The sequence below is a fragment of the uncultured Chitinophaga sp. genome, from assembly GCF_937874145.1.
In the GTDB taxonomy this organism is placed as follows: Bacteria; Bacteroidota; Bacteroidia; order Chitinophagales; family Chitinophagaceae; genus Chitinophaga.
Map to the genome: position 1 here is coordinate 1 of NZ_CALNBI010000025.1, position 41,197 is coordinate 41,197.

Here is a 41,197-nt window from a genome sequence, read left to right on the forward strand (position 1 = left end):
GTGGCGCTCATGCGGATGGCGCTCGTGACCCGCAGTTCCTGCGCGTCCTGGTTGGCAAAGAACTGGCCGAAGTCGACCCCGTCCACATCCCGCATGCTCCGTGTGGGATAGCGGTACTCCGGCGCACAGAGGTAACTCACCGGCTGCGGCGACATATACAACCGGCGCCCGTCCGCATTGATCGACGCGCACCAGATCAGCATGGGGATCCGCGCCTCGAATTCCGGCTGGCGGTATTCGCCGAGTTTTTTATTGAGGATATGATCGGTGTTCAGGTTCAGCTGCATCTCGAATGCATAGCCGCGGTCTTTGGCGTAACTGTTTTCCCCGATGTCGAAATGCCGGAACGGCGTGATGAAATCGTTCACGGCAAACGAACTGAAGACTGAATTCAGCAGGTCTCTCGAAATCTTCTCGCAATACGCGCTATCGTACAGGTTGCGCGCCGTCGGCATCCGGCCTTCCTGCTGGCGCAGGTACAGCTCCCGGAAATACGTAGCGCCCATCATCCCGCCCGATGCGCCGGTGATGAGCATGGTATGGTCGATCAGCTTGCCTTTGAGCAGGCTGTCGTACCGTTGGAGCACGTTCATCGTCCAGGCGGCGGAACGGCTCCCGCCGCCGCTGGTGTTGATAACGATCAGCGGTGGCTTGCTGCCGGAGGGGAAGCGCTTTTTCCAGTTGCCGAGGATCTGGAGGGTATGTTTCCGGTCGGCTTCGGCGCGCGCGGAAGTGAAGAACTCCTGCAGGTGCGGAACGCTGTAGGCCGGCCGGCTCTTCTTATCGTTATAATCGAGCCCGTAGGCTTTGTTGCGGTTATCGAGCCACTGGTTTTTGACCATCCAGTTGAGGCCGAGGATCATGGCGATGACGACGGGTATGGCCCAGCTTTCGAGCAGGTAGGCGTACGCGCCGGCCACGCCGATGAGGAAGGCGAAGAAGATGAGGACGCTCGCGCCGGCGGGAATGCGGAACGCGGGGTAATCCATCAGGTAAGCCATGATGACGAGGAACACCAGCGCCAGGCCTATCGTGATCATCGCCGCGAAATGGTGCTGGCGGAAGATGTTGTCGAGGTAATGTTTGTTGTAGTGCCCCACATTTCTCGCCCGGCGGATGCGCCAGGGGCTGGAGAAGTAGCTGAGGACCGGGAGCGCGTTCTCGTCATGTTCCTGGTTGGGAATGAGCACCGTGCGGAGGAAGTTGCGCGGGTTCCCGAATTTCCGCATCAGCCGGCGGCCGATATTTTTATCCGCGTTAAAGAAATAGAAGAAAGAAACGAACAGGATGGCGAGGTATCCGCAGATAAAACCTTCGGCAAGCAGCAGGATCTGCGGGATGGAATTGAGTTCCTGCCAGCGCTGGTACTGCCATCCTCGCCACAGGAGCATGAGCAGGAAAGCGACGGGAATGATGGAATTATTGAGGCAGTAGCGCGAAAAAGGCTGCGAGGTGGTGGCGAGGAATTTGAACCGGCCGCTGTGGAGAATGAACGTGGTGATGTTCCAGCTCATGGTGAAAATAGCGGCAGCCACGCCCATCACGGTGGTGCTGTAGAAATTTACTTTCCCCATGTATTCCGGCGCGAGATACAGCGCGTCTCCGCCGTAGGTTTTCGCAAAGCCGCCGTTGATGGTACTGAACAGGATGGCCCAGAATATCAGGAGCACCTGGTACTTGCGGAAATGCAGCAACAACAGCTGGATGGGAAAGGAATAGAAGAATCTTGACCAAAATCTTTTCACCTCAGTAAATTAAGGAGAAAATCGGCAATGAAAAATTAATAATATGTCAACGGCGCAGCGGCAACGTCAGGAAGTGCGCCCATACCATCACCATCAGCAGCCCCATGCCTACGAACTGGTGCGCCAGTGCGAAGGCCAGCGGGATTTTCACGTTGGCGTTGAGTACGGTGAGCACGCCGAGGAACACCTGCAGCAATACGGTGAACAACGCGGCGGCGCGGGCACCCTGCAGCTGCGGTACTTTATACGAACGGATGTACCACACGGCGATGAGTATAATTAATAAGTAAGCCAGTCCGCGGTGGATGAAATGAATGGTGATGGGATTGTGCGTAATATCCGCCCAGAACCCTCCCTGCGCAAACATCCCCGGCGGCACGGCGTACCCATTGATCGAGGGCCAGGTGCTGGCAGCGAGCGCGGCGTGGAGGCCGGCCATGAACGCGCCGTAAATCAATTGCACCACGAGGATGCCCAGGACCCATCCGGAAAGCCGGCGCAATCCCGGCGCTTCGGCGCGGTGCGTTGCGGGTACGCTGAGCTTCAGCGCAAACCAGAGCACGTACCACAGCAGTCCCAGCGCGGCGATGAAGTGCCCGGCCAAACGGATGTGGCTCACGTAGAGGTCTTCCTCGTTCAGCCCGCTTTGCACCATGATCCAGCCGATGCCGCCCTGCAGGCCGCCCAGGATGAAAAGGACCACCATGGGCCAGATCATGCTGCGGTCGATGGTTTTTTTGACGATAAAGTAAACGAAGGGAACGAAGAACACGATGCCGATCAGGCGCGCCCAGTTGCGGTGGAGCCACTCCCAGAAATAAATCCATTTGAAGTCGGTCAGTGTAAAGTGGCTATTGATATATTTACTCTGTCCGATTTCCTGATACTTGGCGAAAGCCTCCTGCCAGGCGGTTTCGCTCATGGGCGGAAGGGCGCCCAGGATGGGCTTCCATTCCGTGATGCTCAGGCCGCTGCCCGTGAGCCGGGTGATGCCGCCCAGCAATACCTGCACGATGATCATGGCCACCCCGGTGTACAACCAGATGACGATGGCCCGGTTCCCTTTTGTTTGCTGCATGTCCATAAACCTGCAATATTAGGCCGAAATTCGATCCGGGAAGGATGATTTTTATCAATTCGGGAATCATTCGGCCGGTTTTTGTAATTTTAGCGCCAATAAAAACCAGTAACCTTGCTGCTGCCTTATTTTCAGGACGAACTCACCGAAGCCGGATGCGATGAAGCCGGAAGGGGCTGCCTTGCCGGCCCCGTGTTCGCCGCGGCGGTTATCTTGCCGAGGGATTTCAGCCATCCTTTCCTCAACGATTCAAAACAAATGACCGAGGCGGACAGGTCCGTGCTGAGAACCATCATCGAAAACAAAGCTTTAGCCTTCGCCGTGGCCAGTGTCGATAACGAGGAAATTGATAAGATCAATATCCTGAAAGCCTCATTCAAAGCGATGCACATCGCTTTGGCACGATTATCGCTACAGCCCCAGTTGTTACTCATCGATGGTAACCGGTTCACCCCCTATGGCAATATCCCGCATACCTGCATTATCCAGGGCGACGGAAAATATGCATCCATAGCTGCAGCATCGGTGCTGGCAAAAACTTATCGGGACGAATACATGCAAAATCTGCATGAACAATTCCCGCACTACGGCTGGAAAGACAACAAAGGTTATCCGACCCGCCAGCACAGAGACGCTATCCGGTCCCACGGCGATACGATCTATCACAGACGATCCTTCCGCCTGCTGCCGGACCAGTTGAGTTTGGACGGGGAGGAAAAGTGGTAAAAAGGAACGAGCCATGTTAAAGCAGACGCAACAACAGAAATTATTACAGAAACTGTCGCCCCAGCAGATTCAGCTCATGAAACTGCTGCAGGTCCCGACTGCCAATCTGGAAGAGAGAATCAAGGAAGAACTGGAAGAAAATCCCGCACTCGAATACAGTGAAGACGGCTCCACTCCCGACGATGAAATGGAAAAACCCGCCGAAGATTTCGAATCTTCGTCCGAAGACGAATTCGAGCCCGACGGCAGCGAAAGCGAATACGACAACATCGATATCTCCGAATATGTGTCCGAAGGCGATGATGAGATCGCGGACTACAAGCTGAGGGATGATAACTATCCCGATCCCGACGAGCAGCGCACCATGCCCATCCGCGTCGAAACTACTTTTCATGACCACCTGCTCGACCAGCTGGGCCTCCAGACGTTGGACGAGCGCCAGCGCCGCATCGCCGAGCAAATTATCGGATCGATCGACGACGACGGGTACCTGCGCCGCGAGGCGTCCGCCATCGTGGACGACCTTTCTTTTTCCCAGAATGTGGAAACCGATGAGGAAGAAATCCGCCAGTTGATCAAACTGATCCAGACTTTCGATCCTCCCGGCGTGTGCTGCGCCGACCTGAAAGAATGCCTGTTGCTCCAGCTGCGCCGCAAACCGCAGGACGACGAAGGCGTGGTCAACGCCACCCGCATCCTCGACGATTACTTCGACGAGTTCACCAAGAAACACTACGAAAAAATACAGCGTTCGCTGAACCTTTCGGACGACGACCTCCGCGAGGCCATCGGGCAGATCATCAAGCTGAACCCCAAGCCGGGCGCCAATCACAGCGTGCTGAACAAGGCGGAAAGCTACGTGATCCCCGACTTTTTCATATTAAATAATAACGGCAAGCTGGAATTGTCGCTCAACAGCAAAAACGCGCCCGACCTCCGGATTTCGGAGGGCTACCGCGAAATGCTGAAGGAATATGACCGGGGCGACAAAAAAGACAAGCGCCAGAAGGAGGCGGTTTTATTTATCAAACAGAAGATCGATGCGGCCAAATGGTTCATCGACGCCATCAAGCAGCGGCAGCATACGTTGCTGAGCACGATGGAAGCGATCATGAATTACCAGCACGATTTCTTCCTGACGGGCGACGAGACCACGATGAAGCCCATGATCCTCAAGGATATAGCGGACATCACGCTGCTCGATATTTCGACCGTGAGCCGTGTGGCCAACAGTAAATATGTACAAACGGAATTCGGCACCTTCAAGCTGAAGTTCTTTTTCTCCGAATCGCTCAGCACAGACAGCGGTGAGGAAGTATCGACCCGCGAGGTGAAGAAGATCCTGGCCGACATGATCGGCGGGGAGAACAAGCGCAAGCCGCTGAGCGACGAGAATCTCACGAAGATGCTGCAGGACAAGGGTTACAACATCGCGCGGCGCACCGTGGCCAAGTACCGGGAGCAGCTGAACATCCCGGTGGCGCGTTTACGCAAGGAATTATGATGACATTCATGGAAGAGCAGAAAACGAATTTTTCGCCCGTAACGAGGGCCGTTGCGAACGTATTTTCATACGTTTTGCATCCTTTATTTATCCCGCTGCTCGTGACTTTTTTATCGGTAACGGCGTTGCCGGAGTTTTTCACGGCGTTCCGCAGCAATAGTTTCCGGTGGGATTACGACGTGCTGTTTATCCGGGTGACGGTGGCGAGCGTGTTGTTCCCGATGCTGGTGGTGGCGTTGTCGAAGGCGCTGGGTTTTGTGAGCAGCATTACGATGCGCGACCAGAAAGACAGGATTATCCCTTATGTAGCTTCCATTATATTTTACTTCTGGGCGTTTTACACGTTCAAGCGCGAGGGTGCGAGCCCTGATTTCTACAATGCTTTCTGGCTGGGGGTGTTCCTGGCGGTGGTGATTTCGTTTGTGGCGAACAGTTTCGTCAAGATCAGCATGCACACCGTGGGCTGGGGGGGTGTTGTGGGGTTCCTGCTTTGCCTGATGGGCGACATGGGCATGAACGTATCCCTGCCGCTGGCGGGTGCGGTGTTGCTGGCGGGTATCGCGGGCACGTCGCGCCTGGTGCTGGATGCGCATACGCCGCGGGAGGTCTGGTCGGGCTTCGTGGTGGGCGTGCTGGCGCAGGCCGGCGCTTACTGGATCGTAGGCTAGGGCAGGGTTTGGCCGGCGGGAGGGCCTGGATTTGGCCGCCGTTGCGTCGCACACTTTTGACTTTCTCTTCTTTTTTCGGCTTTTTGGAAAATTTCTTTTCACTGCGCAGATTCTGTGCGTAGCGGCGGCGCAATTTTGTAATGTCAACGCCGGGGTGCATACTATTAAAATTAGCATTAAAAACAAAATGCTAAATTTTTTAGGAAGTTATCCGGAAATAGTTTTACCTTGCAGTACCAAGCTTAGAATGCGAAAACAAACACAAACAAACCTTAATACTGACTCATTAATTCAAACTGATATGTCAAACGCCAATACAGAAAAGCTGAAGGCCCTCCGCCTTACCATGGACAAAATCGAAAAGGATTTCGGAAAGGGATCCGTGATGATGATGGGAGAAAAAGCCGAAGCGCCGATGGAGGTGATCTCCACGGGTTCGCTGGGGCTGGATATTGCCCTGGGTATTGGCGGGTTTCCGAAAGGAAGGATTATAGAGATCTACGGGCCGGAGTCTTCTGGTAAGACGACGGTGGCCATTCATACGATTGCAGAAGCCCAGAAAAAGGGCGGCATCTGCGCCATCATTGACGCGGAGCATGCCTTCGACAGTTCCTATGCCCGCAAGCTGGGCGTGGACGTGGATTCCCTGCTGATTTCACAGCCCGACCATGGTGAGCAGGCCCTCGAAATCGCCGACCGCCTGATTCTTTCCGGCGCGGTAGATGTAGTGGTGATCGACTCCGTGGCGGCGCTGGTGCCGAAAGGCGAGCTGGAAGGCGAGATGGGCGAGAGCAAGATGGGCCTCCAGGCCCGCCTCATGTCCCAGGCGCTCCGTAAGCTGACGGCCACCATTTCCAAAACCAACTGCTGCTGCATCTTCATCAACCAGCTGCGTGAAAAGATCGGTGTGATGTTCGGCAACCCCGAAACCACGACCGGCGGTAACGCCCTGAAATTCTACGCTTCCGTTCGGCTGGACATCCGCCGTATGAGCCAGATCAAAGACGGCGACGAGGCGGTAGGTAACCGGGTGAAAGTGAAAGTGGTAAAGAATAAAGTAGCGCCTCCCTTCCGGATGGCGGAGTTCGATATCATCTTCGGCCTCGGCATCTCCAAAGCCGGTGAGCTGATCGATATGGGTGTGGAATATGGCATCATCCAGAAGAGCGGCAGCTGGTTCAGCTACGAAGGCAACAAGCTCGGCCAGGGCCGCGACGCGGTGAAACAACTCCTGCTCGACAATCCCGAGGTAGCCACCGAAGTAGAAGCCAAGATCAAAGCGAAACTCGCCGAAGCCGCGGCCAGCGCGTAAGACACGTCGCGCAACGGCAGAAGGGAAGGATGAAATCTCGATCTGGCACCGGCAGCCGCCACTCAGGGCAGTCCGCCTTTCGAAAGAAAATAACGATGAGCAGCTTTGCCAGGCACACGCTGCATCCAAATAAAACATCAAAGATTTTACATACGTTTTTTAAACGTTTGTTTGGGTTAGTTAAGTAACAAGAGGTCCGTTTTCCAACGGACCTTTTTTTATGGATGAAACTGCCTGCCAGGAGTCGGTTCAACTGGCAGCAAAACGCCGCAGAGGTACGAAATCCGGATGCTATTAATCCTACGGATAGCAATGCATCGCTGCGGTAGCCGTTCTACGGCATCCCGGACCGAGGCGCTTGCGGTCAGCATCGTTCCCCACCGATGATCACGATGGGCTTCACAAAAGACGGCCAGCTGCTCCCAAACTGCCCCTCGCCCGCAACAAGCGCTTCAACATCTCCACACCGGAAATCAAAACGAAACGGGCGGACATCCCAATGCCTGCCGTCGCCCCCCCCGCCAATGCGTAGGAGAAAGGGGAGATCCGCCAATTCATCATTACTGATAATCCCGGCTCCGCCATCCATAAGCACCAGGACCCGCGGCAGCGCGAATAATCCATTGATCGTAGCGGCGAGCCGCGCCATCTTCAATCATTTCGCATATTGATATATATCAAAAAAACGATGCTTCCACATTCCCATCTTTGCAACATGGGAAACAAGAACATCCTCGTCATCCTCGGGCACCCGGATTCCGAAAGCTTCTGCGGCGCACTGGCCGATGCCTACATCAATGGCGCCTCCGCCGCAGGGCACACCGTCCGGGTCCTTCGCCTCGGCGAAATGGTGTTTAACCCCGATCTCCACCACGGCTACAGCGCCCGCACCCCCTGGGAGCCCGCCCTCGAAACAGCCTGGGCCGATATTCAGTGGAGTGAACATATGGTCTGGGTGTACCCGACCTGGTGGGGAACGATCCCCGCGCTGATGAAGGGGTTTATCGACCGGGTGTTCCTTCCCGGGAAAGCATTCAAATACCGCGAAAAATCTCCGCTTTGGGATAAATTCCTGAAAGGAAAATCAGCCCGCCTTATCACTACGATGGACAGCCCCCTGTGGTACAACTGGCTCGTATACCACAACGCCGGCCACCGTGCCATGAAACACGCAACCCTCAAATTCTGCGGCGTCCATCCCGTGAAAATAACCGCCTTCGGAAAGCTCCGCTGGCAAAATGATGCCACCCTCGCCAGGAAGCTCCAGGCCGTCGAATTATTAGGAAGAAACGGAAAGTAAATGTATCAAGAAAACCGCCAGCCAGCTCCTGACGTAAGTATATAACGTGCGTGTAGCCGTTGGCGAGATATTGTACGCAATAAGCTTTTGAGAGTCAAATATTTAACATTCACTAGGATACAATCGAGAAAATGGTGCAAGCATTCCTCCCGCAGGAATGTTTGCGCTTAACCCCTTACCCACGGATGCGGCTCAACGTTTCGGCGGACATACCCAGGTACGATGCCACGTATTGCAAAGGCACACGCTGCAGGATCTCCGGTTGCTTTTCCAGCACTTCCTGGTACCGCTCCCGCGCCGACAAAAAACGCAGCGACCGCAGCTCCTGGTCCTGCTGCAGGTAATACTGGCTGATCATCAGCCTCCCCAGCCGCTCGATCTCATGAAATTCACTGTACAGGCGCTCCAGGTCAACGTAGGAAATAGAGATGATTTCACTTTCTTCCAGCGTCTCGATGTTGTAATACGACGGGCTGCCGCTCAGGAGGCTGTCCATCGCGCAAACTACGCAGCGCTCCATCCCCAGCAACAACGTCACTTCACGGTTTGCTTGCTGGAAATAACTGCGCACTAATCCTTTCGACACGATAAACAAATGTGTGGCCGGCCGGCGGGCCTGCTGTATGAGATGTTTTTTGGGAAAAACGTCCAGCAGCAGGCAGTGGCTGAGCGCTTCCCTCGCTGCCACCGACAAGGGCGACACGGCTGCGGTTTCATCGGCATGAAGGTAACATATTTGCTAATCAGCAGCTGAATCGTACATTTATCGTATTATATGCGATCCTTATACCAGATATTGGAAATCGCTGAAACGGCGGGTCCCCTCAGCAATCGAAAGCGCTTTCAGCCGATTGTCCACGACCATCCCGCCACCCCTAAATGACAATCCCGGCATGCCGACGTTATACCAAATCCTGGGCGTCCCTGAAAATGCGACGCCTGCACATATGAAAACCGCCTTCCGGAAGCTCTCCATGCAATACCACCCGGATCGCAATCCCGGCAATCCTGCCGCGGAGGCGCGGTTCCGTGAAGTACTGGAAGCATACCGCGTCCTTTCCGATCCGGACGATCGCCTGCGGTACGACCGTCAGCTTGCCTGGAGCCGCATGCCGCCAAAGCCGCCGCCTCAGCCAGGAAACGATCAGCAAGCCCAGTCGCAGCAACGCCGCCATCATCATACTCAACACCGGCAAACTGCCGCGAGCCCGCCCCCGGCTGCGCCGCCGCGCCCTTTGCCCTGGAAGTTTATGGCCGCCTGCCTGGCCGGTTTGGTGCTGTTTTTTGCCGGCCTCTACCTGTTCGGCCCAAAGCCGGAATTGCCAATGCCTGGCAACGGTCAGCCGAGCTCAGATGTCCGTGAGCTTCCTTTAAATGTTTCGCCGGAAGACGAGATTTATTTTACAACCGGCGACAAACTTACCTACCAGGCGTGGCGGAATTCTTTCGCTCACCTGCAATACAATGAATCGTGGCAGTTGTTTGGCACTAAGCCAACACCCGCGCTGTTCGTAACATTATATCTCGCCCCCGACCGCCGGCATTACAGGGATTATGTTTTCCTGCCGGAGCCGGATGGAAGCCTTCGGCAGATATTCCGCTACCAGGGCGGCAATTACCGCAGGGGCACTTTGAACCGGCTGTATTTCGGGACAGACGTTGAGCCGGAAAGTTGCGGTGCATGCGAAATAGAAAACTTGCCCCATCCGCGGATTGCCGGTATCTATCTGCGCGAAACCCAGGACGGCTACCGGTTTGGTACTGCGTCGCAGCAGCATGATTCCAGGATACGCGAGAACCTTGCATGGCTGGCGGCGAATAGTCATATTAACCCGGAAACGCTCGCGCGGGAATATCTCCGCCAGATCCTGACCTGGCACTTCCTGCATCATGGGGATTTTTCGGCGGAAGCCGTGTTCAGGGAATATTACCTGTTTCCGGATGCGGACCTGCGCTGGGAAGAAATTGCGCGGTTCATCGCCATTTACGAAAATAAAATAGCCTCCGACGTTGTGATACGTGCGGAGGCTATCTGAGCCACCCATCGGAATCGAACCGACGACCTGTTATTTACGAAACAACCGCTCTAACCAGCTGAGCTAGGGTGGCAGGTATGCAAAAATAATGTCCGGAACGAAATAAACGGCATCCGCCCGAAAAAAAATCTTCGCCTACTCTTCGGAGTATTCTTCATCCGTTTCTTCCTCGTCTTCTTCTCCGGCTTCCATCGGGGCGCGGTTGTGCGCAGCCTCCGCAGAGAGCGCGTCCCAGAGGATGTCTTTCAGTTCCTGCAAACCTGTTTGCGTAACGGCGGAAATGAAAACATGGGGCACGTCTGCCGGGAGCTCGGCGGCGATGGCTTCCTGCAGCTCTTCGTCGAGCATGTCGCTTTTGGAGATAGCGATGAGGAACTGTTTATCGAGGAGCTCGGGATTGAATTGCTCGAGCTCGTTCAGGAGGATTTCGAATTCTTTTTTATGGTCGGGACTGTCTGCCGGGATCACGAACAGCAGCACGGCGTTCCGCTCGATGTGGCGGAGGAAGCGGTGGCCGAGGCCTTTCCCTTCGTGGGCGCCTTCGATAATGCCGGGGAGGTCGGCCATGCAGAACGAGCGGTCGTCGCGGTAGAGGACCATGCCCAGTTGGGGCGTGAGGGTGGTAAAGGCGTAATTCGCGATTTTGGGCGTGGCGGCGGTGATGCTGGAAAGGAGGGTAGACTTACCCGCGTTGGGAAAACCAACGAGCCCTACGTCTGCCAACACTTTGAGTTCCAGGACTTTCCATCCTTCGAGGCCGGGTTGGCCGGGTTGGGCGTATTCGGGGGCCTGGTTGGTGGCGCTTTTGAAATAAGCATTTCCGCGGCCGCCCTGCCCGCCGGGCATGAAGATGATCTCTTCCCCGTCGCGCATCACTTCGGCCTCTACCTCGCCGGTTTCCTCGTCGCGGACGATGGTGCCGAGTGGCACTTCGATCACGATGTCTTTCCCGTTGTGGCCGGTACAGTTGTCGCCGCTGCCGTTTCCGCCGTTTTCGGCCAGCACGTTTTTATACCAGCGCAGGTGCAGTAAGGTCCACAGCTGGGCGTTGCCGCGCAGGATGAGGTGCCCGCCGCGCCCGCCGTCGCCGCCGTCGGGGCCTGCGAGCGCCTTGAATTTGGTGCGCATAAAGTGCTTGCTGCCCGCGCCGCCGTGGCCGGATTTACAGAATACCCTGATATAATCTACAAAATTCTCCATGTGTCAACATTTGCCGGGCCATGGCAGGCCGGGCAGTAAAAAGCAAAACGCAAAGATCGTAAAGTTTGGCTTTACCTGATCTTTGCGTTTAAATATGATGCAAAACGGGCGGTGCTACACGCGAACGCCCACCAGATCGTCGATTTCTTTGCTCAGCGAATCGAAAATGGTTTCGATCGTGCCTTCGCCTTTGATTTTCTTCAGCTTGCCGTATTTGGCGTAGTGATCGGCAACGGGAGCGGTTTTGTTATGATACTCCACGATGCGTTTTTTCACCACATCCTCGCTGGCATCGTCCGACCGGCCGGAGGTCTGACCGCGCTCCAGGAGGCGGCGAACCAGCTCATCTTCAGGTACTTCGAGGCTCAGCACGGCGGAAATGGCCGTTTTCTTGAGAGACAGCAGCTTGTCCAGCGCTTCCGCCTGGGCGGTAGTGCGCGGAAAACCGTCGAAAATGAAGCCGCGGGCTTCAGGATTGGCGTCCAGTTTGGAGGAAATCATACCGATTACCACCTCGTCAGGAACCAATAAGCCCTGATCCATCACTTTCTGCGCCTCGATACCCAACGGCGTTTTCGCCGCGATCTCAGAGCGCAACAGGTCGCCGGTGGACAGGTGAAGCAATCCGTACTTTTCGATAATGTTGGCACTCTGCGTTCCTTTCCCGCTGCCGGGAGGGCCAAATAAAATTAAATTGACCATGTGTTGCTGATAAAAATTCGCCGCAAGCAATAGACTTGCGCTTGTTTACAGGTTCGTTTCAAGACGTTTCTTCTTACAGCCAGCGCCCCAAAAAGGTTCATCTACCAACGAACCGTAAGGTGCAAATATAATAAGAAATTGAATGAGTTGGTAATTAAAATTGTAATTACTGAATTCTCACAAATGTATCAGTCAAATTAGTAAACGTAATTCAAAAAAAGAAGGAAAATCCTAGACGGCGTTTAAATCGCAAAAATCGCCGCTTGACCATCCGTCCTAAAGATATATTTGTTTAATGCAATGCGTTCGCCGTCAGTCAATTCCCCCTGGTTCGTCCACTCTTTTTTTGTTATGTTTATGACATGATGAGATTAATAACGGTAGCAGGGCTGAGCGGACTGCTCATGGCGGCTTCCGCCCGGCCGGAAAATATCCATGCTAAACCATACCCCCATACGGACATCACCCGGCAGGCCCGCCCCGGTCCCGGCCCGGCGGAGCGATGGGCCGACAGCGTTTTCAACTCCCTGAGTCATGAGGAAAGGATCGCCCAGCTGATCATGATCCGCGTGCATTCCAACCTTGGCGCCGATCACGTGGCCGCCGTGCTCAATGATATCAGGAACGTGAAAGTGGGAGGGATCGTTACCTTTCAGGGAGGCCCCGGCCGCCAGGCTAATCTCGTCAACCGGCTGCAGGCCACCAGCAAAACACCGCTCCTCGTGGCGGTAGACGGCGAATGGGGCCTGGGCATGCGGTTCGTCGACAGCGTGATCGCATTCCCCCGCAACCTCATGCTGGGCGCGGTGCAGGACAGCGCGCTCATCTACGAAGTCGGCAAAGCCATCGGCGAACAGTGCCGCCGCATGGGTATCCAGTACAACTTCGCGCCGGTGCTCGACGTCAACAATAACCCGGAAAACCCCGTTATCAACGACCGGTCTTTCGGCGAAGACAAATACCAGGTGGCGCGACTCGGCGTGGCCATGATCAAAGGCATGCAGGACGCGGGCATCCTCGCCTGCGCCAAGCACTTCCCCGGTCACGGCGACACGGATGTGGATTCCCACCACGATCTGCCCGTGATCCGGAAATCGCTCGCCAGCCTCGATTCCCTGGAATTGTATCCCTTCCGCCGCGCCATCGAAGCCGGTGTGGCTTCGGTGATGATCGCGCATCTCAATGTTCCCGCCATCGATAACAAAGCCAATACGCCCACGTCTATTTCCTACAAAACCGTTACCGACATGCTGAAGAAAGACATGGGTTTTGACGGTATCGTGGTGACGGACGCGCTGGAGATGCAGGGGATCCGCAAATATTACAGCAACGGCCAGGAGTCGCTGCAGAGCCTGCTCGCAGGGAACGACCTCATGGAGCTCCCATCCACCGCGAAAGGCAGCGTACAGGCCATCGCCACCGCCATCAGGAAAGGGCAGATTTCCCGCGAGGAAGTATACATGCGGGTGAAGAAAATCCTCCGCGCCAAGTACGAAACCGGCCTGGCCAACGTACAAACGATCGATCCGCTTAATATTGCAAAAGATCTGAACGCCGACGTGCTGCCGCTCCGCCGCAGGATTTCGGAAGAAGCGATCACCGTTCTTCGGAACGATAACCACCTGTTGCCCATGTCTCCCGTTGCGGGCCGGCAGAAAATCGCTGTAGTGGCGGTTGGGGTAGATGGCGGCAACAATACTTTTCTGAACGCCGTGCGCGCACATCGGCCTGATGCCGCCGGATATGTGTTCAGCCCTCGCCAAACCGAAGCGCAGATCGCCGGGATGGTGAAAGTGCTGAAACGGGATTACGACGCGGTAATCGTGGCGCTGCAGAATTACAGCCGCCGCCCCGCCCACAATTACGGCATCACCCGTGCGGAAAGGGCCGTCATAAAACAAATCCAGGAAGAAATGCCCGCCGTGACCGTGACCTTCGGCAATCCTTACGCCATCCGTTACTTCTGCGAAGCGCCGACCATCATCGCCGCATATGAAGACGACAGCATCACGCACCGCGCCGCTGCCGACGTGATTTTCGGCAAGCTGCAACCCAAAGGGAAATTGCCGGTTACCGTTTGCGAGAACTTCCCATTCGGCACCGGCCTTACCAGCCTGGTTCCTGAAACACCGGCCGTTACCGGGGTGCAGACCGTTGAGCCGGAAAGCGTTGGCATGAACAGCGCCATCCTGCAAAGGCTCGACTCGCTGGCTTACGACATGATCGCCCAGGGCGCCGCCCCCGGCTGCCAGATCGTCGCGCTGAAAAACGGCAAAATGGTCTATCATAAAAACTTCGGTTTCTACGATTACAGCCAGCGCGAAAAAGTGACCGACAGCTCGGTGTACGACCTCGCTTCCGTGACGAAAATCTGCGCTACCACTTTGTCTGTCATGAAGTTGTACGACGAAGGCAAGCTCCAGCTCGACGCTACGCTTGGCACCTACCTGCCCTGGGTTCGCGGCACCGACAAAGCGCGCCTTACCATCCGCGACATCCTCCTGCACCAGGCGGGCCTGGTCGCATATATTCCTTTTTACAGGGAAACCCTCATGCCCAACGGCTGGCCGGACACGCTGCTGTTCGCCGCCCACCAGGATTCGATGCACACCGTTCGCGTAGCGGAAAACCTCTACATGCAGGAACGCTACATCGATACCATGTTCCGCCGCATCCTCGACAGCAAAGTGGTACCCCCGGGCCGGCAATACATTTACAGCGACAACGACTTCATTTTCCTCGGCAAGATCGTGGAAGCACTAACCGGCCAAACGCTGGATCATTACGTACGCGAAACATTTTACGAACCCCTCGGCCTGGGAACCACCGGCTTCGAACCGAGAAGCCGCCTGGCGCTCACGCGGCTGGTGCCCACAGAGTTCGAATCCAATTTCAGGGTGCAGTGGATCCGCGGCGATGTGCATGATCCCGGCGCCGCCATGTTCGGCGGGGTTGCCGGCCATGCAGGGCTCTTCTCCAGCGCCGGCGACCTCGGCGTGCTCGTGCAGATGCTCATGAACGGCGGCGCTTACAACGGTGTGCAATACATCCGCCCCGCAACCATCCAGATGTTTACCGGGTACCATTCCGGTATCAGCCGCCGCGGGCTGGGGTGGGACAAACCGGAAAAAGACAATGCGAAAAGGAAAGACCCCTATCCCTGCAAGTCCTGCTCCCCGCAAACGTACGGCCACACCGGGTTCACGGGCACCTGCGTGTGGATCGACCCGCAGTACAACCTGGCGTTCGTGTTCCTGAGCAACAGGGTTTGCCCGAACGGGGGGTCGAACTATAAACTGTCGTCGCTGAAAGTGCGGGAGAACATGATGGAAACCTTGTACCAGGCGATGTTGTAGGATAAACGAATTGAAATAAACAGGGCCCGCCGGATGTGCGGGCCTTTTTGTTTTTGGTGTTAACAAAACAGGCAGCCGGTGAACGGGTCACGGGCTGCCTGTGAGGGATTGCATGGCTGGAAGGCCGGGGGTTATTCGACAGACACGGCGCGGTTCACCATGTACTGCGTTTTGATAACAACGGATTTTTCCAGTTTATTTTTTCCATTTCTGATTTCAAAGGTATAATCGCCGTCTTCCAGCTTTTCGAGGTTGTAACGGCCAACAAACCTGGGTGAAGTCAGATCAAGCGCTTCTTTGTGAAGCGTGTTGTTGTTCGTGTCTTTGATGTAGAGGGTGAGCTTGTCCTGCATGGGGTTATCGATATGCACGAGGAACCTGAGCCCGCGGGCGCCATCCTGTGAGATATCGATTTTGCACCCTCTTTGCGCCATGTAATTGGCGGCTTCAGGAGCTTTTTCAGCGCGGGTTTCGCGTTTGGCCGGTTCTTCGGCCGCATAGGCGAAAGCGCGATCCTGCGCGAATGTTTGCATCGAAATGCCGATTACCAGCAAGGCTGCCGTTAAAAATCGTTTTGGAGCTGCAACAAATGTCTTTTTCATTTCTTCTATGTTTTAATAGTTAACTTCTCTGGATCAGTAAGTGCGTTTGTAATCACGACACAAAGTTCCAGCTGTGTCATTAAGCCAACATTAAGTGGACATTAAGTAAATGTGAGCAGATCGTTGATTTATTGTTATCGATAGTTTTTAGCTCGAACGGAAATCACTGTGCCTGGGGTGTATTCAATCTGTCTGTAAGCTGCTGACGCGCTAAAGTTGTTAATGGATCGTTAATCAGGAAGACGAAAGTACAACTAAACCCTATACAAAATTCAAAACGCCTGAAATATTTTTTGCATGGGATAGCGTATAGAATACACAAACGCCGCCAACCTGGGAAGGCGGCGTTTGTGTGCTATTGTCGGTTGATTTATTAATGAATTGTTATTTGGGATACTTCGGGTTCTGCAGCACATCCTTATTTCTCCTGATTTCCGTCGCCATGATCGGCGCCAGGTAATGCTTTTCGGAGAAGACGCGGTCCTGCCCGCTGTTCACCACTTTGTACGTCCAGGTGAGCGAATTGTCGGGATTAAGCTTACCCATGATGTCGATCGCATTGGCCGGGCCGGAGAAAGCGGTTTCCCCGATCTTCCAGCGGCGCACATCGTGATATCGGTGTTCTTCGAAAGCCAGCTCATAACGGCGTTCATAACGATATGCCTGCCGGAGCGCATCTCCCGTAACGGAATTATCCAAAGCCGGCATGCCGGCGCGGGTGCGGATCTGGTTGATGAGCGGGCGCGCCTTGTCATATTCCCCGAGCTCGATATGCGCTTCCGCCGCATTCAGCAGGATCTCGGCATAACGGAACCAGGGCCAGGCCTGGTCGCCCAGGAAGAATTGCGCATCCAGGTTGATGTCCATGAACTTGCGCAGGTAATACCCCGTGTAGGTGCCGTTCCAGTTTTCGATCGCACTGCTGCGGGTGTCCAACCCGTTTACTACGCTGACAACGCCCTGGTCATTTTTCTTTTCCCATCGCGCAGTCTGGATTTCGCCGACCGGATCGAGGGCGATGGCATCGCTGGGGCGCTTCTTCCACTTCGCGCCATGATAAAGGATAGTAGCATAAAAACGCGGATCGCGGTTGACATAGGGCTTAGCCGCATGTGCGGTATTGGCCCAGCTGAAAGGCGTGCCGTCGTTCATCTGGTAACCGGACACGAAGTTTTCCAGCGGCACGTTTCCGCCCCAGTTGTGATAGCCGTTGGGACCGTTGAATTTATCATGCGAAGTGCCCTGGAACTGTCGGTTGAAGTACCGGGAATAAATGATCTCCGAATTATCCTTGTCCAGGAATACCCGCGTGTAATTGTCCACCGGATTGGATGTGGGCTTATACAGCGTAAACACGTTCGAGTCAATGATGGCCTGCGCGGCTGCGAGCGCCTTTTTGTAACGGTCTTCAGCGCTCACGCCCTCGTACCAGGTAAATGGCTGCTTCTCGATCGGGTCGGTAAACAGCGGGCTGGCGGCAAACAACAGGATCCGTGATTTCAACGCATGTGCGGCATATTTGGTAGCGCGCCCGGGTTGCTCGTGGCGGACCGGCAGGATGCTGATCGCCTTGTCGCAGTCTTCCACGATGAAATCGACGCATTCCTTAAACGATGCGCGCGGGATCAGCATGGCCGCACGGTCTTCCAGGGAGAAAGGCTGCTTTACCAACGGCACCCCGCCCCAGAATTTCACCAGCATATGATAGAAGTAGGCCCGCATGAAGTGCACTTCCCCCGTCAGGCGGTCCTTCTGCGCCTGGTCGGTAAACGGAACCTTGTCTACCATTTCGAAGAAAATATTACAGTTCCGGATCGCGCGGTAATGCTTCTCCCATTCGCCGAACTGCGTGCCGATGGCGCCCAGCGCGTCGGGCGACAGCGCTTCGGTTACCACCGTCTGCGTTTCATAATTGTGAATAAACCGGCTTTCATCCGAAATGGAACTGATCATCACCTCATTAAAGCCATGCCGCATCTGCAGGTACAGGTTGTTGACGTAAGCCACCACCAGCGCGGGGTCTTTCCATACGTCTTCGTCCCGGTAATCGTTCAGCGGCTTCTTATTCAGCAGGTCTTTGTTGCACGCGCCTGACACCAGTAGCATCGCCGCGAGGAACATATATGTAAAGTGTTGGAATAATCTTTTCATGACGCTTGGTTTTTATAAAGTGAGGTTAAGGCCGACGTTGAAGATGCGCGTTTGCGGATAGAACTGGCCGCTGCCGGACGGTGATTCCGGGTCAAAAATCTTCACTTTGTCGAACGTGACGAGGTTCTGGCCGCTCACGTAAATACGCAGATCTTCGATCCCTACGCGTTTGCGGAGGCTTTCGGGGATGGTGTACCCCAGTTCCACCGTCTTCAGCCGCAGGTAATCGGTGTTCCAGAACCAGAAAGTGTTGGCGCGGCTTACCCAGTACTCACGGTCACGGTCGTACGGCCTTGGCATCGTTGCATCGATATTATCCGGCGTCCAGCGGTCGTTGGCGATCTTCATGGGGAAGTTGCCGATCAGCCCGGATTCCGTACGGATGTACTGGCTCGATCCCGTGGCGCCCTGCCAAAGCATGGTAACATCAAAATTGCGGTAGTTGGCCGCGAGGGTAAGGCCGTAGTTCCAGGTGGGGTATTCCGACCGGTCTACCCGGATGCGGTCCAGGTCGGTGATTTCGTTGTCGGGCTTCAGGCCGCCGGTTCCTGCGATGTCTTCGAAAATAATATCGCCTGCCCTGGCGCCGCCCACACGGGGATAGCTTTGCACATGCGCGTCGTCTCGGAAAATACCGATGGCTTTGTAATACAGCGGCGCGCCGATTTGTTTGCCGGTCACCTTCTGCCATTCGGGCGTATTCGGTGCTTCGTCCCAGTTCACGATCTTGTTTTTCGCATGCGAGATATTCGCGATGATCTCGTACGTGAATTTGCGCACGGTGCGCTTGTGCGAAAGGTGGATATCCACGCCTTTATTTTTCACTTCCCCGATGTTTTCGTCCGGCAGCGTCATGCCGGTGTACAGGGGGATGGAAGCCTGGCGGGGCGCGAGGATGTCTTTACGATGTGTGAAGAAGAACTCCGCTTCTACGCCGATCAAACCGTTGAAGAGCTTCGTTTCCAGCGCGATGTCGGTGTTGTTCGAACGCTCCCAGGTGATGAACGGGTTGGGGATGGTGGAAGGGTTGATGGCGCTGTTGGGCGTACCGCCGAAAACAGGGCCGTTCGGGATGATGTTGTAAGTCTGTACATACTGGAAAGCCCTGATCAGGTCGTTCCCCATCTGCCCGTACGACGCCCGGATCTTAAAATAATCCATCGTGGTGCCGAAGGTGGATTTCCAGAAAGGCTCGCTGCTCATCACCCAGCCGGCAGAAACGCCGGGGAAGAAGCCGAACCTGCGCCCTTCAGGGAAGTTCTGCGATCCATCGTACCGCCAGTTGAAATCGAACAGGTATTTCTCGGAGAAGTTGTAGGACAAACGGCCAAAATAATTGAGGCGCGCGTATTCAAAACCGCTGCCACTGTTGTCTTTTTCGTCATTCGAACCGGCGTTGATCTGGTCTACCGAGGTGGACAGGTAATACTTCCGCCGCAGCCAGGCCGCATCGCCTTTCTGCTCACTGCGTTCGATCGCGAAGATCGCGCCTACATTGTGTTTCCCGAATGTCCGGAGGTAGTTGATCTTACCGTTGAGCGTTATATTCTGTCCCTGGTTGAACCACTCGTCCAGCTCGGGTGCCGCCACGCCGCGGTTGGAACCTGAAACCTGGGGCTGGCCGTTGCCGTCGAACCCGTTGAAGGAATACAGGGTCCAGGGTTTGATGAAGCGTTTGTTGAAATTGAAGTTCTGGTCGAGCGCGAAGTTGGCGTCGAGGAAGAGGCCTTCCACCTGCGGGATGTACAGGATCGCGCCGAGGTTGGAGTTGATGACGTAGGTTTTGTCGCGCTGGTAACCGATCTGGTTGGTACTGGTTACCACGGGATTGTCGCCGTATTCGATATCCGGCCCGGGAAGCCCGTTCGGCCAGATGGCGGCTTCGGTGGGGCGGCCGCGGAGCAGCGCGCGGAAGATGGAACCGGCGCTCCTGGGCGGGAAATTCCTGTCTTCCAGCCGGCCCGCCACATCGAGGCGAACGGTGAAATACTTGTTGACGTTGGCGTCCAGGTTGATGCGGACGTTATGCTGCCGGTATTTGGTGGCGCTTTCCTTGAAAATACCATCCTGGAAAAGCGTCCCCAGCGAAAGGAAGTAAATGAATTTGTCGGACCCGCCGCGCAGCGAGAGGTCGTGACGGTTCTGGCTGCTGAGGGGCTTCACCACCGCGTCCACCCAATCGGTGTTGGGGTGCGTCCAGGGATCGGAGCCGGAAGCGAACTTCTGAATGTCTTCGTCTGTAAATGGCGCCGCCGCACCGGAATTGACGTTGATTTCGTTCACGATTTTGGCATACGTGGGCGCGTCCGCCATCTCGGGGATACGCGTGGGCTGCGTGAAAGCCTGGTTGAAGCTGTAGCTCAGCGATGGCTTGCCCGATTTACCGCGTTTGGTAGTGATGAGGATAACGCCGTTGGCCGCGCGGGAGCCGAAAATCGCGGCCGATGCGTCTTTCAACACCGAAATATTCTCGATGTCGTTAGGATTCAGCCGCTGGAACCCGTCGCGCGGGATGCCATCGATCACCACAAGCGGATCGGAGTTGTTGAAAGTGGACCGGCCGCGGATGAGGATCCGGGAACCGTCGTAACCGGGCTCGCCGCTGTTGTTGAGGGCCATCAGCCCGGAAACGCGGCCCACCAATGCGTTGGAAACGTTCACTGTTGGCGCTTGCTTGATTTCGTCCCCTTTTACAGTGCTCACCGATCCGGTTTTGGTAACCTTCTTGGTGGTGCCATATCCCGTTACCACGTACTCGTCGAGCTGGCTCTCGGTCTCTTTGAGCGTGATGGTGACGGTGCTGGCGCCCTGTACGGGGAACTCCTGGCTTTCGTACCCGATGAATTGCAGTACCAGCACGGCATTGGGCTCCACGCCGGGCAGCGTGAAATTCCCTTTTTCATCCGTAACCGTGCCTTTGGTCGTTCCCTTCACCACAACCGTCACGCCGGGCAACGACACGTTCTTCGCGTCCCTGACTTTGCCTCTGACCGTGAGCTGCTGGGTAGATTGGGATGTGGATTGAGCGTGGGAGACGGGCATGTCTCCTGAAAAGACGGCGAGCACAGCCATGAGCATGGCTCCGCCATAACGTGGAATTCTTCGCATAACTGTAACGTGTTAGGTTTGGGTCAAAAAAATAGTAACTGGTCTGGTGACGATTCAGACACTCGATTCAGATTTTTGATTCAAATTTTCGATTCAGATTTTTGATTCAGCAATAAAGGTTTTCAAATACACGGATTTTCAAACAACACGGTTTTTCAAGATTCAGATATATAACTCGATTCAGACAGATCGTTAAGTTATCAAGTTTTTCTTTAAATATTTTCTAAATAAGTGTAATTCATACATAATAAACTTTAGAAAATATCCGGTAACTTAGTACTGTTACTGCATATTCATGAAAGTGAGACTATTACTGGCCGTGGCAGCATTGGCCTTCGTGTCCTGCAAAAAGGAAAAAAGCCAGGAAGACCCGTTTAAGGGTCAAACCTGCGATTATGCGCCCTATTCCGACGGCGCCACGTTTTCCTATAATATGGTCGATGGAACCAGCGATACGCTCCGGTTTTCCCTCAAAGCCACCGGCGATTCCACGCTGAACGGCGAAGTCTGGCGCGTATTGGAGGATATGGACGATGGAACAAAAGGCCTTTTCCGTTGCGGCAACGGGATGTATGAACAGTTTGCGGACTTCTCCGGCATCCCCGGCGCGCCTGCCGATCCGGTCCGCAGCGTTTACCTGCGCGAAAACGTCAACCTCGGCGGCTCCTGGACGGAAATGATGCTGATCGATATACCGATGGCCGGTTCTGTCAATGCCACCATTACACATACCATTATGCAGAAAGGGACGGCGAAGGAAGTGGCCGGGCAACGGTTCGAAAGCGTGATCGGCGTCCGGACGGAAGTTTCCGTGCCGCCGCTGGTGCCCGCGCAAACAGTGCTCACCAGCTTTTACGCTAAAGGCGTGGGGCTGATCGAGGCAGATACCGAGACTGATACGACCTACATCGTTTCCTACAATATTCCCTGATAATCCATTTATTTTTCACCATCCTTCCAGGCCCAGAGGTACCGGCATGCGTGCGTGCGGTAGGGCGCCCATTTGGCGGACAGTTCCAGCAGCCGGAGGCGGTGCTGTTTCTTGTCGGCGGGGTCCAGCTTGTAAAGCAGCGTCATCGCCTGTTGGATGCCGAGGTCGTCGGGGGAGAAAATATCTTCGCGGCCGAGGTAAAACATCAGCAGCATTTCGACCGTCCACCTGCCCACGCCTTTGATGCGGGTGAGGTATCCGATCGCTTCTTCGTCCGACATTTTGCGGAGGCGCGCGTCGGTGAGTTTTTCTTCGATCACGAAGCGGGCCACGTTATGGACGTATGAAACTTTCGCGTTGGAAAGCCCGATGGCGCGGAGGGTTTCGGGCGGCGTGTCAAGAATCTGTTGAGGTTTGGGTTCCCTGCCGCCGTAGAGCGCCAGGAACCTGCCGTAGATCACCTCCGCCACGCGGGTGGAAAGCTGCTGGCTCATGATGGAACCGATCAGCTTCAGCGCGATGTTTTTCCGCACCGGCAGCACGGCCAGCGGGGCGGAGACGATCTTTTGCAGTTTTTTATCCTTACGAAGATGCTGGATGTAAACTTCGTGCGGTGTCATATCAAGTCATTAATCGATGGCGTACGACACGGTCCCGTCTTTCTCGTCTTTCAGCTGTATGCCGATAGCCTGCAGCTGGTTGCGGATTTTGTCGGAAGTCGCGTAATCTTTCCTGCCTTTGGCTTCTTTCCGGATATCGATCAGGAGCTGCAGCACGCCGTCGAGCTTGCCGGTATCGGCGGTTTCTTCGGAGCGCATCCCCAGGATATCGACCAGGTACGTCTGCCAGGTGGTTTTGAGCAGGGCGAAAGTGGATTCGCTGATCTCGTGCATCTTCACCTGTCCGCCGCGGAGCGAATTGATTATGGGCGCCAGCTCGAAGAGGTTGGCGAGCACGCGGGCGGTGCTGATGTCGTCGTTCATGGCGGTGGCGCAATCGTCGCAGAAGGCGCGCACCTGCTTGTCGAGCTCTTCGTTGATGGGCGCTCCGTTGCCGGTGTATGCCAGTTTCTGGAGCGTTTCGAAAGCGGCCCAGAGGCGCGCGAGCCCTTTTTCCGCGGCCTGCAGCGCTTCGTTGGAGAAGTCGAGCGTGGAGCGGTAATGGGTCTGCAGGATGAAGAAACGGATGGTCATGGGGCTGTAGCCTTGTTCCAGCAGCGGGTGCGTGCCGGCGAAGAGGTCCGTCAGGCGGATCACGTTGCCGTAGCTTTTCCCCATCTTCTTTCCGTTGATGGTGATCATGTTGTTATGCACCCAGTAACGGGCCATCATATCGCCGTGCGCTACGGTGCTTTGGGCGATTTCGCATTCGTGGTGGGGGAACTGGAGGTCCATGCCGCCGCCGTGAATGTCGAACTGCGTGCCCAGGTACTTTTTGCTCATGGCCGAGCACTCGATATGCCATCCGGGGAAGCCGTCGCCCCAGGGGCTTGGCCAGCGCATGAGGTGCTCGGGCGGCGCTTTTTTCCACAGCGCGAAGTCGACCTTGTTCCGCTTCTCGTCCTGGTTGTCGAGCTCGCGGGTGGTCTCCAGCTGGTCTTCGATGACGCGGCCGCTGAGGATGCCGTAATGGTGCTGTTCGGAATATTTCTTCACGTCGAAGTACACCGATCCGTTGGCTTCGTAAGCGAAGCCGTCGGCGATGATCTTCTTGATCATTTCGATCTGTTCCACGATATGGCCGGTGGCCGTGGGCTCGATGCTGGGCGGAAGGTTGTTGAGGCGTTCCATCGCCCAATGGAAGATATTGGTATATTTCTGCACCAGTTCCATGGGCTCCAGCTTCTCCAGCAGCGCGCCTTTAGCGATCTTGTCTTCCGCATCCCTTCCTTCTTCCTCAAAATGCCCGGCATCGGTGATATTGCGGACATACCGCACTTTGTAGCCGAGATGGATCAGGTACCGCTGCAACACGTCGAACGTGATGTACGGGCGCGCATGGCCAAGGTGAGACTCCCCCGAAACGGTGGGCCCGCACACATACATGCCCACGTGACCGGGGTACAAGGGTGTGAAAACTTCTTTTTGTCGGCTTAGGGTATTGTGTAGTTTAAGCTGTTCTGACATATCAAAAGGTTCGAGGGGCGAATTTCGTATTTTATCACCCTAATTTCGAATTTTTTAGCCAAAAGGCGCCGACAAACTTATGAATCCTATTCATCCTCCCCGAGCCGCAGGTTGGTGATCACGGGGTAATGATCGCTGAGGTCGGTTTGGATGGTTCGGAAGCCGTGGATGTAAAAAGCGGGGTCTGCAAAGATGTAATCGATCCTAAGCGTGGGCGAGATGCCGGAGAAAGTTCTGCCGACACCGCTGCCTTTCTGCAGGAAAGCGTCGTTCAGGTTGCCGCGGATGGTGTAATAGGTATAACTGGCCGGGGTGTCGTTGAAATCGCCGCAAACCACCACCGGGTGCGGGCTGGTCCGGATGAAACCGGCTACGATATTGGCCTGGCGGCTCCGGCGGATATAAGCGTCCCGCATTTTGTTCATGATGCCGCGCGTGGCCACGAGCCCCGTGTCTTTCTGGGCCTTCACCTTGTTGATCGACTGGTAATCTTCCTTGTTGAAACGGAAGGATTCCAGGTGCATGTTCACGATGCGGATGGTATCTTCTCCTTTCAGGATATCGGCGTAAATGAGGCTTTCGCCCAGCGGGCCGCTGGACAATTTAACCTTGTCTGACCGGATGATGGGGAATTTCGAGAAGATGATGGACCCCCAGTGCTGGGTGCCGTTCCGGTTGAAATCGCTCGAAAAAAAACGGTGCGGCATATCCAGCTCCCGCGAAATATCCTCCCGGTTATTGAAATCGTTCTTCTTTTCCGAAGTATAAAAATCCTGCAGGCAGAGCACATCCGGCTCAAACCGTTCTATCAGCCTGAAAATGGAATCCCGCACGGGCTTGCTGTTCTTTTGGCTGTACAACCCGAACAAAGCCACGTTGAAACTCATCACGTTAAAGCTCCCGTCCGGCCGGTCGGCCGTATCCCAGTTCTGCGGCCAGCGCAGCGCCACGAAGGATGAAACCGATTTCCAGCCGAGCAGCATGGCCACCAGTGGGATGAGCGCATACCGCGCGTGGAAAATCAGCCAGAATACGAGGAACAATACGAGGATACCCAGCAGGAAGGGGAAACCCAGCGTGAGGAAACTGATCGGCCAAAACCTTTCCGGGGAAATAAAAGGGACCAGGCAGGCAAGCAGAAAAAACACCACAACAAGGATATTCACCGTCAGGAAAAATCCTTTTGTAAAAAGTCGTAAAAATTTCAACAGGTCAAATGTTTGGCTGCTATAAATTTAAGTCATTAATTGACAATACGTTAATAATTGTAAAGTCGGGTTGTGGAACAGCCGGTTTCGTATGTGAAAACTCTTTATTGTGTGACAAACGCAGCTACCGGCGAAGAGATAAACGCGTCATGAGCGGAAAATGTTGCAGTTCTTTCGAGCGGTAAACATTCACCGATTCCACCTGGAAGCTTTTATCGGGCAGGATGTAATCGATCCGCAGGGTGGGGGAAATGGCTGAAAACGTTCTGCCCAGGCCGAAGCCCCTTTGCAGCCAGGCGTCCTGCAGGCGGCTGCCGCGGACGGTGCGGTAGGTGTAGGAAAGGGGCACGTCGTTGAAATCGCCCGCCACGATTACGGGGTATCTCGATTTATTCACTTCCTCCTTCATCACATCCGCCTGCCAGGCGATCAGTTTTTTGGTCTTACGGCGCCCGACGTAGGGAAGGAGCGCCCTGCTCAGGTTGTAGAGCTCGTTGGAAAGCTGGTACGACGCGAAGTGGGCCACCAGCAGCGTGGTTGTGTCGCCGTGCACGTTGAGGCGCAGGCGGAGGAGGTCTTCGTTACGGTTGTAACCGCCTTTGAAATCTATGCTGGCCGTGTCGAGGATCGGAAACCGGGAAAAAACGACGGTGCCGTAGAACCAGGTTTTCCAGTTGATGTAATGCGGGACGAAGTAGTGGTAAGGATACCGGCCCCTGGCCGCGATGGTATCGAGGTGATGAGTGAGGTCGGGGGCGGTATTGGTGTAAAATTCCTGGATGCAGAGGATGTCTGGCGAGGTTTCGGCGAGTACGGTATGGATGCGTTTTACGACCGATGTATCGGTTTTGTAGAATAGGAGCCCCATGCTGCTGGAGTTGAACGTCATGATGCTGAACGACTTATCGCCGGGTTCCACATCACCGCGGATTCCGCCTACTGCGACGTAGGGGATCAGCCCGCGGAGAGAAAGGAGGATCGCCACCAGGGGAACTTTCCATTCTTTCCTTTTCGCTGCCAGCCAACCGCCGAGCGCCAGGATGCATATAACCAGGAAAACGGGGTACATAGTGCCGGCGAAGCCTATCGGCAGGTAATCTACCGGTCTGAAAAGGGGCAGCCAGGCGGAGGCAACGAGCAAACCTGCAAAAATGAATGTTCCGATGCGAAGGAGGCGAAGCAGCAATGATTTCATGACGGGTAACGGGGTATGGGATTGTTTCCATACTAAGATACGTCAGCCGCAGGGGAATTTCCGTAAAATCTGTGTTATTCTTCTTCTCGGCTGGCGCGGATGAGGATTTCGCGGTCTTCCGGGGAGAGGCTTTCCATGCCCTGGTCGTTGATTTTGTCGAGGATTTCGTTGACGCGGTGCTCCGGCACATGGCCCACTTTTACGAAGGGCATGGGATTGCGGGAGGGCGGCTCGGGGAAAGTAGCGGCCTCCGCACTAGCCTTGCGGCTCAACTTTTTTTTTGGATCGAAGTAATGGGTGATGTTGTAGAAGACATCAAAAGCTTTATCGCCGAAGCGGCTGCCGTTTTTAAACGCGATCGCCAGCAAAGCGCCTGCAATGGCGCCTCCGGCCATGAACGCCAGGTGGCTGATACTGCCGTCGCCCACGGAAACGGAAGCGAGGTGCAGCAGGAGGAAGATGCCGAAGAAAATCCACACCGGCACGCCTCCGCGCCAGAGCTGTGGAAACACGCGGAGCCCCGGCGAAAGGAACGTAACGCCCGCCGCCATAGCCATCACGGCGGCATGTGCGCCCATAATCCCGGTGCCCGCCGTCACCGGTGGAAATACGCCGGGCAACAGGTTGACTGCGGCCATATAAGTAGCATATCCGGCGAAGCTGCCCAGCACATACACCACGGGGATCTGCTTGTAACCCGCGCGCTGCTGGAGAATGGTGCCGAACACGAAAAGCCAGACCATATTGCTGAAAATATCCCAGAAATCCATGTGCGCGAACATCGCGGTGAGCAGTGTCCAGGGTTTGGAGAGAAGGGTGGAAGGCGTGGCCGAAACGATCGTGTTGGACAGGATGTCGCGCACGAAAGCGGGTTCGCCGTACTCTTCCATGAGATAGATGATCTTGATGAAGTACAGGAGAATGAAAACGGTAATGTTCACTAGCAGAAGCTGGGTTACCATGTTTTTTTCTTCGCCCAGGGACAGTCCCGGGGTCCGCTCTTTTTCTGCTACTTCCATGGCGCTGGTGTTTGTATGCAAAAATACGATTTTAAAAGGTCAATAACTGCGGGGGCTGCTTCTTTCCCGCCATATCTTCAACAGGATATAAGCGAAAAGCGCGCCGCCCAGGTGCGCGAAATGCGCTACGTTGTCGCCCGCCTGGTTCTTGAATCCGACATACAATTCCCATAAAATATACCCGCCGATGAAATATTTTACTTTGATCGGGAAGGGGATGGGGATGATGAACAGATATTGGTTGGGGTACAAATACCCAAATGCGAGCAATACTCCAAAAACCGCACCGGAAGCCCCTACCGTCGGAACATTTCTGTATTGTTCCACAAAAACGGAGACGAAATGCCGGGCCTGCCATACCATCTGGTCGGAGTCCGGCGGCAATTGCGACCACGCTTCCACGTAGCTCTGCATCTGGTCCAGGTTGTATTTGCTGACGATCACCCGGAAATTATCGAGCGTGGGCTGGTCATAAAATTGCTGGGCCAGGTTGGTCAGCTGCATATTTTCGTAGGTGAGCACGGCTTCGTGGCAAAACGCCGCGCCGAGCCCGCAGATCAGGTAGAAATTGAGGAATCGCTTTGGCCCCCAGCGGTTTTCGAGGGTGGAACCGAACATCCACAGAGCAAACATGTTTGAGAAAACATGCAGGAAATTGCTTTCGTCATGCAGGAACAGGTGGGTGATGAACTGGTGCGGCCTGAAATGCTCGGAGCCCCAGTACCGCAGCCCGAGAAAATCGCTCAGGCTGAAGCCGTACATGCTTTGCAAAGCCACCTGTGCCAGCCAGACTACGACGTTAATGATTAACAAATACTTGATGACCAGGGGTAATACCTGGAATCTTCCGGGTCTAAACTCGCTCATGACCGATACTTGTTCGTGATGGTTACTGTCAATCTCATTTCCACACTTCTATCTGCAATAATTAATATTTGCGCTGCAACAGCACTACGTTCTCGATATGGTGGGTGTGGGGGAACATGTCCACCGGCCTCACCCTTTCGATCGTGTATTTTTCGCTCAGCAATGCGAGGTCGCGCGCCTGCGTGGCGGGGTTGCAGGATACGTACACGATGCGGGGCGCCGCCACTTCCAGCAGTTTGGCCGTCAGTTTTTCGTGCATGCCCGCGCGCGGAGGGTCGGTGATAATGACGTCCGGCGCGCCGTGGGCGGCGAAAAATGCATCATCCGCAATATCGATCACATCTCCCGCGAAAAATTCCGCGTTGGCAACGCCGTTGGCGGCCGCATTCTCGCGCGCATCGCTGATCGCTTCGGGAATCAGTTCGATCCCCACCACTTTCTTCGCCTGCCGCGACACGAAAATCCCGATGCTGCCTGTTCCGCAGTACAAATCGTACACCGTTTCGTTGCCGGTAAGCCCGGCAAATTCTCGGGTTACTTTATATAAGGCCTCGCCCTGGTAGGTGTTGGTCTGGAAAAACGACTTGGGCCCGATCTTGAACGTAAAGTCTTCCAGCTTCTCTTCTACATAACCCTTGCCAAACCAGATTTTCGGCTCGAGGTCAAAGATAGTGTCGTTCTTTTTCGGGTTGATGGTATAAAGCAGGGTGCTGATGGCCGGAACCTGCTCGCGCAAGTGGTCGAGGAGGCCTTTCAGGGCTTCGTCCTCATGGTGCACCACGAGATTGGCCATCACTTCACCGGTGGAGCAGATGCGCAGCACGAGGTTGCGCAGCCAGCCCTGTTGCTGGCGGATATCATAATAAGACAGGCCATGCTTTTCGGCATAGTCCCGGATGGTATTTTTGATTTGGTTGGCCGGCTCCTCCATGAGGTGGCAGGTGTTGATATCCAGCACTTTGTCGAAAAGGCGCGGGATGTGGAAGCCTAGGGCGTTGCGGCGGGGAATTTCTTCCCCTTTGGCCGGCATTTCCGCGTCGGTCAGGTATGCTTTATTGGAAAAAGTGAATTCCAGCTTGTTGCGGTAACGGCGGGTATGCTCCGCGCCGAGAATGGGTTCCAGGGGCGGGAAGCTGAGGTGGCCGATCCGGCGGAGATGGTCTTCTACCTGCTGTTGCTTGTAGGCCATTTGTTGTTCGTAAGGCAGCATCTGCCATTTACAACCTCCGCAAAGGCCGAAATGTTCGCAGAAGGGCTCCGTCCGCTGAGGGGAATAGCTGCGGATGTTCGTGGCCTTGCCTTCGGCCCAGTCCTTTTTGTTCTTCGACAGGCGAACATCCACCACATCGCCGGGCACCACGCCGCCTTCAATGAATACGACCTTGCCATCGACCCGCGCAAGCGCTTTGCCTTCCGCGGCATAGCCGGTTACGGGCACATTTTCAAGTACTACATTTTTTTTCCTCACGGGTGCAAAGGTAGGACGGTTTTATTTACTTTTATTGTTCCTATGCAAAAACTGCTTTCTCTCCTGCTTGGCTGCCTTTGCAGCGTTTCGTCCCTAAACGCGCAGGGTTACCAGATTTCCGTGACGCTCCGGAACGTGCAATCCGGCACGCTTTATCTCGGTCATTACATGGGTAAAACCACGTATGTGATGGATTCCGCACAGATCAACGCCCAGGGTATGGCAGTGCTGAAAGGCACGGAAACGCTTCCCGGCGGTATTTACCTGATCGTATTGCCCGGAAAGCAGCAGTATTTCGAGATCCTGCTCGACAAGCAGCAGCGCTTCGCCATCCAGGCCGATCCGGCGGACCTGACGGGGGCCACTTTTACGGGGAGCCCCGACAATACGCTCTTCAGCGACTACAACGCCTTCATCCGCGAAAATACCCGCGACCTCCAGGCCAGATCAGCCGCCGCCCGCACCGCCGCGGACTCCGCCGCCCTCCGGCCCCTGTCCGAAGCCTTCGGCAAAAAACTGAACGAATACCGCGCGGACGTCATCACCCGTCACCCCGCATCCCTCCTCGCCAGCCTTTTCAAAGCCATGAAGGAACCGAAGGTCCAGGCGATCCCCACGGGCCCCGACGGCAAACCCGATTCCACCTATCCATACCGATATTATAAAGCGCATTACTGGGACGATTTCAACCTGGCCGACGGCCGCCTGGTGCGCACGCCCATCCTCGAAGCCCGCCTCGAGCGCTATTTCAAGCAACTGGTGGCGCCGCTGCCGGATTCTATAATTGTAGAAGCAGACCAGGTGCTCGCCAAAACGAAAAAGGACAAGGAATCTTTCAAGTTCGTTCTCTGGTGGCTCACGCATACTTACGAAACTTCGCCCGTGATGGGGATGGACGCCGTGTTCGTGCACCTGGTAGAGAAATACTACGTAACCGGAGACGCTTACTGGATCACGCCGGAATATAAGGAGAAGATCATCAGCCGCGCCTATACGATCGCGCCGAATCTCATCGGGCAGCAGGCCGCGCCGCTGGAACTGAAAGATACCTCCGCCCGCAACGCTTCGCTGTACAGCATCAAATCCAAATATACCGTCGTCGTTTTTTGGGACCCCACCTGCGGGCACTGCGTTACGGAAGTGCCGAAACTCGACTCCGCCTGGAAGGCCAGCTGGAAAAATAAAGGCGTTACCATGCTGGGGGTACGCACCGACGGAACCCGGGAAGAATGGATCAAATTCATCCGCGACCACAAAATGTCCGGCTGGATCCATGCCTGGGACCCCGGGTACACGACCAACTACCGTAAAACCTACGACGTATATGCAACACCCGTCGTATATCTCCTCGACGAGCGGAAAAAAATCCTGGCCAAACGCCTCGGCGTAACCCAATTAGATGAATTCCTGCAACGGGAAGAATCTGGGCTTAACCGAAAATAGGCGCGTGTAATAGGTTGTGCGTCAGGTCATTAAAACGACTTTACTTTGCTTTGGCACGTTCTTTGGAATTCACCAGTCATCACCAAAACTTTAGGTTATGACGAAAAAGATGATGTTAACTTGTGTGGCGATCGGCATGTCGGTTGCTGCAATGGCCCAGGTCAGAGTAGGTGTAAAGGGCGGTTGGAACGTGGCCAACATTTCCGACGCCAACAGCGGCTCCGTCGACAAAGGCCGCTCTTATAATTCTTTCCACATCGGCGCCATCGCGGACATTCCGCTTTCTCCCATTCTCGCACTGCAACCCGGCGTATTTTACTCGGGTAAAGGTACCAAGATCGAAAGGGGAGAAGAGGGCAGCCTGGCCTACTTCAAAACGACCACCAATCCCAGCTACATAGAAATCCCGGTAAACTTCGTGGGTAAAATCCCCGTTGGCCAGGATACCCGCATCTTCCTGGGCGCCGGTCCTTACGCGGCATTCGGCGTGGGTGGCAAGAACAAGTATGAGTCTACCGTTGCAGGTGTGAAAACCACTGGCGAAAGCAATATCAAGTGGGACGACGACACCCCGTTCAACGACGGCGACCCCAACCAGGGTTATGACAAGTACAAAAGATTCGATTACGGCGGTAACCTCCTGGCAGGTGTAGAATTCGGGAACTTCCTCGTGTCTGCACAGTACGGGCTTGGGTTTGGTAAAATCCTTTCCGGGACCGACAACAGTTCCGACGATAAAGGAAAGAACCGTGTCTGGAGCTTTTCTGTAGGTTACCTGCTGGGCCGGAGCAAATAAACAATTTCAACCCTACGGCAGTTTATAGTTAATGCTTTTCATCCGTAAGCAACATTTTCCTAAAACAACAAAAACATAACATGAAAAAAGTTCTCTTGTCCGTTGCAGCCATGCTGATGGCAGGCGCCACATTCGCCCAGGTACAATTCGGCGTGGTGGCAGGACCGCAATTCTCCAGCCAGACGTATAAAATTAACGGCAACAAGGAGACCAGCGACTTATTAACGGGCCTGCGTGCAGGTGTTACCGTGGATCTTCCGCTGGCAGACGAGTTCTTTATCCAGCCCAGCCTGCTGTATTCCGGCAAAGGCGGCAAGGAGTCAAACGGCAATCTTGAAGGAAAGATGCGCATCCATTACCTGGAGCTTCCGGTAAACTTTATGTTCAAACCTGAAGTTGGTGCCGGTAACCTTTACCTTGGTGCGGGACCGTACCTGGCCATGGGCCTGGGTGGCAAGATCGAAGGGCAGGCCTGGGGCATCACGGGCAGCCGTGATATCGACTGGGACAATGACATCAAGCGTTTCGACGCCGGCGCCAATCTCCAGTTTGGTTACGAGTTGCCGCAGGGCCTGAACTTCGGGCTGTATGCGGATCTTGGCCTCGTGAACATCAGTCAGAATGGCAACAGCGACAATTCCCGCCGCAACACTTCTTTTGGTGTAACGCTGGGTTATAAATTCGCTGGCCGCTAACGGCCGTTTCATCGCAACCCCGCATATAAAAAGGGTCAGATGTGGACATCTTCATACCTGACCCTTTCTTTTGATTATCAATTGATAAGATTGTCGAGTACGGTTAACCCTCAAAAAATGCCGATTTAAGTTAACAATTGGTTATTACAGATGTTTATACAATGTGACTCAATCTTCTTTGTATTACTTTCGCGCCTCGATACAAAGGACAGAGAGACGAATTTAGGACCCCTAACCGAATAGACCTCCAATATATTTCGATTATGCCAGCCCGTAGGATTCGTCGGCCCTAAAAAACCATTGACTATGAAAAAAGCTTTACTCGTGTGTATGCTATTGTACACGGCCCCGGGAGTATTTGGACAAGTGAGTGTAGGAGTACGGGGAGGTTTTAACGCATCTAATATTGAATTCGGCGGCGGAGCCGGAGAAACGATCGGAACAGGTTACATGAAACCGTTGTATGGTTGGCATGCAGACCTGATGTTCAACATTCCGTTGGTCAACCGGTTGTATTTGCAGCCTTATATCCGTTATATCCGCAAAGGCGCCACCATCCGCGACCAGCCCTGGCTGAAGCCGGAGATACCCGGGCAGTCGGTATCCTGGGGGAGCAGCATGGAGCTGGATTACCTGGAGCTGCCGTTCAACGTGGTTTATAAATTACCGGTGGCCCGCGGGTACCTGGTGGGTGGTGTTGGGCCGTACGTGGGGTATGGGCTGAAGGGGAATTATAATTACAGGGTGTTGCGCGACGGTGAGGAAATAGGGCGCGAAGCGCGGAAGGTCCGGTTTTCGGAAAGCGGGGGCGATGCTTCCACGATCCGGATGCATCCCTGGGAAGTGGGGGCGCATTTGTCCATCGGATATGAATTCTTCAGCAGTTTCACGATCGCGGCCAATTGCAATATCGGCCTCACCGATATCGACCGGGGCAACGAGGCGCGCAGCCGCAACCAGTACCTTGGCCTGAGCCTGGGATTCCTGTTCAACAGGGAAGATTATTAATATAGCTTTTGGGACTTGATATAGAAAGAAGGGACCTCCGCGCGGGAGGTCCCTTCTTTTTTATTTTATCCCCGGGTAGGGGTAAGGCGAACGGCAGGCGTCATAATACCAGCAATACATCACCAATAAGTTTTCTAAACAAAGGTGTGACAGTTATAGGGAAACACAGCCATTGCGTATCCACGCAATGGTTTTTCCGTTTTTAGAGGATGGAAGACACCACCTGCTGCACCACTTTAGGCTTGCCGAGCGTATAATAATGCAGTACGGGAATGCCGGCGGCCTTCAGTTCTTTCGACTGCTGGATGAGCCATTCGGTGCCCACCAGTTCCACATCCTTGTCTGTTTTGCATTTGAGCACCTCGTTGGCGAACTCGTCGGGCATGTCTACATGGAAAATGCGCGGCAGTACGGTCAGCTGCTTTTTGGAGGTGAGGGGCTTGAGGCCGGGGATGATGGGTACGGTGATCCCGTTTTCACGGCATTTGGCCACGAAATCGAAGAATTTTTTATTGTCGAAGAACATCTGGGTCACGATGTAATCGGCCCCGCCGTCTACTTTTTTCTTCAGGTAGTTCATGTCGGTCTGCAGGTTGGGGGCTTCGAAATGCTTTTCGGGATATCCGGCCACGCCGATGCAGAATTTGGTTTTGATGCCGCCCTGGAGGTCTTCTTCGAGGTACATGCCGTTGTTCATGTTCACGACCTGCTGGAGGAGCTCGGTGGCGTAGCGGTGGCCGTTGGGGTGGGCTTCGAAGAAGGTTTCGTTCTTGGGAGCGTCTCCGCGCAGTACCAGCACGTTGTCGATGCCGAGGAAGTTCAGGTCGATGAGGGCGTTTTCGGTTTCTTCTTTGGAGAAGCCGCCGCAGATGAGGTGGGGCACCGCGTCGACCTTGTAATGGTTCATGATGGCGGCGCAGATGCCCACAGTGCCGGGGCGCTTGCGGATCTCCACCTTGTCGAACGAACCGTCGGCCCGCTTCTTGAACATATGCTCGCTGCGATGGTAGGTCACATTAATATATGCCGGGTTGAACTCCATCAGCGGGTCCAGGTGTTCCCAGATGGAATCAATGCTTTTCCCTTTGAGCGGCGGCAGGATTTCGAAAGAGATCAGGGTGTCTTTCGCCTGGGCGATATGTTCGGTGACTTTCATGATGATAGCGCTTTCTGTAAAAGCCCCGCAAAAATAATATATCCCCCAATAATTAACTAATAGCCAATAAATGGTTAAAATACTTCATCTATAGCCTAAAACCGTTGTCCATTCGCCGATTTTATTATTTTTGCCCAGATTCTAACTATGGCATTAAGGATACATACGCAGCAATTGGTGAAGCGCTACCGGACGAGAACGGTAGTGAACCACGTTTCGGTGGAGGTGACGCAGGGCGAGATCGTAGGGCTGCTGGGCCCCAACGGCGCTGGTAAGACCACTACTTTTTATATGGTAGTGGGGCTGATCAAGCCGGATGAGGGGGAAGTGTTCCTCAACGACATCAATATTACCAAACTGCCCATGTACAAAAGAGCGCAGATGGGTATTGGCTACCTTCCCCAGGAAGCCAGCGTATTCCGTAAACTCAGCGTGGAAGACAATATCGCCGCCGTGCTGGAAATGACGAAGCTGACAAAGGCGGAGCAGAAAGACAAGCTCGAAAGCCTGCTCAGCGAATTCCGCCTGCAGCACGTGAGGAAAAGTCCGGGCGACGTCCTCTCCGGCGGGGAGCGCCGGCGTACCGAGATTGCGCGCGCCCTGGCCGTGGACCCCAAGTTCATCCTGCTCGACGAGCCCTTCGCCGGCATCGATCCCATCGCCGTGGAAGACATCCAGGGCATCGTAGCCAAACTCAAATACCGCAATATCGGCATCCTCATTACCGACCACAACGTACAGGAGACCCTTTCCATCACCGACCGCGCCTATCTGCTCTTCGAAGGCAAGATCCTCAAAGCCGGGTCCGCCGAAGAACTCGCGGAAGATGAACAGGTGAGAAAAGTGTATCTTGGCCAGAATTTCGTGCTCAGAAGGAAAGATTACCTCGACGAAGCCGCAAAACAAGTAGAATAACCTATCACAAAACCCTGCTATAAACCGGTATGAAGATATTAAGTCCAGCGCTGTCGCAATTGGCCAGACTACGGATGGGGCGCATAGAGCACTTTATGCAGTACCCCCTGCAGGTTCAGCAGCAGGTTTTCCAGAACCTCCTGAGCGCCGCGCAGTACACCGAGTTCGGCAAGCAGTACGGATTCTCCAAAATATATAAGATCGACGAATTCAAGCAAAGGGTGCCCGTGCACACTTACGAAACCATGAAGCCCTATATCCAGCGCGTTATGGAAGGCGAGCAGAACGTCATCTGGAACACTCCTATCAAATGGTTCGCGAAATCCTCCGGAACCACGGCCGACAAAAGCAAGTTCATTCCCGTATCCGTCGAAAGCCTCGACGAATGCCACTACCGCGCCGGCCGCGACGTGTTTTCCCTGTATTATAACAACTTCCCCGACGCCGACGTGCTCACCGGCAAGTCGCTCGTTATCGGCGGAAGCCACCAGGTCAACAAACTTTCCCCTGATTCCGACAGCTATTACGGCGACCTGAGCGCCGTGATGCTCCAGAATATGCCGTTTTACGGCAACCTCCTCCGCACGCCCGACCTCTCCATCGCGCTGATGGATGAATGGGAAGAAAAGATCGAGCGGATGGCCCAGGCCGTTATCCATGAAAATGTGACCTCCATCGCCGGGGTCCCCACCTGGACGATCGTCCTCATCAAGCGCATCTTCGAGCTCACAGGCACCGACAACCTGGCCGACGTCTGGCCGAACCTGGAGGTATACATGCATGGTGGCGTGAGCTTCACGCCCTACCGCGAACAGTTCAAGAAGCTGATCCGCAAGCCCGACATGAACTACCTGGAATCCTACAACGCTTCCGAAGGCTTCTTCGCCGCGCAGGACGTGATCGGGGAAGAAGGGTTGCTGCTGTTCCTGCAGCATGGTATTTTTTATGAATTCATGCCGATGGAAGAGCTGGGGAAAGAGTTCCCGCGGACGCTGCAGCTGCACGAAGTGGAGCTGGGCAGGAATTACGCATTGATCATCAGCACTAACGGCGGCCTGTGGCGCTACCTGCTGGGGGATACGGTGCAGTTCGTTTCGCTGGCGCCTTACCGCATCCGGGTGAGCGGCCGCACGAAATCTTTCATCAATGCCTTCGGGGAAGAGCTCATCGTCGACAATTCCGATAAAGCCATCGCGGAAGCCTGTGCCGCCACAGGGGCCGTGGTGAACGATTATACCGCCGCGCCCATCTACTTCAGCGAAGGCGAAGCCGGCGGGCACGAGTGGCTGGTGGAGTTCGAGCAGCAGCCTTCCAGCATCGACGCGTTCGTTGACGTGCTCGACCGCGCGCTTAAAACCATCAATTCCGACTACGAAGCCAAGCGCCATAAAGACATGGCCCTGCGCCGGCCCACGTTGCACTCCCTGCAGCCGGGCACGTTTACGGAATGGCTCAAAAGCAAAGGGAAACTGGGCGGCCAGCATAAAGTGCCCCGCCTGAACAACGAAAGAAACGTGCTGGAAGAAATCCTCCGGTTTATTGAAAAACAATAGGGAAAGGCGTAATTTAGATACCTTCGCCCATCAGACTAAAGTTAAAACTACACAGTTACAATGAAATTACTCGACAACAAAGTAGCCATCGTTACAGGTGCCAGCCGCGGGATCGGTGAAGCGATTGCCCTGAAATTTGCAGAACATGGCGCAAATGTTGCTTTTACGTACGTAAGCTCAGACGAAAAAGCAAAAGCGCTCGAAGCCAGGTTACAGGCCCTGGGCGTGAAAGCGAAGGCATACAAGAGCAATGCAGGCGTATTCGAAGAGTGCGAAGCGCTGGTGAATGATGTGGTGAAAGAGTTTGGCACTGTTGATATCTGCGTAAACAACGCCGGGATTTCCAAAGACAACCTGATCCTCCGCATGAGCCCCGAACAGTGGGACGATGTGATGGACGTGAACCTGAAGAGCGTTTTCAATATGACGAAACTGGTGGTGCGCCCGATGATGAAAGCCAAGAGCGGCAGCATCATCAACATGAGCTCCATCATCGGTATGAAAGGCAATGCGGGCCAGAGCAGCTACGCGGCATCCAAAGCGGGGATCATCGGGTTTTCGAAGTCCATCGCGCAGGAGCTGGGCAGCCGTAACGTACGCGTGAACTCCGTGGCGCCAGGGTTCGTTGAAACCGATATGACGCACTACCTGAAAGACGGGGAAGGCGCGAAAAACTACCTCGACAAAATTCCCCTGGGCAAATTCGGCTCGCCGGAAGACATCGCCAACGTGTGCCTCTTCCTCGCTTCCGACATGAGCGCGTACGTTACCGGGCAGACGCTGAGCGTTTGCGGCGGTCTGAATACCTGATCATAACTTATCAGCATAACAAAGCCGGCTCGCGAGCCGGCTTTTTTTATTGACAAGGTTTCAATCCAAATATACAGTATATTGCAACTAAAATATAGTTACATCCCATGTTGTGAGCGTCTTGAACCATAAAAATTGTTAGATGTCACGACAAGAAAAATTGTTAGCCCGTTTTCTCGCCGTTCCGGTAGATTTTACCTGGGATGAATTGGTGAGTATTATGCGGTTATTTGGATTTATGGAAATCCACAAAGGACATACGGGAGGTTCACGAAGGAAGTTTACAGATGTAAGCGGCCGCCTGGTGTTATTTCATAAGCCACATCCTGGAAACGTTGTGAAGCGGTATGTATTAAAGGATTTGATCCGATTTTTAATTTCAAAAGGTTATATACATGAATGAAGCATTGCAGTTCAAAGATTATCATGCAACGATTCGTTTCAGTTCTGAAGATGAAGTTTTTCATGGAAAGATTTTCGGAATTAATGACCTCGTTACATTTGAAGGCACTTCTGTTAAAGAGCTTAAAAAAGCATTTAGGGAGGCTGTCGAAGATTATATTAAGACTTGCCAGGAATCGGGCCGCGAACCAGATAAGACTTTCAAAGGAACATTTAATGTAAGGATACCGGTTCAACTGCACAAAGATGCAGCCGTTTATGCTGCAGTTCATAATATATCATTAAACGATTTTGTAAGATCAGCCATTGGCTTTGCGTTGCAACGCCCGCACGAACTGGAAGATTATTCCGGTAGGCGATAAGAAAAGATTTATGTCATACATATTCTTGGAATAAACTAAATCCCGTATTAAATTGGCAGTGTATGATAAAGACTATCCGCACAGCCATTGCATGCGCCCTGCTGATGGGCGCCCTTCCGCTGAAAGCCCAACGCAGGCCCAACATCGTCCTCATCATCTCCGACGATCACGCCTACCAGGCCATCGGCGCCTATGGCGGCAAAAATGCCCGTACGCCCAACATCGACCGGCTCGCGCGCGAAGGCGTGAAATTCAACCGCGCATACGTCACCAACTCCATCTGCGGCCCCAGCCGCGCCGTGATCCTCACCGGGAAACACAGTCACCGCAACGGTTTCAGGGATAACGAACATTCCCGGTTCGACGGCAGCCAGAACACCTTCATCAAAGAACTCGGAAAAGCGGGTTACAATACCGCATGGATCGGGAAATGGCACCTGGAAACCCGGCCGCAGGGGTTCTCCTATTGGCAAATACTCCCCGGCCAGGGCGCTTATTACAACCCCGACTTCCTCATGATGGACGGCTCCCGCAAACATTTCGACGGGTACGTTTCCAACGTGATCGAAGACGAAGCCGAAAAATGGCTCAACGCGCGCGATACTACGCAGCCTTTCTGCCTCGTCATCGGCCACAAAGCCACCCACCGCACCTGGATTCCCGACACCACCGACATGGGCACCTACGAAAACACAAATTTCGAGCTGCCGCATAACTTCTTCGACAAATACGAAGGCCGCGAAGCCGCCAAAGTGCAGGAAATGAGCGTCTCCGAATCCATGCGGATGGGATATGACCTCAAAATGTTCGGCGACAGCGCAGAAGCCAACCGCGAAGGCAGCATCAAACGCATGAACCCCGCCCAACGCGCCAGGTTCGACGCTTTCTACGGCCCCATCGCCGAAGGCCTCAAAACCGTCCGCTTCACCGCAGAAGGCTTCGCCCAATGGAAGTTCCAGCGTTACATGCGCGACTATATGAGCACCGCCATCTCCCTCGACCGCAACATCGGCCGCACACTCGATTATCTTGACCAGCACGGCCTTTCCGAAAATACTATCGTGATCTACATGTCCGACCAGGGCTTCTACCTCGGTGAGCACGGCTGGTTCGACAAACGTTTCATGTACGAAGAATCCTTCCGGACGCCCATGATCATGCGCTACCCCGGCAAAGTGAAGCCCAATTCGGCCAGCAACGATTTCGTCATGAACCTCGACATCGCTCCCACCTTACTCGACGCCGCCGGCGTGAAGGCTCCGGAAGACATGCAGGGCGAATCCATCCTGCCGGTGCTGGCCCGCAAGGAGAAAGCGCGCAAAACCATGTATTATCATTACTACGAAAACGGGGAGCATGCGGTATCGCCGCACTTCGGGGTGCGCAACCAACGCTATAAACTCATCCGTTTCTACACGCGCGTAAACGGTTGGGAGCTGTATGACCTGAAAAAAGACCCCTCCGAGATGAAGAACCTCATCAACAGCAAAAAGCACGAGAAAATCAAAAACAAAATGATGGCCGAGCTCCAGGCGGAAATCGGCAAATACGGCGACACCGATGCCATGGCCATCATGAGAAAAGGCTTATAATCCCTTCCCGGGAATCTCCGCACGGAAAACTTCCATGCATTTGCGATCCTGCAGCGTAACGTAAACGGTCCGGCCGTCGTGCCCGCCGAAAACGAGATTGCTGCAGGATTTTCCTTTTAACGGGATCTCCCGGAACACCTCGCCGTCGGGCCGCAGCATGGCG

The 41,197-nt window shown here is 54.5% G+C and carries 34 protein-coding genes and 1 tRNA gene; 18 read left to right on the forward strand and 17 right to left on the reverse strand.

Annotation, left to right across the window (positions count from 1 at the left end; genetic code table 11):
• Both Q0510_RS00965 and Q0510_RS00970 read right to left on the reverse strand, forming a co-directional pair.
• Nucleotides 1-1,745, reverse strand: a 1,745-nt coding sequence (locus Q0510_RS00965; protein ID WP_298707396.1) for a hypothetical protein, incomplete at its 3' end; no start/stop codon positions are given.
• A gap of 46 nt (nucleotides 1,746-1,791) precedes the next feature.
• A complete protein-coding gene (locus Q0510_RS00970) occupies nucleotides 1,792-2,829 on the reverse strand; it encodes a COX15/CtaA family protein (protein WP_298707398.1) in 1,038 nt (345 codons plus the stop codon).
• Between the two features lie 108 nt (nucleotides 2,830-2,937).
• Between Q0510_RS00970 and Q0510_RS00975 the strand changes: the two genes are divergently transcribed.
• The 5 genes from Q0510_RS00975 (at nucleotide 2,938) to Q0510_RS00995 (ending at nucleotide 8,333) form a co-directional block, all read left to right on the forward strand.
• On the forward strand, nucleotides 2,938-3,549 hold the full coding sequence (locus tag Q0510_RS00975) for a ribonuclease HII (protein ID WP_298707400.1): 612 nt from the start codon (nucleotides 2,938-2,940) through the stop codon (nucleotides 3,547-3,549).
• A gap of 13 nt (nucleotides 3,550-3,562) precedes the next feature.
• Nucleotides 3,563-5,053 (forward strand): RNA polymerase factor sigma-54, encoded by a 1,491-nt coding sequence (gene rpoN / locus Q0510_RS00980; RefSeq protein WP_298707402.1) that lies wholly within the window; start codon nucleotides 3,563-3,565, stop codon nucleotides 5,051-5,053.
• Entirely contained in the window at nucleotides 5,050-5,721 is a 672-nt protein-coding gene (locus Q0510_RS00985; protein WP_298707404.1) for a hypothetical protein, read from the forward strand. The genes rpoN and Q0510_RS00985 overlap by 4 nt, the downstream gene beginning before the upstream one ends.
• A gap of 301 nt (nucleotides 5,722-6,022) precedes the next feature.
• A complete protein-coding gene (recA, locus tag Q0510_RS00990; protein WP_298707406.1) occupies nucleotides 6,023-7,033 on the forward strand; it encodes a recombinase RecA in 1,011 nt (336 codons plus the stop codon).
• 715 nt (nucleotides 7,034-7,748) lie between these two features.
• Nucleotides 7,749-8,333: an NAD(P)H-dependent oxidoreductase gene (locus tag Q0510_RS00995; protein WP_298707408.1), complete on the forward strand. Its 585-nt coding sequence runs from the start codon at nucleotides 7,749-7,751 to the stop codon at nucleotides 8,331-8,333.
• A gap of 175 nt (nucleotides 8,334-8,508) precedes the next feature.
• On the opposite strand, the gene Q0510_RS01000 is transcribed toward Q0510_RS00995, so the two are convergent.
• Complete coding sequence (locus tag Q0510_RS01000; protein WP_298707410.1) at nucleotides 8,509-9,036, reverse strand: Crp/Fnr family transcriptional regulator; 528 nt, start codon at nucleotides 9,034-9,036, stop codon at nucleotides 8,509-8,511.
• A 190-nt stretch (nucleotides 9,037-9,226) separates the two neighbouring features.
• Here Q0510_RS01000 and Q0510_RS01005 point away from each other — a divergent pair, with 190 nt between their 5' ends.
• Entirely contained in the window at nucleotides 9,227-10,369 is a 1,143-nt protein-coding gene (locus Q0510_RS01005; protein ID WP_298707412.1) for a J domain-containing protein, read from the forward strand.
• Here the strand turns inward: Q0510_RS01005 and Q0510_RS01010 are convergent.
• The 3 genes from Q0510_RS01010 to Q0510_RS01020 form a co-directional block, all read right to left on the reverse strand.
• Nucleotides 10,369-10,442, reverse strand: a tRNA-Thr gene (locus tag Q0510_RS01010). The two genes, Q0510_RS01005 and Q0510_RS01010, sit on opposite strands and share 1 nt — an antisense overlap.
• Before the next feature lie 62 nt (nucleotides 10,443-10,504).
• A complete protein-coding gene (gene obgE / locus Q0510_RS01015) occupies nucleotides 10,505-11,569 on the reverse strand; it encodes a GTPase ObgE (RefSeq protein WP_298707413.1) in 1,065 nt (354 codons plus the stop codon).
• A gap of 114 nt (nucleotides 11,570-11,683) precedes the next feature.
• Nucleotides 11,684-12,271: an adenylate kinase gene (locus Q0510_RS01020; RefSeq protein WP_298707414.1), complete on the reverse strand. Its 588-nt coding sequence runs from the start codon at nucleotides 12,269-12,271 to the stop codon at nucleotides 11,684-11,686.
• Nucleotides 12,272-12,633: 362 nt separating this feature from the next.
• Here Q0510_RS01020 and Q0510_RS01025 point away from each other — a divergent pair, with 362 nt between their 5' ends.
• The gene (locus Q0510_RS01025) at nucleotides 12,634-15,627 is read left to right on the forward strand and encodes a glycoside hydrolase family 3 N-terminal domain-containing protein (RefSeq protein WP_298707416.1); all 2,994 of its coding nucleotides are present in this window, start codon (nucleotides 12,634-12,636) and stop codon (nucleotides 15,625-15,627) included.
• A 131-nt stretch (nucleotides 15,628-15,758) separates the two neighbouring features.
• Here Q0510_RS01025 and Q0510_RS01030 read toward each other — a convergent pair whose 3' ends face one another.
• From Q0510_RS01030 to Q0510_RS01040, 3 genes are all read right to left on the reverse strand, one after another.
• Entirely contained in the window at nucleotides 15,759-16,229 is a 471-nt protein-coding gene (locus Q0510_RS01030) for a hypothetical protein (RefSeq protein ID WP_298707418.1), read from the reverse strand.
• Between the two features lie 384 nt (nucleotides 16,230-16,613).
• Complete coding sequence (locus tag Q0510_RS01035; protein WP_298707420.1) at nucleotides 16,614-18,380, reverse strand: RagB/SusD family nutrient uptake outer membrane protein; 1,767 nt, start codon at nucleotides 18,378-18,380, stop codon at nucleotides 16,614-16,616.
• A 12-nt stretch (nucleotides 18,381-18,392) separates the two neighbouring features.
• Nucleotides 18,393-21,488 (reverse strand): TonB-dependent receptor, encoded by a 3,096-nt coding sequence (locus tag Q0510_RS01040; protein WP_298707422.1) that lies wholly within the window; start codon nucleotides 21,486-21,488, stop codon nucleotides 18,393-18,395.
• A 295-nt stretch (nucleotides 21,489-21,783) separates the two neighbouring features.
• Here Q0510_RS01040 and Q0510_RS01045 point away from each other — a divergent pair, with 295 nt between their 5' ends.
• Complete coding sequence (locus Q0510_RS01045; protein WP_298707424.1) at nucleotides 21,784-22,419, forward strand: hypothetical protein; 636 nt, start codon at nucleotides 21,784-21,786, stop codon at nucleotides 22,417-22,419.
• An 8-nt stretch (nucleotides 22,420-22,427) separates the two neighbouring features.
• On the opposite strand, the gene Q0510_RS01050 is transcribed toward Q0510_RS01045, so the two are convergent.
• The 7 genes from Q0510_RS01050 to rlmD form a co-directional block, all read right to left on the reverse strand.
• Nucleotides 22,428-23,039, reverse strand: a complete 612-nt coding sequence (locus Q0510_RS01050; protein ID WP_298707426.1) for a DNA-3-methyladenine glycosylase 2 family protein — start codon at nucleotides 23,037-23,039, stop codon at nucleotides 22,428-22,430.
• Nucleotides 23,040-23,048: 9 nt separating this feature from the next.
• A complete protein-coding gene (gene cysS / locus Q0510_RS01055; RefSeq protein WP_298707428.1) occupies nucleotides 23,049-24,545 on the reverse strand; it encodes a cysteine--tRNA ligase in 1,497 nt (498 codons plus the stop codon).
• An 86-nt stretch (nucleotides 24,546-24,631) separates the two neighbouring features.
• Nucleotides 24,632-25,711 carry an endonuclease/exonuclease/phosphatase family protein gene (locus tag Q0510_RS01060; RefSeq protein WP_298707430.1) on the reverse strand — a complete coding sequence of 360 codons (1,080 nt, stop codon included), beginning with the start codon at nucleotides 25,709-25,711 and terminating at the stop codon, nucleotides 24,632-24,634.
• A gap of 166 nt (nucleotides 25,712-25,877) precedes the next feature.
• Entirely contained in the window at nucleotides 25,878-26,948 is a 1,071-nt protein-coding gene (locus tag Q0510_RS01065; protein WP_298707432.1) for an endonuclease/exonuclease/phosphatase family protein, read from the reverse strand.
• A gap of 74 nt (nucleotides 26,949-27,022) precedes the next feature.
• A complete protein-coding gene (locus Q0510_RS01070) occupies nucleotides 27,023-27,988 on the reverse strand; it encodes a rhomboid family intramembrane serine protease (RefSeq protein WP_298707433.1) in 966 nt (321 codons plus the stop codon).
• A gap of 18 nt (nucleotides 27,989-28,006) precedes the next feature.
• Nucleotides 28,007-28,834, reverse strand: coding sequence for a rhomboid family intramembrane serine protease (locus Q0510_RS01075; RefSeq protein WP_298707434.1), 828 nt, complete (start codon nucleotides 28,832-28,834; stop codon nucleotides 28,007-28,009).
• Nucleotides 28,835-28,895: 61 nt separating this feature from the next.
• Complete coding sequence (rlmD, locus tag Q0510_RS01080) at nucleotides 28,896-30,302, reverse strand: 23S rRNA (uracil(1939)-C(5))-methyltransferase RlmD (RefSeq protein WP_298707435.1); 1,407 nt, start codon at nucleotides 30,300-30,302, stop codon at nucleotides 28,896-28,898.
• Between the two features lie 42 nt (nucleotides 30,303-30,344).
• Between rlmD and Q0510_RS01085 the strand changes: the two genes are divergently transcribed.
• From Q0510_RS01085 to Q0510_RS01100, 4 genes are all read left to right on the forward strand, one after another.
• The gene (locus tag Q0510_RS01085) at nucleotides 30,345-31,745 is read left to right on the forward strand and encodes a TlpA family protein disulfide reductase (RefSeq protein ID WP_298707437.1); all 1,401 of its coding nucleotides are present in this window, start codon (nucleotides 30,345-30,347) and stop codon (nucleotides 31,743-31,745) included.
• A 97-nt stretch (nucleotides 31,746-31,842) separates the two neighbouring features.
• On the forward strand, nucleotides 31,843-32,541 hold the full coding sequence (locus Q0510_RS01090; RefSeq protein WP_298707439.1) for a porin family protein: 699 nt from the start codon (nucleotides 31,843-31,845) through the stop codon (nucleotides 32,539-32,541).
• 80 nt (nucleotides 32,542-32,621) lie between these two features.
• Nucleotides 32,622-33,236 (forward strand): porin family protein, encoded by a 615-nt coding sequence (locus Q0510_RS01095; RefSeq protein ID WP_298707440.1) that lies wholly within the window; start codon nucleotides 32,622-32,624, stop codon nucleotides 33,234-33,236.
• Between the two features lie 306 nt (nucleotides 33,237-33,542).
• Nucleotides 33,543-34,244: a porin family protein gene (locus Q0510_RS01100; RefSeq protein WP_298707442.1), complete on the forward strand. Its 702-nt coding sequence runs from the start codon at nucleotides 33,543-33,545 to the stop codon at nucleotides 34,242-34,244.
• Between the two features lie 202 nt (nucleotides 34,245-34,446).
• On the opposite strand, the gene metF is transcribed toward Q0510_RS01100, so the two are convergent.
• Nucleotides 34,447-35,400, reverse strand: a complete 954-nt coding sequence (gene metF, locus Q0510_RS01105) for a methylenetetrahydrofolate reductase [NAD(P)H] (RefSeq protein WP_298707444.1) — start codon at nucleotides 35,398-35,400, stop codon at nucleotides 34,447-34,449.
• Nucleotides 35,401-35,547: 147 nt separating this feature from the next.
• On the opposite strand from metF, the gene lptB reads away from it, so the two are divergent.
• The 6 genes from lptB (at nucleotide 35,548) to Q0510_RS01130 (ending at nucleotide 41,034) form a co-directional block, all read left to right on the forward strand.
• Entirely contained in the window at nucleotides 35,548-36,315 is a 768-nt protein-coding gene (gene lptB / locus Q0510_RS01110) for an LPS export ABC transporter ATP-binding protein (RefSeq protein ID WP_298707446.1), read from the forward strand.
• Between the two features lie 29 nt (nucleotides 36,316-36,344).
• On the forward strand, nucleotides 36,345-37,868 hold the full coding sequence (locus Q0510_RS01115) for a GH3 auxin-responsive promoter family protein (protein WP_298707448.1): 1,524 nt from the start codon (nucleotides 36,345-36,347) through the stop codon (nucleotides 37,866-37,868).
• Between the two features lie 60 nt (nucleotides 37,869-37,928).
• Complete coding sequence (gene fabG, locus Q0510_RS01120; protein WP_298707450.1) at nucleotides 37,929-38,678, forward strand: 3-oxoacyl-[acyl-carrier-protein] reductase; 750 nt, start codon at nucleotides 37,929-37,931, stop codon at nucleotides 38,676-38,678.
• A 142-nt stretch (nucleotides 38,679-38,820) separates the two neighbouring features.
• A complete protein-coding gene (locus tag Q0510_RS24825; RefSeq protein WP_366940980.1) occupies nucleotides 38,821-39,081 on the forward strand; it encodes a type II toxin-antitoxin system HicA family toxin in 261 nt (86 codons plus the stop codon).
• A complete protein-coding gene (locus Q0510_RS01125) occupies nucleotides 39,074-39,442 on the forward strand; it encodes a type II toxin-antitoxin system HicB family antitoxin (RefSeq protein WP_298707452.1) in 369 nt (122 codons plus the stop codon). The genes Q0510_RS24825 and Q0510_RS01125 overlap by 8 nt, the downstream gene beginning before the upstream one ends.
• 62 nt (nucleotides 39,443-39,504) lie before the next feature.
• Complete coding sequence (locus Q0510_RS01130) at nucleotides 39,505-41,034, forward strand: sulfatase (protein WP_298707454.1); 1,530 nt, start codon at nucleotides 39,505-39,507, stop codon at nucleotides 41,032-41,034.
• The last annotated feature ends 163 nt before the right edge of the window (nucleotides 41,035-41,197 follow it).

Bases quoted from the DNA above. Each gene is read 5' to 3' on its own strand.
- Q0510_RS01100 (WP_298707442.1), top strand. From the start codon at position 33,543: ATGAAAAAAGCTTTACTCGTGTGTATGCTATTGTACACGGCCCCGGGA.
- Q0510_RS01045 (WP_298707424.1), top strand. From the start codon at position 21,784: ATGAAAGTGAGACTATTACTGGCCGTGGCAGCATTGGCCTTCGTGTCC.
- Q0510_RS01130 (WP_298707454.1), top strand. From the start codon at position 39,505: ATGATAAAGACTATCCGCACAGCCATTGCATGCGCCCTGCTGATGGGC.
- Q0510_RS01085 (WP_298707437.1), top strand. From the start codon at position 30,345: ATGCAAAAACTGCTTTCTCTCCTGCTTGGCTGCCTTTGCAGCGTTTCG.
- Q0510_RS01095 (WP_298707440.1), top strand. From the start codon at position 32,622: ATGAAAAAAGTTCTCTTGTCCGTTGCAGCCATGCTGATGGCAGGCGCC.
- metF (WP_298707444.1), bottom strand. From the start codon at position 35,400: ATGAAAGTCACCGAACATATCGCCCAGGCGAAAGACACCCTGATCTCT.
- Q0510_RS01005 (WP_298707412.1), top strand. From the start codon at position 9,227: ATGCCGACGTTATACCAAATCCTGGGCGTCCCTGAAAATGCGACGCCT.
- Q0510_RS00985 (WP_298707404.1), top strand. From the start codon at position 5,050: ATGATGACATTCATGGAAGAGCAGAAAACGAATTTTTCGCCCGTAACG.
- rpoN (WP_298707402.1), top strand. From the start codon at position 3,563: ATGTTAAAGCAGACGCAACAACAGAAATTATTACAGAAACTGTCGCCC.
- fabG (WP_298707450.1), top strand. From the start codon at position 37,929: ATGAAATTACTCGACAACAAAGTAGCCATCGTTACAGGTGCCAGCCGC.
- obgE (WP_298707413.1), bottom strand. From the start codon at position 11,569: ATGGAGAATTTTGTAGATTATATCAGGGTATTCTGTAAATCCGGCCAC.
- lptB (WP_298707446.1), top strand. From the start codon at position 35,548: ATGGCATTAAGGATACATACGCAGCAATTGGTGAAGCGCTACCGGACG.
- Q0510_RS00970 (WP_298707398.1), bottom strand. From the start codon at position 2,829: ATGGACATGCAGCAAACAAAAGGGAACCGGGCCATCGTCATCTGGTTG.
- Q0510_RS01115 (WP_298707448.1), top strand. From the start codon at position 36,345: ATGAAGATATTAAGTCCAGCGCTGTCGCAATTGGCCAGACTACGGATG.
- Q0510_RS01030 (WP_298707418.1), bottom strand. From the start codon at position 16,229: ATGAAAAAGACATTTGTTGCAGCTCCAAAACGATTTTTAACGGCAGCC.
- Q0510_RS01025 (WP_298707416.1), top strand. From the start codon at position 12,634: ATGATGAGATTAATAACGGTAGCAGGGCTGAGCGGACTGCTCATGGCG.
- Q0510_RS01065 (WP_298707432.1), bottom strand. From the start codon at position 26,948: ATGAAATCATTGCTGCTTCGCCTCCTTCGCATCGGAACATTCATTTTT.
- Q0510_RS01050 (WP_298707426.1), bottom strand. From the start codon at position 23,039: ATGACACCGCACGAAGTTTACATCCAGCATCTTCGTAAGGATAAAAAA.
- recA (WP_298707406.1), top strand. From the start codon at position 6,023: ATGTCAAACGCCAATACAGAAAAGCTGAAGGCCCTCCGCCTTACCATG.
- cysS (WP_298707428.1), bottom strand. From the start codon at position 24,545: ATGTCAGAACAGCTTAAACTACACAATACCCTAAGCCGACAAAAAGAA.
- Q0510_RS01035 (WP_298707420.1), bottom strand. From the start codon at position 18,380: ATGAAAAGATTATTCCAACACTTTACATATATGTTCCTCGCGGCGATG.
- Q0510_RS24825 (WP_366940980.1), top strand. From the start codon at position 38,821: ATGTCACGACAAGAAAAATTGTTAGCCCGTTTTCTCGCCGTTCCGGTA.
- Q0510_RS01075 (WP_298707434.1), bottom strand. From the start codon at position 28,834: ATGAGCGAGTTTAGACCCGGAAGATTCCAGGTATTACCCCTGGTCATC.
- Q0510_RS01125 (WP_298707452.1), top strand. From the start codon at position 39,074: ATGAATGAAGCATTGCAGTTCAAAGATTATCATGCAACGATTCGTTTC.
- Q0510_RS00995 (WP_298707408.1), top strand. From the start codon at position 7,749: ATGGGAAACAAGAACATCCTCGTCATCCTCGGGCACCCGGATTCCGAA.
- Q0510_RS01020 (WP_298707414.1), bottom strand. From the start codon at position 12,271: ATGGTCAATTTAATTTTATTTGGCCCTCCCGGCAGCGGGAAAGGAACG.
- Q0510_RS01040 (WP_298707422.1), bottom strand. From the start codon at position 21,488: ATGCGAAGAATTCCACGTTATGGCGGAGCCATGCTCATGGCTGTGCTC.
- Q0510_RS01090 (WP_298707439.1), top strand. From the start codon at position 31,843: ATGACGAAAAAGATGATGTTAACTTGTGTGGCGATCGGCATGTCGGTT.